The sequence below is a fragment of the Ruminococcus sp. OM06-36AC genome (genome assembly GCF_003438725.1).
Lineage (GTDB): Bacteria > Bacillota > Clostridia > Oscillospirales > Ruminococcaceae > Ruminococcus_C > Ruminococcus_C callidus.
This window is the reverse complement of sequence record NZ_QSTT01000016.1, coordinates 7,851-62,735: the sequence shown is the minus strand read 5'-3', so window position 1 is coordinate 62,735 and position 54,885 is coordinate 7,851. Positions and strand designations below refer to the sequence as shown.

46 protein-coding genes are annotated in these 54,885 nt (G+C 52.0%); 10 read left to right on the top strand and 36 right to left on the bottom strand.

Annotation, left to right across the window (positions count from 1 at the left end; translation table 11 throughout):
• Positions 1-53: 53 nt before the first annotated feature.
• From cls to DXB92_RS10275, 7 genes are all read right to left on the bottom strand, one after another.
• Positions 54-1,583 (bottom strand): cardiolipin synthase, encoded by a 1,530-nt coding sequence (gene cls / locus DXB92_RS10305; RefSeq protein WP_242986642.1) that lies wholly within the window; start codon positions 1,581-1,583, stop codon positions 54-56.
• Positions 1,584-1,958: 375 nt separating this feature from the next.
• Positions 1,959-2,948: a UDP-glucose 4-epimerase GalE gene (gene galE / locus DXB92_RS10300; RefSeq protein ID WP_117733797.1), complete on the bottom strand. Its 990-nt coding sequence runs from the start codon at positions 2,946-2,948 to the stop codon at positions 1,959-1,961.
• Between the two features lie 23 nt (positions 2,949-2,971).
• A complete protein-coding gene (locus DXB92_RS10295; RefSeq protein WP_347512271.1) occupies positions 2,972-4,255 on the bottom strand; it encodes a galactokinase family protein in 1,284 nt (427 codons plus the stop codon).
• Between the two features lie 49 nt (positions 4,256-4,304).
• Positions 4,305-6,491 (bottom strand): alpha-galactosidase, encoded by a 2,187-nt coding sequence (locus DXB92_RS10290; protein WP_181977028.1) that lies wholly within the window; start codon positions 6,489-6,491, stop codon positions 4,305-4,307.
• 111 nt (positions 6,492-6,602) lie between these two features.
• On the bottom strand, positions 6,603-7,451 hold the full coding sequence (locus DXB92_RS10285) for a carbohydrate ABC transporter permease (protein WP_117733796.1): 849 nt from the start codon (positions 7,449-7,451) through the stop codon (positions 6,603-6,605).
• Positions 7,448-8,329: a sugar ABC transporter permease gene (locus tag DXB92_RS10280; RefSeq protein WP_117733795.1), complete on the bottom strand. Its 882-nt coding sequence runs from the start codon at positions 8,327-8,329 to the stop codon at positions 7,448-7,450. The genes DXB92_RS10285 and DXB92_RS10280 overlap by 4 nt, the downstream gene beginning before the upstream one ends.
• A complete protein-coding gene (locus DXB92_RS10275; RefSeq protein ID WP_117733794.1) occupies positions 8,326-9,621 on the bottom strand; it encodes an extracellular solute-binding protein in 1,296 nt (431 codons plus the stop codon). The genes DXB92_RS10280 and DXB92_RS10275 overlap by 4 nt, the downstream gene beginning before the upstream one ends.
• A gap of 240 nt (positions 9,622-9,861) precedes the next feature.
• On the opposite strand from DXB92_RS10275, the gene DXB92_RS10270 reads away from it, so the two are divergent.
• A complete protein-coding gene (locus tag DXB92_RS10270; RefSeq protein WP_040646944.1) occupies positions 9,862-10,743 on the top strand; it encodes an AraC family transcriptional regulator in 882 nt (293 codons plus the stop codon).
• 43 nt (positions 10,744-10,786) lie between these two features.
• Here the strand turns inward: DXB92_RS10270 and DXB92_RS10265 are convergent, their stop codons facing one another.
• The 3 genes from DXB92_RS10265 to DXB92_RS10255 all read right to left on the bottom strand — a co-directional run bounded on the left by DXB92_RS10265 (position 10,787) and on the right by DXB92_RS10255 (position 14,111).
• The gene (locus DXB92_RS10265) at positions 10,787-12,178 is read right to left on the bottom strand and encodes an MATE family efflux transporter (protein ID WP_117733793.1); all 1,392 of its coding nucleotides are present in this window, start codon (positions 12,176-12,178) and stop codon (positions 10,787-10,789) included.
• A 208-nt stretch (positions 12,179-12,386) separates the two neighbouring features.
• Positions 12,387-13,622, bottom strand: a complete 1,236-nt coding sequence (locus DXB92_RS10260; protein ID WP_117733792.1) for a homoserine dehydrogenase — start codon at positions 13,620-13,622, stop codon at positions 12,387-12,389.
• Positions 13,623-13,667: 45 nt separating this feature from the next.
• A complete protein-coding gene (locus tag DXB92_RS10255; protein ID WP_021681334.1) occupies positions 13,668-14,111 on the bottom strand; it encodes an ACT domain-containing protein in 444 nt (147 codons plus the stop codon).
• 687 nt (positions 14,112-14,798) lie between these two features.
• Between DXB92_RS10255 and DXB92_RS10250 the strand changes: the two genes are divergently transcribed.
• The 3 genes from DXB92_RS10250 to DXB92_RS10240 all read left to right on the top strand — a co-directional run bounded on the left by DXB92_RS10250 (position 14,799) and on the right by DXB92_RS10240 (position 20,440).
• On the top strand, positions 14,799-16,892 hold the full coding sequence (locus DXB92_RS10250) for a glutamine synthetase III (RefSeq protein ID WP_021681337.1): 2,094 nt from the start codon (positions 14,799-14,801) through the stop codon (positions 16,890-16,892).
• Positions 16,893-17,097: 205 nt separating this feature from the next.
• On the top strand, positions 17,098-17,853 hold the full coding sequence (locus DXB92_RS10245; protein WP_021681339.1) for a PIG-L family deacetylase: 756 nt from the start codon (positions 17,098-17,100) through the stop codon (positions 17,851-17,853).
• Entirely contained in the window at positions 17,837-20,440 is a 2,604-nt protein-coding gene (locus tag DXB92_RS10240; protein ID WP_181977026.1) for a YfhO family protein, read from the top strand. Before DXB92_RS10245 ends, DXB92_RS10240 begins: the two co-directional genes overlap by 17 nt.
• A 60-nt stretch (positions 20,441-20,500) precedes the next feature.
• On the opposite strand, the gene DXB92_RS10235 is transcribed toward DXB92_RS10240, so the two are convergent.
• Positions 20,501-20,716: a helix-turn-helix transcriptional regulator gene (locus DXB92_RS10235; RefSeq protein ID WP_117733790.1), complete on the bottom strand. Its 216-nt coding sequence runs from the start codon at positions 20,714-20,716 to the stop codon at positions 20,501-20,503.
• A gap of 144 nt (positions 20,717-20,860) precedes the next feature.
• Between DXB92_RS10235 and DXB92_RS10230 the strand changes: the two genes are divergently transcribed.
• Positions 20,861-21,721, top strand: coding sequence for a hypothetical protein (locus DXB92_RS10230; RefSeq protein ID WP_117733789.1), 861 nt, complete (start codon positions 20,861-20,863; stop codon positions 21,719-21,721).
• A gap of 23 nt (positions 21,722-21,744) precedes the next feature.
• Complete coding sequence (locus DXB92_RS10225) at positions 21,745-22,155, top strand: hypothetical protein (RefSeq protein WP_021681343.1); 411 nt, start codon at positions 21,745-21,747, stop codon at positions 22,153-22,155.
• A 117-nt stretch (positions 22,156-22,272) separates the two neighbouring features.
• Here DXB92_RS10225 and DXB92_RS10220 read toward each other — a convergent pair whose 3' ends face one another.
• The 13 genes from DXB92_RS10220 to rpe all read right to left on the bottom strand — a co-directional run bounded on the left by DXB92_RS10220 (position 22,273) and on the right by rpe (position 38,273).
• Positions 22,273-24,396 carry a polyribonucleotide nucleotidyltransferase gene (locus tag DXB92_RS10220; protein WP_117733788.1) on the bottom strand — a complete coding sequence of 708 codons (2,124 nt, stop codon included), beginning with the start codon at positions 24,394-24,396 and terminating at the stop codon, positions 22,273-22,275.
• Positions 24,397-24,579: 183 nt separating this feature from the next.
• Entirely contained in the window at positions 24,580-24,846 is a 267-nt protein-coding gene (rpsO, locus tag DXB92_RS10215; RefSeq protein ID WP_021681345.1) for a 30S ribosomal protein S15, read from the bottom strand.
• 165 nt (positions 24,847-25,011) lie between these two features.
• Positions 25,012-25,977 (bottom strand): DUF624 domain-containing protein, encoded by a 966-nt coding sequence (locus DXB92_RS10210; protein ID WP_181977025.1) that lies wholly within the window; start codon positions 25,975-25,977, stop codon positions 25,012-25,014.
• Between the two features lie 88 nt (positions 25,978-26,065).
• Positions 26,066-26,653, bottom strand: a complete 588-nt coding sequence (locus DXB92_RS10205) for a hypothetical protein (protein ID WP_117733786.1) — start codon at positions 26,651-26,653, stop codon at positions 26,066-26,068.
• A 134-nt stretch (positions 26,654-26,787) separates the two neighbouring features.
• Positions 26,788-27,588: a pyrroline-5-carboxylate reductase gene (gene proC / locus DXB92_RS10200; RefSeq protein ID WP_117733785.1), complete on the bottom strand. Its 801-nt coding sequence runs from the start codon at positions 27,586-27,588 to the stop codon at positions 26,788-26,790.
• A gap of 212 nt (positions 27,589-27,800) precedes the next feature.
• Positions 27,801-28,763 (bottom strand): 6-phosphofructokinase, encoded by a 963-nt coding sequence (gene pfkA, locus DXB92_RS10195; protein ID WP_117733784.1) that lies wholly within the window; start codon positions 28,761-28,763, stop codon positions 27,801-27,803.
• Positions 28,764-28,979: 216 nt separating this feature from the next.
• A complete protein-coding gene (locus DXB92_RS10190; protein WP_117733799.1) occupies positions 28,980-32,426 on the bottom strand; it encodes a DNA polymerase III subunit alpha in 3,447 nt (1,148 codons plus the stop codon).
• Positions 32,419-33,336: a DNA-binding protein WhiA gene (whiA, locus tag DXB92_RS10185; protein ID WP_117733783.1), complete on the bottom strand. Its 918-nt coding sequence runs from the start codon at positions 33,334-33,336 to the stop codon at positions 32,419-32,421. Before whiA ends, DXB92_RS10190 begins: the two co-directional genes overlap by 8 nt.
• A 15-nt stretch (positions 33,337-33,351) precedes the next feature.
• The gene (gene rapZ, locus DXB92_RS10180) at positions 33,352-34,245 is read right to left on the bottom strand and encodes an RNase adapter RapZ (RefSeq protein WP_021681354.1); all 894 of its coding nucleotides are present in this window, start codon (positions 34,243-34,245) and stop codon (positions 33,352-33,354) included.
• Positions 34,246-34,284: 39 nt separating this feature from the next.
• Positions 34,285-35,238: a UDP-N-acetylmuramate dehydrogenase gene (murB, locus tag DXB92_RS10175; RefSeq protein ID WP_117733782.1), complete on the bottom strand. Its 954-nt coding sequence runs from the start codon at positions 35,236-35,238 to the stop codon at positions 34,285-34,287.
• 121 nt (positions 35,239-35,359) lie between these two features.
• Complete coding sequence (gene hprK, locus DXB92_RS10170) at positions 35,360-36,319, bottom strand: HPr(Ser) kinase/phosphatase (RefSeq protein WP_021680436.1); 960 nt, start codon at positions 36,317-36,319, stop codon at positions 35,360-35,362.
• A 32-nt stretch (positions 36,320-36,351) separates the two neighbouring features.
• Entirely contained in the window at positions 36,352-37,500 is a 1,149-nt protein-coding gene (locus DXB92_RS10165; RefSeq protein ID WP_181977024.1) for a putative glycoside hydrolase, read from the bottom strand.
• Between the two features lie 89 nt (positions 37,501-37,589).
• Positions 37,590-38,273, bottom strand: coding sequence for a ribulose-phosphate 3-epimerase (gene rpe / locus DXB92_RS10160; protein ID WP_117733780.1), 684 nt, complete (start codon positions 38,271-38,273; stop codon positions 37,590-37,592).
• 363 nt (positions 38,274-38,636) lie between these two features.
• On the opposite strand from rpe, the gene DXB92_RS10155 reads away from it, so the two are divergent.
• Complete coding sequence (locus DXB92_RS10155; protein WP_117733779.1) at positions 38,637-39,488, top strand: patatin family protein; 852 nt, start codon at positions 38,637-38,639, stop codon at positions 39,486-39,488.
• Between the two features lie 46 nt (positions 39,489-39,534).
• Here the strand turns inward: DXB92_RS10155 and DXB92_RS10150 are convergent, their stop codons facing one another.
• From DXB92_RS10150 to DXB92_RS10105, 10 genes are all read right to left on the bottom strand, one after another.
• Positions 39,535-40,059 carry a cob(I)yrinic acid a,c-diamide adenosyltransferase gene (locus tag DXB92_RS10150; RefSeq protein WP_117733778.1) on the bottom strand — a complete coding sequence of 175 codons (525 nt, stop codon included), beginning with the start codon at positions 40,057-40,059 and terminating at the stop codon, positions 39,535-39,537.
• On the bottom strand, positions 40,056-40,763 hold the full coding sequence (locus DXB92_RS10145; protein WP_181977023.1) for a polysaccharide deacetylase family protein: 708 nt from the start codon (positions 40,761-40,763) through the stop codon (positions 40,056-40,058). The genes DXB92_RS10150 and DXB92_RS10145 overlap by 4 nt, the downstream gene beginning before the upstream one ends.
• Positions 40,764-41,486: 723 nt before the next feature.
• Positions 41,487-43,331: an L-fucose isomerase gene (locus DXB92_RS10140; RefSeq protein WP_117733776.1), complete on the bottom strand. Its 1,845-nt coding sequence runs from the start codon at positions 43,329-43,331 to the stop codon at positions 41,487-41,489.
• A gap of 10 nt (positions 43,332-43,341) precedes the next feature.
• Entirely contained in the window at positions 43,342-44,796 is a 1,455-nt protein-coding gene (locus DXB92_RS10135) for a rhamnulokinase family protein (protein ID WP_117733775.1), read from the bottom strand.
• Positions 44,793-45,236 carry an L-fucose mutarotase gene (gene fucU, locus DXB92_RS10130; RefSeq protein WP_117733774.1) on the bottom strand — a complete coding sequence of 148 codons (444 nt, stop codon included), beginning with the start codon at positions 45,234-45,236 and terminating at the stop codon, positions 44,793-44,795. The genes DXB92_RS10135 and fucU overlap by 4 nt, the downstream gene beginning before the upstream one ends.
• A 17-nt stretch (positions 45,237-45,253) precedes the next feature.
• Positions 45,254-45,943, bottom strand: a complete 690-nt coding sequence (locus DXB92_RS10125) for a class II aldolase/adducin family protein (protein WP_040647840.1) — start codon at positions 45,941-45,943, stop codon at positions 45,254-45,256.
• A 357-nt stretch (positions 45,944-46,300) separates the two neighbouring features.
• Positions 46,301-46,720 (bottom strand): GNAT family N-acetyltransferase, encoded by a 420-nt coding sequence (locus tag DXB92_RS10120; RefSeq protein WP_021682681.1) that lies wholly within the window; start codon positions 46,718-46,720, stop codon positions 46,301-46,303.
• A 3-nt stretch (positions 46,721-46,723) separates the two neighbouring features.
• Positions 46,724-47,449, bottom strand: coding sequence for an amino acid ABC transporter ATP-binding protein (locus DXB92_RS10115; RefSeq protein WP_021682680.1), 726 nt, complete (start codon positions 47,447-47,449; stop codon positions 46,724-46,726).
• Positions 47,436-48,128 carry an amino acid ABC transporter permease gene (locus DXB92_RS10110; protein ID WP_040647859.1) on the bottom strand — a complete coding sequence of 231 codons (693 nt, stop codon included), beginning with the start codon at positions 48,126-48,128 and terminating at the stop codon, positions 47,436-47,438. Before DXB92_RS10110 ends, DXB92_RS10115 begins: the two co-directional genes overlap by 14 nt.
• A 24-nt stretch (positions 48,129-48,152) precedes the next feature.
• Positions 48,153-48,938 (bottom strand): transporter substrate-binding domain-containing protein, encoded by a 786-nt coding sequence (locus DXB92_RS10105; RefSeq protein WP_117733773.1) that lies wholly within the window; start codon positions 48,936-48,938, stop codon positions 48,153-48,155.
• A 472-nt stretch (positions 48,939-49,410) separates the two neighbouring features.
• Here DXB92_RS10105 and DXB92_RS10100 point away from each other — a divergent pair, with 472 nt between their 5' ends.
• Genes DXB92_RS10100 through DXB92_RS10090 form a run of 3 tightly spaced genes read left to right on the top strand, consistent with a single transcriptional unit; the run spans position 49,411 to position 51,659 of the window.
• Positions 49,411-50,214 (top strand): amino acid ABC transporter substrate-binding protein, encoded by an 804-nt coding sequence (locus tag DXB92_RS10100; RefSeq protein ID WP_021682675.1) that lies wholly within the window; start codon positions 49,411-49,413, stop codon positions 50,212-50,214.
• Between the two features lie 21 nt (positions 50,215-50,235).
• Positions 50,236-50,889, top strand: a complete 654-nt coding sequence (locus tag DXB92_RS10095; RefSeq protein ID WP_117733772.1) for an amino acid ABC transporter permease — start codon at positions 50,236-50,238, stop codon at positions 50,887-50,889.
• Between the two features lie 11 nt (positions 50,890-50,900).
• Entirely contained in the window at positions 50,901-51,659 is a 759-nt protein-coding gene (locus DXB92_RS10090) for an amino acid ABC transporter ATP-binding protein (protein WP_021682673.1), read from the top strand.
• A gap of 244 nt (positions 51,660-51,903) precedes the next feature.
• On the opposite strand, the gene DXB92_RS10085 is transcribed toward DXB92_RS10090, so the two are convergent.
• On the bottom strand, positions 51,904-53,337 hold the full coding sequence (locus DXB92_RS10085; protein WP_117733771.1) for a helix-turn-helix transcriptional regulator: 1,434 nt from the start codon (positions 53,335-53,337) through the stop codon (positions 51,904-51,906).
• 459 nt (positions 53,338-53,796) lie between these two features.
• A complete protein-coding gene (locus tag DXB92_RS10080) occupies positions 53,797-54,777 on the bottom strand; it encodes a GTP-binding protein (protein WP_117733770.1) in 981 nt (326 codons plus the stop codon).
• Positions 54,778-54,885 lie beyond the last annotated feature (108 nt).

Here is a 54,885-nt window from a genome sequence, read left to right as displayed (position 1 = left end):
GGAAAAATCACCCCAAAAGACACGTGTCAGGCTTAGTGTCAACACACCCTAGATCACAGAAGCGGGCTGATCGTCCGCAGGATTGCCTGCCAGAGCAGACTGTGCCGGCGACGCTTGCAGTCCTGAAGCGTCACACGACGGCTTTTCTCAATGGTCACAACGCAGTCCAGCTTCATCTTCTGCAACGCACTGCATTCCACCAGCATTGCCGCACACTCCATGTGCAGGTACAAACTGCGATAGTCCATGTTGATCGTTCCTACAATGCCGATCCTGTCATCTACCAGATAGCTTTTGGCATGGATAAATCCCGGCGTATACTCATAGATCCGCACCCCTGCCCGAATCAGCGGCTCATAATAGGAACGGGTGAGAGAATACACCACACGCTTATCCGGAATCCCCGGTGTCACAAGCCGCACATCGACCCCGCGTTGTGCCGCCATGCAAAGGGCGTGCTGCATTTCGTCATCGATCGCCAGATACGGCGTGAAGATATACACATACTCTTTCGCCTGATACAGCAGATCCAGATAAATATCCTGTGCCAGCGTTTCATTTTCAAAGGGCGAGTTGCAGTAGGGCTGCACATAGCCGTCTGTGGGAAACGGTTCCGGATGATACCGGTGTGGCAGGTACTTCTTGCAGTTGTCATTGGTGTTGTAGAATGCATTCCACAGTTCCAGACACATCAGCGTAAGGCTGTACACGCCCTCGCCATAGAGCCGCAGTCCGGTGTCTTTCCAGTGCCCGAACCGCTGTTTCTGGTTGATATACTCATCTGCCAGATTGAAGCCGCCGGTATAGGCAATATAGCCGTCAATGACAGTGATCTTCCGGTGGTTCCGGTTGTTCATCACCGCGGAAAGTGCCGGTCGGAACGGGTTGAACGTCAGCACATGGATTCCCGCCGCCGCAAGTTCTTTCCGGAAATTCTTCGGCAGACAGCCCACGCTCCCCAGATCGTCATAGGCGAAGCGGACTTCCACGCCGGCGGCTGCCTTTTCTTTCAGAATGGCTTTGATCGAATCCCACATGACTCCCTCTGTCACGATAAAATATTCCATAAAGATATAATGTCTGGCTTTCCGGAGATCCTCCAGCAGTCGGGGAAACGCTTCATCTGCCAAAGAAAAATATTCCACCTTGGTATTCTGGTACATGGGAAAACCGCTGCTTTCCAGATAGAAACTGGTTTCCGCCATGCGTACCGGAAGTGCCGCCGCAGAACAACCTACAGAGGGACGAATCCCGATCACCCGCCTGCCGTGGTGCAGCTGCCGGCGAATCCGCCGCGAGGGACGCTTGTCCCCGAACAGCAGATACATCATTCCGCCCAACAGCGGGAACGTACCGATAAACAGCATCCAGAGAATTTTATAAGAGGGATTTCCGGACTTATTGATGATATACAATTCAATCGCCAGACTCAGTCCGACAAATGTAATATTGATCCACGTTGCATACTGTGTCAGCCGCAGAAACAAGATCACAAACCACACCAGCTGCAAGACAATCAGGAATCCGATAATTACCACTCGGCTGGTCAACATGCTGATCAGTTTTTTCAGCTTTCGCCGCACAACATCACGCTCCTTTCCGGAATTGTTTCAGGCAACACTGCACAGTCTTTATGAGGTGTTGCCTTTATCTCTTTTAGTATAGCAGATTTTTCGGAAAAAGGCAAGCCTCACTTTTGGAGAAAAAGCAAGGCGGTTTGCCGATATAAGAAAACGTATCGTGCAGAGAAACTCGTTGACTTCCGGTGGGAATAGAAGATTTCGATGCAGAATTCGAAAAATTTAAAAAAATTGCAGAAAAGCACAAAAATGATGAAAGCACCTCATTTTGAATTCCCAAAAGTTAGACCAAAAAAATCTAACAATTAGGAGCAGTTCAAAATGAGGTGCTTTTTTCACGTTTAATTTTCACGTTTAAATGGTAATTCTATGTTTCCTTTACTCGGCATAGCCGTCGGGGTGATGCTGGTGCCAGTTCCATGCACTGGCAATGATTTCTTCCAGACTGTCATGTACCGGTTTCCAGCCCAGCACAGCCTTTGCCTTTTCGCTGGAAGCCACCAGCCGTGCAGGATCGCCGGCACGCCGCGGGGTTTCCACTGCGGGAATCGGGTGCCCTGTCACCTTGCGGGCAGTTTCGATCACTTCCCGCACAGAATAGCCTACGCCGTTGCCCAGATTGAAAATGCTGCTTTCCCCGCCGTTTTGCAGATACTGCACTGCCAGAATGTGTGCCTGTGCCAGATCGGTCACATGGATATAGTCCCGAATGCAGGTGCCGTCCGGCGTGTCATAGTCTGTGCCGTAAATAGAGATCGCTTCCCGCTTGCCGTTGGGCACCTGTAAAATCAGCGGGATCAGGTGGCTTTCCGGATTATGTGCCTCGCCAATGGTGCCGCTGGCATCTGCTCCGCAGGCGTTGAAATACCGCAGGGAAACATACCGCAGTCCATGTGCGTTTGCCGTCCAGTGGAACATCTTTTCCATTGCCAGCTTGGTTTCTCCGTAAGGGTTTGTCGGCAGCGTCCGGTCGGTTTCCAGAATCGGAATGTGCTCCGGTTCGCCATAGGTTGCCGCGGTGGAGGAAAAGACGATCTTGTCCACGTGATTTTTGACCATTGCCTCCAGCAGCACCCGTGTGCCGCAAAGGTTGTTGTCATAATATTTCAGCGGATTTGTGACGCTCTCTCCCACCAGCGAGTATGCCGCAAAGTGAATGACTGCATCGATCTGCTCCTGCTGAAACAGATTGTCCAGAAATGCAAAGTCGTGCAGGTCGCCCTGATAGAACTTTGCCCCTGCCGGAATGGCTTCGCGGTGCCCTGTCACCAGATTGTCCGCCACGATCACATCTTCTCCGGCACGCACCAGTTCCAGTGCCGTATGGGAACCGATATAGCCGGCTCCGCCCAATACTAAAATACGCATTGCAATTGCTCCTTTCCAAAAGCTTAAACTCTGACACCGCCCAGCGGACGGACAGAAAGCTTGTGACAGCTGCCCTTTCCGAACAGCTGGTTCATACACTGACAATATGCCTCGGCTTCTTCCACCGGCACAAATGCCTGAATAGTTCCGGCAAAGCCGCCGCCGTGTACCCGCACAGCACCCTTTTCACCAAGGAACTGTTTGCTGTACCAGATGCCCAGCGGAATCGCCTGTTCTGTGGGCTTCTGGCAGGAAAACAGATTTTGCAGCAGTTCCGCAGAAGAAGTGCCGGACTCCCGCACCAGTGCAAAGAACGCAGACAGATCGCCGTCTTCCAGTGCCTTTGCCTCTGCAGTTGCCCGTTCGCTCTCTGCAAAGAAATGTGCCGCACGGAGAATGGCACGGTCGGAACAGGTCTTTCTCAGCTGCGGAATGGCTTTCCGGAACTGCTCTGCGGAAACCTCCCGCAGGACAGACTTTCCGAAATAAGCGGCAACCTGCTTCATCTCCGTCGGAACCGCCACATAATCCGGTGTCAGATCGGCGTGGCTGCCCTTGGTATCTGTGATGCACAGACAGTATCCTGCTTGTGCAAAGTCAAAGGTATGCTTCTGTATCACCGGCTTTTCAGTGTCCGCAAAATCGATCCAGACGAAACCGCCTACGGAACTGACCATTTGATCCATCAAGCCGCTTTGCTTGCCGAAATATACATTTTCCGCATACTGTCCGATCTTGGCAATTTCCACTGCACCGGCTTTTCCGCCGTTGTCATGCTGGTCGATGATCGTTCCCACCAGCACCTCAAACGCTGCCGAGGAGGAAAGCCCGCTGCCGCTGAGCACCTCCGAAGTGGAGTAAGCGTCCCAGCCGCTGAGGGACACACCCATATCTGCAAATTTCGCAGCGATTCCCCGAATCAATGCCGTGGAAGTGCCTTCCTCCTCCGGCTTCTTTGACAAATCGGAAAGCTGCACCTGAATCTGGGAATAGCCCATAGATTTCAGCCGGATCACGCCCTCCTGATGAAAACCGACAACGGCGATCACGTCCAGATTCACCGCCGCCGCCAGCACGCAGCCGTGCTGGTGATCGGTATGGTTGCCGCCGACTTCGGTGCGTCCGGGAGCCGAGAAAATGCCGACTTGTTTCCGCTGGGGATACAGCTTCGCAAATTCGTCCAGTGCCGCCGCGTACCGTTTCTTCTGGTGCACCAGCATGTCTGCATCGTCACCATACAACTGTTTCAGCTTCTTGTCCAGCTTTCCCGCTTTCAGTGTTTGTTTCCATTCTGCAACTGTCATCATCGTTCGCATATCCTCTCATTTCATTTTTCCCGTACTGTGCGGAATTTCCTCAAACTTCTGTAAAGTGCATGGATACCGGCGTATAATCGCCCCATGCCTTCGGCAGCAGCACGCCGCCTGCCATGAGTGCCGCACCGGTGTAGACTTGTTCCGTGCCGTCCAGCCGGTACTGCTTTTCTGCACACAGTCCCCGCAGTTTCACCTGATGCCGCAGGGTGTTGGCTTCGGCGTGGAAGATCATGCCCTGCACCAGTATCTCGCTGCCGTCCTGTGCCGCAAATGCCCAGATCGCTTCTGCATCGGTCATGGGGTTGGTCAGACGGTAGTACCTGCCGTTGTGGATCAGCGGGCCATAAGCCTTGAACTGCTGAATTTGCTCTGTCACAGCCTGCTTTTCCGCATCAGACAGCAGATTCAAGTCCAGTTCATAGCCGAAGCTACCTGCCATAGCCGTCACCGCACGGGTTTCAAACGGTGTGATGCGACCGGTCTGGTGGTTCGGCACGGTGGAAACGTGAGAACCCACTGCGGAAACGGGATAGAAGAACGATGTGCCGTACTGGATCTTTGTCCGTTCGCGAGCATCGGTATCGTCACTGCACCAGATCTGCGGGCAGTAGTACAGCATGCCGGCATCAAATCTGCCGCCGCCGCCGCTGCAACCCTCAAAGAGTACTTCCGGAAACGCCGCCGTCAGCCGTTCCAGCAGGGCGTACAAGCCCAGCACATAGCGGTGAGGCATCTCTCCCTGCCGGTCTGCGGGCAGAGTCTGGGTGTACCAGTCACTGATGCTGCGGTTCATGTCCCACTTGACATAGGAAATGTCTGCACTGTGCAGCACTTCGCTCATGACACGGAACAGGTACTCCTGTACTTCCGGATTGGTCATATCCAGCACCAGCTGATACCGTCCCCGCATCGGCGAACGCTCCGGAATCCGAATCGCCCAGTCCGGATGTGCCCGATAGAGGTCGCTGTCCTCGGAGATCATCTCCGGCTCGAACCAGATGCCGAACCGCATGCCCATCGCCTTGATCTTCTCCACCAGATCGTACAGTCCGCCGGAGAGTTTTTTCTCATTGACGAACCAGTCCCCCAGACCGGAACAGTCGTCGTCCCGCTTGCCGAACCAACCGTCATCCAGCACCAGCATATCCACGCCAAGGCGTGCAGCTTCTTCGGCAATGTGCAGGATCTTTTCCGTATCGAAGCCGAAATAGGTGGCTTCCCAGTTGTTGATCAGCACAGGACGTTCTGCCAGCTGATACTTGCCGCGGCAGATGTGTTCCCGAATTGCCCGATGAAACTGGTGGGACAAGGTTTCCAGTCCGGTGCTGCTATAGGACAGCAGCACTTCCGGTGTGGCAAAACACTCCCCTGCTCCCAGCTCCCAGCGGAACAGGTCGGGGTGGATTCCCATGACTACACGCACCTGCCCCAGCTGGTCGCACTCGATCTTGGTCTGGTGGCTGCCGCTGTAGACCAGAGCCGCCCCCACGCAGGCACCGGAGGTTTCCGTGCAGTCCGGTGTGCAGAGCAGCACAGTGGGATTCTGGTGATGGCTGGACGTACCGCGGGTGCTGGAACTCTCCTGAATGCCGTGGAGCAGCGGACGGCGTTCTGGCTGCCGTTCCATGGCGTGTCTGCCGTAGAAGTGTATCCACTCCCAGCTGCCCTGTCCCATGTCCAGACAAAGGCTTGCCGCCTTGGTCAGTGTCACCGGTGCTTCGCCCAGATTGCGGATCTCTGCACAGCGTGTCACAATGTCCAGTTCCGGCAACACGCCGTATTTCAATGTCACTTCCACCGCAGAAGCCGTATCCCGCAGAACCACTTCCAGTGTTTCCGCTTCGTCCTCTCCGGCATACAACGCCGGCAGACCGGCAATGGCATACTTGCCCTGTTTCACCGTGTGGCTGTAGTACCGCAGATCCAGTGCACAGCTGCCGTCAGCGTGTACCGCCTCCACTGCCGGCACCCGAAAATCGCCTATGCCTGCTCCGGCATATTCCAGCGGCAGGGTGTCCAGCGAATAGGTGCGGTCATTTCCGGCATCATGGGGATTTCCGGAAAAGCCTACGTCCGGATAGTCCTGCAAATAGGACATGTCACAGCCAGTCTTTGCACCGTACCAGAGATGCCGCAGGACCCCGTAGGTGTCCGCCTGCATCTGGTACATGGTATGCTTTGTTTCCAGTGTAAAAATTCGCTTTTCTGTATTGATCTTGATTGCCATATCCAACACTCCTTCAGGATACAGAAAACCGTATGACATTGCAGTTCCATTCTTCGAATCTTGTCACATCATACGGTTTTCTGTCTATTCTCTATTCTACTAAATTTATTTTTAGCCCTTTACTGCACCATTGGCAATACCGCCGATGATCTGCTTCTGACAGAAGATGTAGAAGATCAGGATCGGGATCAGTGCCAGCAGGTAAGAAGCAAACGCCAGATTGTAGTTCGTGCCGAACTGGGTCTGGAAGTTCAGCTGTGCCAGCGGCAGGGTGGTGTCTTCGCTGCTGGACATGATCACCAGCGGTGTCATGACATCGTTCCATGTGCCAAGAGCCGTCAGAACTGCCACGGTGGCATGCATCGGCTTCATCATGGGGAAAATGATCGTCCAGTAGGTTTTCCATGTGGAAGCACCGTCAATGTTTGCAGCTTCTTCCATTGCCAGCGGAACGTTTTTCAGATAGCCGCTGTACAGCATGACGTTCATGGGCATATAGAATACCAAGTACAGAATGATAACGCCCAGACGGTTGTCCAGTCCCATAATGGCGGTCTGCTTGACCAGCGGCATCATCAGAATGGCAAAGGGAACGAACATACCGCTGACGATGTAAAAGTAGATCAGCTTATAGCCCTTTTTCCGTGCCATGTTTCTGCCAATGGCATAGCCTGCCATAGAGTGGAGCAGCACTGCCAGCACAATGGTCACTGCGGTAATCAGAAAGCTGTTGCCCAGCGAGTGCCAGAAGTTTGTCACACGCATTGCTTCGGAGAAGTTGCTGAAATTCCATGTGCTGGGGAACGAGAGTGCTCCGGCAATGTCATTTGTCATTTCGGTAGGGCTCTTGAACGCGATCATGACGGTCATGTACAACGGGAACAATACCGTCAGGCAGCCCAGAAACAGCAGTACGGTCAGAAGCACATTGGTACCGCCGATTTTATGTGTCTTTTTCATAGCTGTTCCTCCTTCTTACCGGTAATCTTCATCTGAATGATCGAGAATGCCACAATAACAATAAAGAATACTACGGCGTTTGCACTCTGGAATCCGAACTGTCCGCCGTCCATACCGTTTTTGTAGATCAGGTAGGAAATGGACTCGGTACTCTGTGCAGGACCGCCCTTGGTCAAAGACATGATCTGGTCGAATACCATCATCATGTTCTTGGTGCTGAGAATCAGGTTAATGGAAACGAACGGCAGCAGCATCGGGAAAGTCAGCTTCCAGAACTTCTGCCACGGGTTTGCACCGTCGATCATGCCGGCTTCGTAGATGTCTGCCGGAACGGTCTGCAAACCAGAAATGTAGATGATTGTATTCATTGCGACTGCCTGCCATACGCCGACAACCAGTACGCCGATCCACGCGTATTTCTCACTGGCAAGAATACTGTTTTCCAGAAAGCCGATGTGCATTGCCTTGCCCAAAGCAGGAATGATGTAGGTAAAGATAAAGCTGAAAATATAGCCGACGATCAGCCCGCCCAGAATATTCGGGACAAAGTACACGCCGCGGAGCAGGCTCTTGCAGCGGATCCTGCTGTTCAGCCCCATTGCCAGCAACAGGCTCAGACAGTTGATGAGAATGGTTCCGGCAATCGCATACTTGAATGTGAACAGGTAGGAGTGCAGGACACGTTCATCAGAAAACAGGTCGATATAATTTCGCAGTCCCACGAAATCAAAGGTACCATAGCCGCGGTAGTTGGTGAAGCTGTAAACTGCACCAGTAATCAGCGGCAGGGTGTTAAACAGGAAGAACAGAATGACAATCGGAATGGTCATTGCCAGATAGGTTCGATTGTTGCTGCTCAATGCTTTTCTTTTGCTCATGATGCATTCTCCTCCTCATATTTTTGTACTTTCGCGATCAGGTCGCGGTTATACCGTTTCCATTCCTTATCGAAACGCTTCAGGAACTTGGCGGTGGAGTCACTGCTGTCGTCCATGAGATAAGTCTGTACCATTGCGTCCACGCTCATCTCACTGGGATAGTGGTGATCGTGGAAGTCGGACATTCTGCCCTCATCGATATAGGAACGCATACCGTCCAGCATCGACGGCAGAGTGAAGTCGCCGTCCTTACAGGGCACTGCGTTCTGGTTGTCCAGATAGATCTGAATGGTTTCATCGTCATACAAGAACTTCAGCACTTCGTAAACGGCATCTTTGTGCTTGGTTTCTTTCATCACGCAGAACTGCAGGTCAACACCGGAGTTCAGCACGTTATCTGCTTCGTCCTCATTTGCAGGGAATACAAACGAGTCAATGTTCATATCCGGATTTACCGACTGAATTTGCGGCACCGCATAGCTGCCGATGGGATACATTGCCGATTCGCCCCGTGCAAAAGCAGTGCAGGCATCATTATAGCTGTACGCATATGGATTCGGTTCTGCGTAGTCCAGCAGTACCTTGTCCTTTTCGGCAACTTCCTGATATGCGTCCGTAAAGGTCGTCTTTCCGGCGTTGACATCGCTGCAGGTGGACGGAGAAGACAAGCCTACTGCCAGTGCATTCCACGGTGCCATACAAGTCCATGTGTCCTTATATCCCAGATACAGCGGGTACACATCAGAGGTGTTCTGAATGGTTTCACACAGGTCGGTGAATTCGCTCCATGTGGTAGGGATCTCCCAGCCATTCTCCTCGAACATATCCTTGTTGTACAGGATTCCGGCACAGTTTGCCACATAAGGCAGTCCGTATACCCCGTCTTTCGGAATGAACTCCAGTTCATCTACAATGTCCAGATATGCCGGTTTGATGCCTGACACGCCCTCAAAATCGGAAACGTCCAGAAACATATCTGCGTCCAGAAAGTTGGAGTAGTTGATGTCGCCGCCGATACCGATAATGTCCGGATAATCCCCGCGGATAAACCGTGTTTTCAGCACAGTCATAGCTTCATTGGGCGATTCAATGGTCAGATGAATATCATCATGGGTCGCATTAAAGCGTTCCTCCATTTCCTCGAAAGCCGCAACAGCTTCCGGTTTATACTGTACCATTGTCACTTCCGTTTTCCCGTCATTTTTCGATGTACCTGCACAGCCGGACAGCGGCAGTGTGGACAACACGGCACCTGCCAAAATCAGGCTGCTGACTACATGCTTTCTTCTCATGTGATCTTCCTCCTTTTCAGGTAAAACCCTGTGTTTTTTGCTGCTTTTATTATAACATACCAATATGCAACTGGTAAATACCACAAATCAACTTATTTCATACCATTTTGCCGCTTTTCCCGCAAATATCAAAAAACAGGTTGCATTTTGGTATATTTCGTGCTATAATGAGTATCATATGAACAACAAAAAACATAAATGGTACAAGTTCAGATGAAATTTATGATAAGAGGTAATATTATGCAGAATTTGATCTTTTCAATTTTTCCCAATCAGAACTTTGTAGACCTCGGCTTGTTCCAGTTCGGGTGGGAACGCTGTACACCGGCACACTCTTTCGGACCGGCTGCGAGAAACCACTATCTGTTTCACTATATTCTATCCGGCACCGGCACCCTGATGGCAGACGACAGCAAGGGTGTCACCCAGACCTACTCGATCAAAAGCATGCAGGGGTTCATGATCTTCCCCAACCAGATCACCACCTATGTTGCCGACAAGCAGCTGCCGTGGGAATACGTCTGGCTGGAATTCGACGGACTCCGTGTGAAGTCCCTGCTGGACACCATTGGGCTTTCGCTGGACAAACCGGTCTATCATGCCAGAAACAAAAGCCTGCGGGAGGACATGGCAAACGAAATGCTGTACATCTCCCGCCACAAAGATGAGTCGCCTTTTCATCTGATCGGGCATCTCTATCTGTTTCTGGATTATCTTCTGCGTTCTGCGGCAGATGAACAGCTGGAACACGGCAGCAAACTGCGGGAATTCTACATTCACGAGGCACTGACCTACATTGAACACAACTTTCAAAATGAGATCACGATTGAAGATATTGCCGGTGTCTGCGGACTGAACCGCACTTATTTCGGCAAAATTTTCAAGGAAGCACTGGGGAAAACGCCACAGGAATTCCTGCTGAATTACCGCATGCTCAAAGCGGCGGAGCTGCTGAAGCTGACCAGTCTTTCTATCGGGGATGTTGGGCTGGCAGTGGGGTATGCCAACCAGATGCACTTTTCCAGAGCATTCAAGAACAACTACGGCATTTCCCCCAGAGAATGGCGGTATCAGAACCATATCAACAATACCGTTGACAGCGACGAAGAACATACACAATAAAAAACGAGCCTGTTTTCAACCGAAAAAACAGGCTCGTTTCTTGTTATGCAGAGGGCATTGTCTTTTTCCGGAAAGTTCGCAGCAGAATCGGAACAGACACCACAGCTGTAATGCATTCCGCCAGCGGGAACGCCCACCAGACCAGTTCTGCACCGCGTTCATACATCAGAAACAGCAGACAAAACGGAATCGGCAGCACAAGCAGGCGAAGCAGTGCCAGCAGCAGCGGCGAAAACACACAGCGAAAGCCCTGCAAGATGCCCTGTATCAGCACAGTGATTCCCATAAACACATAGCCCAGCGTACAGATACGCATAGACCGCATGCAAAGCTGCTGCACTTCCCTGCTGCCGTCGCTCTGAAACAAACCGGAGATCGGTGCTGCAAACAGCTGAAATAAAACTGTCACTATAAGCATCAGTCCGGCGGCGTACAGCAGCCCGTAGCGAACACACTGCCGCAGACGTGCTTTTTCCCGTCTGCCATAATGAAACGCCACCACAGTAATCAGCGTGTTGCTCAAGCCGAACGCTGCAAAAAGGGCAAATTGCTGAATCTTATAATAAATGCCATAGGCAGCCTGCAATGGCTCCGCCAGATCTCCCTGTGTGCCGAATACCAGATTCACAAACAGCACCATGACAGAAAGCAGCCCCTGCATCACTGCGGCAGGAATCCCGATGGCGTAGATGCCGCGAATCAGTCCCCACCGAGGACGAATGCGTTTCCAGTCCTGCCGAATCTCCCGATCCCACCGGTAGTGAAACAGCATTGCCATGACCAGTGACGCTACCTGTCCCACAACGGTTGCCACAGCAGCACCGACAACGCCCATATCCAATCCAAAAATAAACAGCGGATCCAACAGGATATTCAACGCGGCACCAGTGATTTGTGCAATTGTGGAAAGATTTGTGCGACCGGTTCCCTGCAAAAAACGTTCATAGACAGTATAACCGATACTGCCAAAGGAACCCATACAGCAGATTCGCAGATACTGTTCACCCATTTCCTGCCGGAGAGCATTCCCGTTTGCCTGCATGGCGATAAACAGCTTCGTGCCGAAAATGCCGAACAGCAGGAAAACGGCATAGATGCAGATCGCCAGAAAAATTCCGTTTCCGGCAATACAAGCCGCCTTTTCCGAATTTCGCTCGCCCAGTGTCTTGGAAAGCAGGGCATTGATGCCAATGCCAGTGCCCACGCCAACAGCCACGATCAGCAGCTGAATGGAATAGGAATCCGTCAGGGCGAGCACGGCAGTGGCTCCGTTCTTCATATGGCTGACAAAAACGGTGTCCACAATATTGTACACCGCCTGCAATACCATAGAGAGCACCATGGGCATTCCCATGCTCAGGATCAGGGTGCGGATTGGAAAATCCGCCAGTTTGTTCGGGGTTCCGGTTTGTGTCGCCGAGTGATTTTCTTGCATGATTTCTAAACCTCCAAAAGTCAATGGCGACACTGCACAAAACTCTGTGCAATGTTGCCCAATATATGCAAAAACGGCGTAAACCCAGTCAGATTCTAACTGGATTTACGCCGTTTCGCTACACGTTATCAATTTATTTTATCACACCGCACCGAAAAATGCAAGTGCTTTTTACAAAAAATGTTACAGCAAAGCCGTCAGGCGGGCTTTACGCTTCGTCGTCCAGAACCGGAATACGGGACAGAATCTCCACGCCTTCCTTTGCCAGCTTCTGCTTGAATGCCTCTGCGGTCTTCTGGTCGCAGCCGCTGATCATGCAGCCGTTTTCTCTGGTGTTCAGCAGCTTTACGCCGACTTCGTCAGCGATCTTGGCAAATACACCGCTGCCGCAGGGAGAAGTCCGGTAGCAGCGTGCTGCAAAGAAGTCGTCAATGGGAGCCACGAAGTCTGCTCCTTCTTCTGCCGGTTCCCAGCTCTGGGATTCTACTGTATCGGTCTGCTTTACCTCGTCGATCAGGTCACCCAGTACGGCACTGGCAGTCGGCAGCTTGCCGGCACCACGGCCATAGAACATGGTCTTGTCCACACCGTCGCCCCATACCATGACAGCGTTGAACACGCCGTTGACATGGGAAATCAGGCTCTCGTTCATGACAACCATAGGCATCACTGTAGGCAGGATCTTTCCGCTTTCCAGACGCTTTACCGCACCGATCAGCTTCACTGCACCGCCAAAATCCTGTGCCAGCTGTACGTCTTCCAGTGTGATGTTGCGGATACCCTTGGTGTATACCTGTTCCGGATATACGTGCTTGCCGAATACCAGCGAGGACAGAATGCAGATCTTCCGGCAGGCATCGCCGCCGTCAATGTCTGCGGAAGGGTCACGCTCTGCATAGCCCAGCTTCTGTGCCAGTGCCAGTGCATCATCAAAACGCATCTTGTCGCAGAACATCTTTTCCAGAATGAAATTGGTGGTACCATTCAGAATGCCGGCAACTGCGGAGATGTCATTGGCAGCCAGACAGGTGTGCAGCGGACGAATGATCGGGATCGCACCGCCGACGCTGGCTTCGAAGAAGAAGTTCACGTGATGTGCCTTTGCCACCTGCAACAGAATGTCGCCTTTTTCAGCAACCAGCTGCTTATTGGAAGTGGCAACGCTCTTACCGGCTTCCAGACAACGGCGAACGAAGTCAAACGCCGGATTGACACCGCCCATGCACTCTGCCACGTAGCCGACCTCCGGATCGTCGAGAATCACCTGAATGTCGTGTACCACGCGGTCACCGTACGGATCATCCGGAAATTCCCGCAGATCCAGAATATATCCTATTTCCAGCTCTGTGCCGGTATTTTTTTCGATTTTCTTCTGATTGCGGTAGAACAGTTCCACAACACCGGAACCAACTACGCCATAACCCAATACTGCAATTTTCTTCATTACTTTACTTCCTCCAAGTTTCAGCAGACTTTGAGAATCCGCCGTTTATTCGCCGGACAGGAGCCGCACCTCTACAACGCCCTGCAGGGCAGAGATCTTGTGCGTAATGTCAATGGGATTTGCCATACCCTCGCCCATTTTCAGGGACAGAGAAACCTGTGCCACGCCGTCCACCGGAATGTTCTGGTTGACAGTCAGGATATTGGCACGCATGCTATATAATGTAGTCAGCACATTGGAAAGCACGCCTGCCTCGTCCCGCAGCGTTACCGAAAAGTTGACGATCTGCTGTGTCATCTTGTCATCATAGGCAAACACACAATCCCGATATTTATAAAAGGCACTGCGTGAGATCCCCATACGTTTGCACGCCGAGGAAAAGCTGCGTTCGGTCTTGTCGGCGACCAGCTTTTTGACTTCCAGCACCTTTCCGAAAATTTCCGGAAGCACTGCGGTATCTACTACAATATATCGTGTCCGTTTGTCCATGTTCCTGTCTGCACAGTATCGAAAGCATGCTTCTGTGACAAAGCCTGCCCTCCGGCTGCGTTTCTCCTCCTCTTTCCGCAAAATGCAGGACCCTTTGCTGATCCCGCAGCAAACAGTCCGTGTACAAAAAACAATTGTACTTATATCAACTATATAACTATACCATGATTTCACCTGTTTGTCAAGGGCAATCTACTGTTTTTTCTGCGAAAACAGATTTTTTTCCTTTTTGATGTATCCGCCGCCTGTGCCGGCACCCCACAGAATCCCGAATATGATTCTTTCAAAAAAAGCGGTTTTTTTCTTTTTTTTGATAGGAAAACAGATTTTTTCATTTTGAAATCAAGGCAATTGCAGAATCGGCGGAAAAGCACTTGACAAAGTCAGAAAATTCGAGTATGATAATATTGTCAACGGAACACAGAGGGATTTCACCTCATGCGTTTCCGGCAAATGATTGTGACAAGGAGAGCCGACTTGAAGAACAGACAGCAGCAGGACGAACAGCATACGCCCCAGAAACAGGGGATATTTGCCGACAGATGCCGATGCAGAGTTCTCAAAGCGGTTCGAAGATGATACGTGAAACAAAGGCGTTTCCATGATGAAACCGGTACAAACAGACTGAAGCTTGTACAGAAAACGGTGAACCATGAAAATGCTTTTTATTTTTAGGAGGTAACTATCATGTCCAAAAATGTTGCTGAGTACTTTGCATGCGACGTCTTCAATGACGAAGTCATGAAGGCAAGACTCCCGAAGCCGGTTTATAAGGCAATGACCAAGACCCGCAAAATGGGGACTCCGCTGGATCCCACCTATGCAGATGTGGTTGCAAATGCCATTAAGGACTGGGCGATCGAGCACGGTGCCACACATTACACCCACTGGTTCCAGCCGATGACCGGTTCTACTGCTGAAAAGCACGATTCCTTTATCAGCCCCACTGACAACGGCATGGTAATTATGAACTTCTCCGGCAAGGAACTGGTCAAGGGCGAACCGGACGCTTCTTCTTTCCCGTCCGGCGGTCTGCGTGAAACCTGCTCTGCAAGAGGCTATACCGCATGGGATCCGACTTCCTACTGCTTCGTCAAGGAAGGCTCTCTGTATATCCCGACCGTATTCGTTTCCTACACCGGTGAAGCACTGGACAAGAAAACACCGCTGCTGCGTTCCATGGATGCTCTGAGCCAGCAGGCAGTCCGCATTCTGCGTCTGTTCGGCAACACCACCGCAACCAAGGTCACCTCTACCGTAGGTCCGGAACAGGAATACTTCCTGATCGACAAGAAGATGTACGATCAGCGTGAAGACCTGATTATGACCGGTCGTACCCTGTTCGGTGCAATGCCGCCGAAGGGACAGGAACTGGACGACCAGTATTTCGCAAACCTGAAGCCCCGCGTTGCTGCTTACATGGCTGATCTGGACGAGGCTCTGTGGAAGGTTGGCGTATTCGCTACCACCAAGCACAACGAAGTTGCTCCGGCACAGCACGAAATGGCTCCGGTATTCTCCACCACCAACATTTCCACCGACCAGAACGAACTGGCAATGGAAGTTATGGAAAAGGTTGCCCTGAAACACGGTCTGGTCTGCCTGCTGCACGAAAAACCGTTCGCAGGTGTCAACGGTTCCGGTAAGCACAACAACTGGTCTATGGCAACCAACGACGGACAGAACCTGCTGGATCCGGGCTGCACACCGATGGAGAACATGCAGTTCCTCACCTTCCTGTGTGCAATCATCAAGGGTATTGATGAATATGCAGATCTGCTCCGCATCAGTGCTTCCTCTGCCGGCAACGACCACCGTCTGGGTGCAAATGAGGCTCCGCCGGCAATCATCTCCATTTTCATGGGCGAAGAATTACAGGGCGTTCTGGACGCACTGGAAGCAGGCACTTCCTATAAGAGCGAATCCAAGGTATTCGAGATCGGCGTAGACGCTCTGCCGGACTTCCCGAAGGATTCCACCGACCGGAACCGGACTTCTCCGTTCGCTTTCACCGGCAACCGTTTCGAATTCCGTATGGTTGGTTCTTCCGACAACATCGGCTGCCCGAACTCTCTGCTGAATGCCATTGTTGCCGGCGAACTCTCTGACATCGCCGACAAGATGGAAAGCGTTCCGGCTGACAAGTTCGATGACGAGCTGAAATCGCTGCTGGTTTCCATTATCAAGGAACACAAGCGTATCATCTTCAACGGCAACGGCTATTCCGACGAATGGGTCGCTGAAGCAGAAAAGCGTGGTCTGCCGAACTTCAGATCCACTGTTGACTGCGTTCCGCACTATGCAGATGCCAAGAATGTTGCTCTGCTCCAGAAATTCGGCGTACTGTCCGAAAAGGAAATCAAGGCTCGTATGGAAGTCCTGCTGGAAAACTATGCAAAGACCATCAATATTGAAGCCCTGACCATGATCGACATGACAAAGAAGAAGTATATTCCGACCTGTATTGCCTACACCAAGGAACTGTGCGATGCTGCCGCAGTGAAGCAGTCACTGGACATCTGCTCCTGCGTTGAAAAGGAACTGGCAGAAAAGGTCAGCAGCCTGACAAAGGCAGCTTATGAAGCTACCGAGAAGCTGGAGGCTGCTGTAGCTGCTGCTGCCGCAAAGGATGACTGCGTACTGTCTATGGCAAAGTCCTATCGGGAAGATGTCATTCCGGTAATGGACGATCTGCGTGCCGCTGTGGACGCTCTGGAAGTTATCACACCTTCTGAAAAGTGGCCGGTACCGGCATACAGCGACATCATCTTCAATGTCTGATCGCTCAAATCTAAAGTAATTACTGCAAAGAGTGGTTTACCTCCCATTCTTTGAGAAACCGTCTGTATTCCCATTTGCGGAATACAGGCGGTTTTTTGCGTTTTGCCCTTGACAATTCCACTGCACTGTGCTATACTAATATTGCAAACTGCTGTACGACATATACAACAGTTGAAACAGTCATAGCAAGGGAGTTGCGTTTTCTATGAAATCACATCGCATCAAGTTTCAAAAAATTCTCGCCGTGCTTCTGGCGATTCTGGCACTGGTGGGCGGACTGTTCGGGCTTTGCCGTGCAGTCGCCTCTGCACGTGCCTATGATATTGCACCGCTGACTGACGAACGGCTGGCAGAACTGGATCTGACCGGCATCACCCACCTGATGATCGTGGCACACCCCGACGACGAAACCCTCTGGGGCGGTGCTCACATCGCAGACGGCGGGTATCTGGTGGTGTGCATTACCAACGGATATAACGCCACCCGTTCCGCAGAGTTTCAGGCAGTCATGCAGGCTTCGAACAATGTGGGGCTGATCTTGTCCTATCCGGACAAAGTCGCCGGCAAGCGGGACGACTGGACACATGTTCGTTCCCAGATACAGACAGACCTCGAAAAAGTTATGACCTATCAGCCGTGGGAGGACATCGTCACCCATAACGCCAAGGGCGAATACGGACACATTCACCACAAGATGACACACCAGATCGTCACCGCCCTGTACGATGCCAACCAATTGCAGGAGCCACTGTACGTCTTTGGAAAGTACTACTGTGCAGTAACGCTGCCTGACGTACAGGACAGCCTGACACCGATCTCCGATGACGCACTGCAACAAAAGGAAGCCCTGCTACAGCTGTACACTTCGCAGGCACATACCATTCAGAATCTGTCCCACATGAACCCCTATGAGATGTGGACACAGATTCGCGGAGGAAGCACTGATGACGACAACACGTAAAAAGACACTGCTGCACTGCGGGATTCTGACAGGGATTCTGGGGGCTGTAGTGCTGCTGATCTTTCTGGTGCACCCCGGCTGTGTATACGGGGCACAGACGGACTGGAGCAACCAGCACTTTGCCATTCCGGAATACTTCCGCACCCGTTTCTATGCCACCGGTAATCTCTTTCCCAACTTCGCCATGCAGCTGGGCAGCGGACAGAATATTTTCAATTTCGCCTACTACGGGCTGTACAGTCCGGTGATCCTGCTGTCCTTTGCGTTTCCGTGGCTATCTATGGCGACGTACCTGCAAATCTCCAACATCCTGCTGACGCTGCTCAGTGCATTTCTCTGCTATTTCTGGCTGCGGAAATGGTTTGTTCCCAATCTGTCCCTTTTTATGGCAGTGCTCTACCTGCTGGCGGCACCGGTCATCTTCCACAGTCATCACCACATCATGTTCGTGAACTACTTTCCCTTTTTGTTCTGGGCATTGTTCGCCGTGCATCATGCTCTGGAGAAACGGTGCAGTCTTTCGCTGATCGCAGCATCTGCCTGCATTCTCCTCACCAGCTTCTTTTTCAGCGTAGGAGCCTTTTTCGCGATTCTCATCTACGCCGTTTTTCTCACCCTGCACCAGCATCATGTGCACCTGTTCCGGCAGCTGATGCGGACAATTGGCATCACCTGTCTGCATTTGCTGCTGGGAGCCGTTCTCGCCGCGTTTCTGCTGCTGCCGGTGGCATGGACTCTGCTACACGGCAGAGATGTTTCCGGCAGCTCTCAGAGCCTCTGGAGCCTTCTGATGCCCGGCATGCACTTGAATTATCTGACATACAGTCCCTTTTCCATTGGCATGACCTCTTTCAGCATTCTGGCGATCTGTGCCATGCTTTGCTTTCCGCAAAGGGCATACCGGTTTCTCGCCGGTATCTTTGGCGTGATTCTGGCGTGTCCTCTGCTGCTGTACCTCATGAACGGCACGATGTATCTGGATCCCAAGGCGTACATTCCCCTGCTGCCACTGCTGCTGTTGCTGTGCGGATTCTTCTGGAAGACCTTACTGTCCCACCAGATCGCCCTGCGTTCCACGCTGCTGCTGTTTTCCGCAGTACTGGGTATGGGTATCCTGTCCCAGACCGGAACTGATGCAGAGCGAATTGCAGTGATTCTGGACGGGCTTTCGATGCTGGCGGCATTCCTGTTCTATTTCCGCCGGCAGAATGCCAAGCCTTCCGGAAACGCCTCCACAAAAATCCTGCTGATCCCTACGCTGGCATTCAGCACCGCGACCTGTCTGACAGTCAATCTCTGCGACACCTACATGTCCAAGGAAGATGTCAGCATTGTCTATTCCTCGGAGATTCAAACACTGACAGATCAGATTGCAGCAGAAGACGACGGCTTTTACCGCATTTCCAACGAGTACCACGCCGGCGACACAGTAAACCGCATCTGGGGCAGCAATTACTACCGGAGTTCTGTCTATTCCTCTGTCCACAATGCCGCATTTTCCGACTTTTATTTCCGGCAGACCCACAACGAAAACGGCATTCGGAACGCCGCCATGATCGTACAGTCCAAGAATCCGGTTTTTGGCATTCTCATGGGAGAAAAATATCTGATCAGCCAAAAGCCCATTACCCGTTACGGATTCCGGCAGATCGGACAGGAGGGAGCGTATCTGCTGTACGAGAACACGCTTGCCTATCCCATCGGCTTCGCCACCTCCAACATCATGACTACCGAGGAACTGAAAGGACTTCGTTATCCCAATCAGCTGGAAGCACTGCTGGAAAATGCTGTAGTCCATGCCGCAGACCTGCCGGAGGATTCCACATTCCACGCCAAGCAGCCGGACAGCATTCATCAGATCGCCCCGTCCTATACTGCCACGGCATACAGTGACAAACAGATCACCGCCATTGGTGACGGCAAGTATTATGTGCACAGCAAAACGGACTTCTCGGTAACGGTCACACTCGATGAGCCGATCGATGATCTGCTTCTGCTGAAATTCCACGTGGACAATCACCTCGGGAACGGCACCACCACCGGCGACGTGGCAATTACCATTAACGGTATCCGCAACAAGCTGACAGACCCCCAGTGGAAGTACCAGAACAATAACAACAACTTCCAGTACACGCTTTCCTCCGACAAGTCCATTCAGAAACTGAAACTGAAATTTTCCGCCGGCGATTATGTCATTTCCAAACCGGTGATGTACACCATGGAATATCAGGTACTGGAGGACACCTCCGCGGAAATCAGCCCGTGGCAGCTGCACCACGACACCCTCGGTGACGACACCATGGCTGGCAGCATTCAGGTGAAGCAGGACGGCTGGTTCGTGCTGGCAGTCCCCTATGACACCGGCTTTCACGTCACCGTGGACGGAAAGGAAACCGCCTATTCCCGCACAGACACAGACTTTCTGGGATTCCCGATCACACAGGGAGAGCATCAGATCAGCATCACCTATACAGCTCCGCTGGCAAAAGCCGGAAAGTACTGCTCCGCCGCCGGAATTGCCTTGACGCTGCTGTTTTTCACCGGAAACTGTTGGCTGCGGCGGCGAAAACAAAAACAACATTCCTAAGGCAATACCGCACAAATATTTTCACACCGCATTTGCAGCACATGCTGCAAGTGCGGTTTTTTATCGGTTCATCTCCCGCTTGTCCGTCCGGTTCAGAAGATAGTCCACCGACACCTGATAAAAATCGGCAATGCGTACCAGCACTTCCGTGGGAATGTCATGCCCGCCGGACTCGTAATAGCTATAGGTTCGCTGGCTGATGAACAGCACCCTTGCCATGTCCGTCTGTGTCATGTCCATGTCCTCCCGTAAGTTCCGAATGCGAATATACTGCATAAAATATCACCCTTTCAAGAATATGGTTTTATTTTATGCTAGAACAAAACGTTCTATTGACTTTTAGAATAAAACATGCTATAATGAGGTTGTTCCATTTTGGAAAAAAGGGAAACATCATCAAAAAAAGGAGGATATTACAACATGAAACACAAATGGCTTGCGGGACTGCTGGTCATCGCAATGCTCGGGGCAATGGGCGGCTGTTCCAGTGCCGGAAACAGCAGTGCTTCCCAGAAGGCGGAGGAATCTTCTGCCAAGGAAAGCAGTGCCGCAGAGGAGAGCAGCGATGCAGAAAAAAGCGACAACGCTGCTGACGAATCAAAGGTATTGTTCGAGGACAGCACTGTCCGAATCACCTACACCGGCACTGACGAAGAAAGCTGGATGGGCAAAGGGCTGAAAGTCACCATTGAGAATCTGTCCGACAAAAACATTTCCGTTCAGACCAGAGAAGCTTCCGTCAATAGTGTCATGGACGATCCGTATTTTTCCTGCGATGTGGCTTCCGGAAAAACGGCAAATGACACGATCTATTTTTCCACCAAGGACGAACTGGGAACCGTTGAACTTTCATTCCACATTTTCGACAGTGACACGTTCGATACCATTGCCGACACCGAAAAGGTCACGCTCGTTATTGATGACTGCATCACCAGCGAAAAAACAGAAGCTGACAAGATCTATGAAGTCAACGGCGTAGTCGTTTCCTATGCCGGCAAGGTGGACGACGACATCTGGGGCACGGAATTCCAATTTCTCATCGAGAACAACGGCACAGAAACATACACCGTTCATGCGGAAAACATTTCCATTGACAATACGATGTACGACGGTTCGATGTATGCCGAAGTAGCAGCCGGCAAATATGCCAACGAAACCATGTCGTTCATCGGCGAGGAGCTGCCGGCAGAAATGAATGAGTTGGAATTCAAGCTGGTCATCAGCAACAGCAGTTACGAAACCGTAGCGGAATCTGATCCGATCAAGGTTTCCATACAGTAATCAGAAAGCAGAGGTATTTTATCATGGCAAAAGGACAAAAAACGATTTACAAAAACAGTGCAGTCATTCTGCGGCTGGTTCTGGGCATTCTCTCCATTGTAATTTCCGCAGTGGTAGGATTCCAGTCCTGTGCTGCCGGCATCGGTGAAGCCATTTCCGAAGCAGAAAGTTCCAGCGGTGCTGGCGGACTGTTCACAGGATTTTTCCTGCTGGCAGCCGGCATTGTCGCAATTGCTGCCAGAAAGACCAAGGGCGGCACTATTGCATCGATCATCTTATACGCATTGGCTGCTATTTTCGCCTTTGCAAACCTGAGTGAAAACTTCGGCGATCTGGTCGTATGGGCAGTGCTTTCCGTAATTTTCGCAGTGGTACTGGTAATCACCCTGTTCCTGAAAGAAAAGGATTCTTCTGACGAAACCACAAAGGAATAATTCTTCTTTCCGCATATACAAAAAACGCTGTGCAATTCTTCGTTGCACAGCGTTTTTCTTTTTCAAACAACATCGCACAAAACCGTCAGGCGTATTTTATGGGTGCTGCATTTTCACTTATTCTGTTTCCTGCTGTTTCCGGCGGGCTTCCAGTTCTTCCAGAGCGTCTTTGCGGGACAGGCTGATCTTGCCGTCTTTGATGTCCATGACCTTTACGATAATGGCATCGCCTACGGAGACCACGTCCTCTACCTGTTCTACCCGTTCCTTGTCCAGCTTGGAGATATGTACCAGACCGTCGCGTCCCGGTGCAATTTCTACAAAGGCACCGAACGGCTTAATGGAAACGACCTTGCCCTTATAGATCGAGCCGACTTCCGGATCAATGGCAATGGTTTCGATCATCTGGTATGCCTTGCGGCAGCCTTCCATGGAAATGCCGCTGATAAATACGTGACCGTCCTCGTTGACATCGATCTTCACGCCGCACTCTGCGGACATTTTCTGGATCACCTTACCACCCTGACCGATGACATCACGGATCTTGTCAGTCGGGATCTTGATCTGGAGCATCTTCGGTGCGAATTCTCCCACGGTATCTCTCGGAGCCGGAATTGCCTTGAGCATGATCTCGTCCAGAATGTACAGACGGGCTTTCCGTGTCTTTTCAAAGGCTTCGGCAATAATTGCCGGTGTCAGACCGTCTACCTTAATATCAACCTGAATGGCAGTGATACCCTTCTTGGTACCGCCAACCTTGAAATCCATATCGCCGTAGAAGTCTTCCAGTCCCTGAATATCTACCATGGTCTTGAACTCATCGCTGTTCGGCAGTGTGATCAGACCGCAGGAAATACCGGCAACCGGTGCGTGAATCGGCACGCCTGCGTCCATCAGTGCCAGTGTCGAACCGCAAATCGATGCCTGTGAGGTAGAGCCGTTGGAGGACAGCACCTCGGACACCAGACGCATAGCATACGGGAATTCTTCCACTGTGGGCAGCACCGGAATCAGGGCACGTTCTGCCAGTGCACCGTGACCGATCTCACGCCGTCCCGGGCCGCGGCTGGGCTTGGTTTCGCCTACGGAGTAGGACGGGAAATTATACTGATGCATGTAACGCTTGGAGGTTTCCTCGTCCAGACCGTCCAGCTTCTGGCTGTCGCTGACCGGTCCCAGCGTAGCAACTGTCAGCACCTGTGTCTGACCACGAGTGAACAGACCAGTACCATGTACGCGGGGCAGCACGCCGACTTCCGCAGCCAGCGGACGAATCTCGTCAATGCCTCTGCCGTCCACACGCTTGCCCTCATAGAGCCATGCACGGACAATTTTCTTCTGAATCAGATACAGGATCTCATCGATCATGCCGGTTTCTTCGCCGCAGACAGCATCAAATGTTTCGTGTGCGGCATCAATGATCGGACGCAGACGGGCATCACGTTCATTTTTATCATTGGTATCCAGTGCGTGTTCTACCTGCTCATGTACCATAGCATCGATATTTTCGAACAGTTCCTGATCGACCTCGTGTGCCTCGAATGTGAACTTTTCCTTGCCGATCTTCGCCTGAATCTCGGAAATAAAGGCAACCATTTTCTTGATTTCTTCGTGGCCAGTCAGAATTGCCTGCAACATGGTATCTTCCGGCACTTCGTTCGCACCGGCTTCGATCATGACGATCTTGTCCTTGGTACCGGCAACCGTCAGGTGCAGGTCATTGTGCTGCCGCTGTTCCAGTGTGGGGTTCAGCACGATCTCGCCGTCTACCAGACCAACACTGATGCCGGCGATCGGTCCGTTCCACGGAATATCGGAGATCGACAGAGCGATAGAAGTGGCGATCATACCTACAATATCCGGTGCACAGTCCGGATCCACTGCCATAACTGTCATGACTACAGAAACGTCATTCCGCATAGACTTCGGGAACAGCGGACGAATCGGACGGTCTACCATACGGGAAGTCAGGATCGCCTTTTCAGAGGGCTTTCCCTCCCGCTTGGTGAAGGAGCCGGGAATCTTGCCTACGGAATACATACGTTCTTCGTAGTCTACTGACAGCGGGAAAAAGTCGATTCCCTCTCTGGGCTTGGCACTGGCTGTAACATTCGCCATAACAACGGTATCGCCGTAGCGTACCCAGCAGGAACCGTTGGACAGTGCACAGGTTTTTCCGGTTTCTACCGAAAGGGGTCTTCCGGCAAATGTAGTTTCAAATCGCTGTACATTTTCAAACATAATTCGAAATTCCTTTCCTGATTCCAATCCTTCGAATTCGCAAAAAGCCCTATGCTCTCTCCTCACCTTTTGCAAAGCACACGGCTTCCTGCGAATACCTGAATTTGGAATCGATTTCATACACAGAAAGGCAGACAAAGCCACTGGCTCTGTGCTGCCTTTCCTTTTTTCAATCGTTGTTTCTTACTTACGGATACCCAGCTTCTCGATAACCGCACGATAACGGTTAACGTCCTTCTTCTTCAGGTAGTTCAGCAGGTTTCTTCTGTGACCAACCATCTTCAGCAGACCACGTCTGGAGTGGTGGTCGTTCTTGTGGGACTTCAGATGAGCAGTCAGATCGTTGATTCTCTTCGTCAGGATCGCGATCTGTACTTCCGGAGAACCAGTATCGTTCTCATGGGTCCGGTTTTTCTCGATGATTTCTGTTTTTTCTTCTTTCAACAGCATGTTCTTTCACCTCATTCAATATTTCATCAATGCACATAGAAAGAGGCAGGTGACTTCCCGACGGGACAAAGCATGCACCCCTGCGGGCTTACTCCAAATTCCAAGTACATGACAAAATATATTATACCACATCTTTTTCGATTTGTAAAGTGCTTATTTTGTAAATTAAGAAATAATTTTTCCTTTTCCCTTGTGCGAACGTCCGCCGGAGCTTTTGCCGCCGGATTTCTTTGCCGGCTCGATCGGCTTTTCCTCGCCGCCGCGATCCTCGAACACGGTTTCCTCCCCGTCCGTCACGGTCTGTGCCAGTTCCGGATTGACCTCGCCCCGCTGTTCATAGTAGGGATTGATGATGTACTTCTGAATGACCGGATAGGACTGGAACGTAATCACCAGACCCAGCCAGGAAGCCGGCATTACCGGCAGCAGGAACAGCAGGATCATGGAATACCGGATATTCACGAACATCAGCACCAGCACGTAGACCGCAATGACTGCTGCCAATACCAATATGGTGATGATGTTGGTTTTCAGGGCAACTACCGACAGTGCCAGCGAATTTTTCAGCACGTTTTTCAGGGAAAGATTCGTGGAAACCAGCATCGGGAAAATGTAAAAGTTCATGAGCAGTGCAATAACACCGATACTCAGGGTAATGGCAAACAGCACATAAAACATCTTGCTGCCGGTCTGTTCGATCAGGCGGGGATACACGTAAAATGCCGCCGAGATGCAGCACGCCAGCACGCAGTCCAGCACGCCGACAATACAGGCATGCTTGAATTCTGTGCGGAACGTGTGGAAAAATTCATGTGCCAGAAACGTAGGCTTTTCCATGATAAAATTTTTCAGAATTTTCGTATGTGCCGCCGTTGCCGGACCGATAATCACCGCAAACAGCACCAGACATGCCGCCGCCAGAATGGTTCCCAGCTGGGAATCCACTGCAAAAAACAGGGCGACTGCACCGATCACCGGCAAAAAGCTGAGAAAGTACAGCAGGTTCAGTTCAAACAGTTTCCAGAACTTTCTGCCGAATATCTCAAAAAAGCGGAATATTCCTTTTTTCTTGGGGGCATTCTTCGAGATACCGGAACCGGCACGCTCATAATGATTTCCGAATAATCCCATAGACAAACTTCCTTTCTTCAAGCTGCTTTCCGTGAAAAAAGCAGCATACATCTTTTATTCCGGCAGCACCGCACAGATCTATGCAGTGCTACATTTCAATTGCATAAAACAACGCACTATATAACAGCGTATGCAGTACCAGCAGCACCAACAGTACGACAAAACGGGCACAGTACATTCGCAGCTGGTGGCACATCTGATCTGTTGGTTCGTCCCGAAATCCATAATCAGTGAATTTTCCAGAGAACCGCAGGGACTCCCGCGATGCCACCGCCAGCAGTGCCGAAACCGGCACAAAATAAATCAGCAGGAGCACACTCCGCACCAGCACATTTCCGGAGCCGCACTGCATTTGCAAGGCACCGCCCATACAAACGCCGTAAGTCAGCAGCAGCAGCCATACAAAAGGCTGTCCCACCGCGGAAAACCCCAGCAGGAAAAAGGTCATCAGAAACAACAAAATGTTCCCGATGCTCCCCAGCCAGAGGGCTGCCAGACTAGACCGTTTTTCCAGAAACATACCCAGAAAACACGCCCACGAGGTGGGAACGCCGTCATACTGCCACCGCAGCATGACACTCCCCAGTGCTGCCCCCAGCAAAACGCTGCCGAACAGCAGACAGAACAGCCGTTGTTTTCGCTCCGTTGTTGTCAATGTCGTTCGCTTTCGGATCATTGCAGATCTCTCCTTTGCTTTGCAAATTGGCTTGTACCTGCTTTATCCTATGCGAAAGACACACCGGTTATGAATGCCAGGGCTTTAGGCAACACCGTGCAAAGCCGTCAGGCGGGCTTTGTGCGGTGTTGCCTTTACTTAGACAGTTCGTATGCACGCTTGGTGCAGCTGTCGCAGGCGTTCTGCACTGCGTCCAGCATTTTGCCCTCATACAGCTGATCCAGACCGGCAAGCGTAGTGCCGCCCGGAGAGGACACCTGACGGATCAGCTCGTCAATGGAGCAACCGGAATCGGTGATCATCTTTGCCGAACCGATCAGCGACTGCACAAACAGTTCCTTGGCAGACTGTTCCGGCAGTCCCACTCTGGCAGCATAATCCAGAAAGCCCTTGGCGAACAGATAGATAAATGCCGGACTGCTGCCGTTAATGGCAATGACTTCTTTCATCTGCTCCGGTGCAATGACCGCAGTCATGCCGCAGCTGCCGAAGATATTCCGCACCACTGCAAATTCTGCATCACTGACGGAATCGTCTTTTGCCAGTGCCGTGGCACCCTCTCCCAACAGCAGCGGGGTGTTTGGCATCGCCAGAACCACCTTTGCAAAAGGCTTTGTCAGCTTCCGGATAAACTCCGCACCGATTCCGGCAGCAATGGACACCAGAACTGTCTGTTCCGTTACAGCATCCGCGATCTGCGGCAGCACTTCCTCGAATTTCTGGGGCTTGATCGCCAGAAAAACATACCGGCTCTTTTCCACCACTTCTGCGGCACTTTTGCACTTCTGCACACCGCAGTCTGCCAGAGCGTCCACTTTTGCTTCCGTGGGATTATAGGCGAACAGTTCCGCTTCCGGCTTCATATCGCTTCCGGCAATGCCCCGCAAAATGGCACTGCCCATATTGCCGGCACCAATAAAACCAATGGTATTCATGAATCTTTCCCTCTTTCAATTTTGCCGTTTTTTCGAAAATACGACATTTTTCATGGATATATTATACTGCAAAACAGCAAAAAATGCAAGTCCTCAGCGTATATTTCTAGGGCAATACCACACGCAGATTGCGTGCAGTGTTTCCTTAGAAAAGAAAAAGTGGACGCACTCTCGCACGCCCACCCCTCTTTTATCAAGCGTCTACACGCCGATCAAAATGCAATATCTTCTGCGATCTGGTGCAGTTTTCCATCATACGGCTTTTCCATAGCCAGAGCTTCCTGAATGTCAAAGTCTACGATCTTGCCGCCCTGCATGCCGACAACACGGTTACCGATGCCCTGTTCCAGCAGTTCTACAGCATAGTAGCCCATTTCTGTTGCTGCTACACGGTCGCGGACTGTCGGAGAACCACCACGCTGTACGTGACCCAAAATGGTCGCACGGGATTCGATACCAGTCTTTTCCTGGATCAGCTTGCAGATTTCTTCGGAATGACCGATGTTTTCTGCAACAACGATAATGAAATTCTGCTTGCCTCTTGCCTTGAATTCCATCATCTTCTTCGCGATCTTGTCCAGATCATAGGGCTTTTCCTTAGTGATGATCTCCAGTGCACCGGAAGCCACGCCGGTATTCAGTGCAATGTAACCAGCACCACGGCCCATAACCTCAACAACGCTGCAGCGATAGTGGGACTGGCTGGTATCCGACAGCTTGTCCATCAGCTCCATTGCAGTGTTCATTGCGGTATCATAACCAATGGTGTAATCTGTGCAGGCAATATCGTTGTCAATGGTACCCGGCAGACCTACACACAGAATGCCGTGTGCAGACAGATCTGCGGCACCGCGGAACGAACCGTCACCACCGATAACGACCAGACCTTCCAGACCGTACTTTTCACAGGTAGCCTTTGCTTTCAGAACGCCCTGTTCGGTGCGGAACTCTGCACTTCTTGCGGTGTACAGCATAGTACCGCCGCGGCTGATGATTCCTGCTACACTCATTTCGTCCATCGGCTCAATATCGTCTTCCAGCAGACCACAGTAGCCACGCTTTACGCCATATACTGTCATGCCCTTTTTCAGAGCTGCACGGACAACGGCACGTACCGCTGCATTCATGCCCGGGGCATCGCCGCCGCTTGTCAATACACCAATCGTTTTAATCATAAACGTATTCTCCATTCCGCCGCATGGCAAAATTTTGAAACGGCTGCACAGCACATTCGCTGCTTATGCTTTCACCATTCCATTCCTATTCTATTATACTGATATTTCAGAGGTTGTCAAGTGGTATTCGAAAAAGTTAACAAGTCCCATACATATTTTATCAAAAAATCACAACAGCTGTATTCAGTGTTTCCTTTACTGCCAAACCTGTTGCAGTTACGCCGGCGGCAGAAATCCCACCTGCTCCGGTGAAACCACGGCACAGAGTGCGGCATAGGATTCCGAATTCACCGCCACCGCCTGTCCGCCGCGGAGAGAGAGCATCTTCTTCCGGTCTGTCAGGTAAAAGCAGACCGGCACATTTCCCGCATGCTGTCCGATCACTGCCAGCAGCTGCTGTAATTCCGCCGTCTGGCGGGAATCGATCTTCACGCAAAGCCGCCCCTGCGGCAACGTCCGGAAAAAGGCTTCTTCCTGCAATACGCTGTCGCACAGCACACTGACGGCGTTTTCTTTCTGGGAAATTTTCCCGCGGAGATACAGCACCGCGTCCTGCTGCAAGTACGGCTTTACAGAATTGTACAGGGCAGGAAATACCACGCAGTCCGCCGAACCGCTTTGGTCTTCACAGGTGAGAAAACACATGGTTTCCCCTTTTTTGGTGGTGTGCTGCTTGACATGCTGTAGCGTAACGATCAACAGTACTTTCCCGCCGTCCGGCTGTTCCGACAGTGCAGCCGCCGGCGTGGCACGGCAAAGCTGCCGCAGCCACTGGGACTGTTCCAGCGGGTGACCGGAGAGATACAGCCCCAGACTTTCATGTTCCAGCTGCAATAGTGCAGAGCGTTCCAGTTCCGGCAGCGACGGAATCGGCGTTTCCCGCACGGCTTCGCTCTCGCCGCCGAACAGATTCATCTGTCCGGTCACAATGCTGCTGCGTTCCTCGCGGCAGTCCATCAGCACCTGTTCCTGATACTCCAGCATCTGCCGGCGGTTCAGTCCCAGACTGTCCAGAGCACCGCAGCGAATCAGGCTGTCCAGTGCCTGTTTGTTCAGTCCCAGCGGCAGCATACGCCGGCAGAAATCTGCCAGACCGGTGAATTTTCCGGCTTTCTGCCGCTGCTCCGTCATCTTCTGGATCAACCCCTGCCCCAGCCCTTTTACTGCCAGCAGTCCGAACCGGATATGCTCACCGCAGCGAAGAAAATCTGCTGTGCTCTCGTTCACATGAGGCGGCAGCACCTTTACGCCGGCGTTCTGACAGGCGGTAAGGTATTCCATGGTTTTCCCCGTATCACCCATGACACTGGTGAGCAGTGCCGCCATATCGTCTGCGAAATAGTGCACTTTCAGATAGGCAGTCTGGTACGCCAGATAGGCATAGGAAACTGCATGTGCCTTATTAAAGGCGTAATCCGCAAACACAGCGATCTCATCGAAAATCGCGTTGGCAGTTTCCACCGGTACGCCGTTTGCCACTGCCCCGCAGCAGGGAGAACTGCCGTCGGAGCCGTCGCTGCCGTAAATGAATGCCTGCCGTTCCCGTGCCATGACATCCTGCTTTTTCTTCGCCATAGCACGGCGGACAATGTCGGCTCTGCCATAGGAATAGCCGGACAGCACCCGACAGATCTCCATGACTTGTTCCTGATAGACCATGCAGCCGTATGTGGGACGCAGGATCGGTTCCAGCAGCGGGTGGGCATAGACGATCTTCTCCGGATTCCGCCGGTTTTCCAGATAGAGGTCAATGGAAGAACGCGGTCCGGGACGATACAGGGACAGGGCAATGGTCAAATCCTCCAGACAGGTGGGCTTCAGCCGCATCAGCACGTGCCGCATACCGGCACTTTCGAACTGGAACACGCCGGTGGTATCTCCGCGGGAAAGCATGGCATAAACTGCCGCATCGTCCAGCGGGATCGCATCTATGGAGAATGCCGGTTCATACTTCTGAACGGCACGGACACAGTCCCAGATGACTGTCAGGTTCCGCAGCCCCAGAAAATCAAATTTCAGCAAGCCCATAGTTTCCAGAACGCCCATGGGATACTGGGTGATGACGGTTTCCTCATTTCGCTGCAGCGGCACCAAATCAGTGATCGGCACCGCAGAGATCAACACGCCGGCAGCATGGGTGGAAGCGTGCCGCGGCATGCCCTCCACCTGCATTGCCATATCGATCAGCTTTTTTGCTGTGGAATCGGTTTCATACAGTTTCCGCAGGTCTTCCCCGTCCTTGCCCTCCATGGATTCTGCAATGCTCTTTCGGGAATCGATAGACTTTGCAATTTTGTCGCACAGCCCGTAGGAAATCCCCATTGCCCGTCCGGTATCCCGAATGGCTCCCCGTGCCTTCATCAGGTCGAAAGTGATGATTTCCGACACCCGATCGGCACCATAGCGGGAGATCACATACTCCTTGACACGCTGTCTGCCCTCTACGCAGAAGTCAATGTCAAAATCCGGCATGCTGACACGCTCCGGATTCAGGAAGCGTTCAAACAGCAGCTGGTATCGCAGCGGGTCGATCTGGGTAATGCCCATGCAGTAGGCACACAGACTTCCCGCACCGGAACCACGCCCCGGTCCAACGGGAATGTCGTGACTTCTGGCGAAATTGATATAGTCCCACACGATCAGGAAGTAATCCACGTATCCCATTTGGGTAATCACAGAGATCTCCATACGCAGCCGTTCCAGCACCTCCGGTGACGGGTGCTCTCCGTAGTGCTTCTTCAAGCCGTTCATGCAAAGCTGTAGGAACAGCTTCCGGCAGTCCGCCACGCCCTCCATGGAAAATTTCGGGAGATAGATCTGCCCCTCCTGAAATTCCACGTGACATCTTGCCGCAATTTTCGCCGTGTTGGTCACTGCCTCCGGCACATCGGCAAACAGTGCCGCCATTTCTGCCGTAGATTTCAGATAAAACTCCGACGTTTCAAAGTGCATATGTTCCGGATCGTCCAGCGTTTTTCCCGTCTGGATACACAGCAGCACTTCCTGCATGGCAGCATTTTCCCGCCGGAGATAGTGGGCATCATTGGTGGCAGCCAGCGGGATTCCCGTTTCTCTGGAAAGCCGCAGCAGCAGGGGCAGGTTTTGCAGTTCCTCCCGAATCTGGTGGTTCTGGATCTCCAGATAGTAGTTGCCCTTGCCGAACAGCTGCTGATACCGCAGGGCAGTCGCCTTTGCCGCGGCATAGTCCCCTGCCGACAGCAGACGGGGCACTTCTCCCGCCAGACAGCCGGACAGACAAATTAAGCCCTCATGATAGCGGGAGAGCAATTCCCAATCCACACGGGGCTTTTGATAGAAGCCTTCCAGACTGGCAAGCGAAACCAGCTTGACCAGATTCTGATAGCCCTTTTGGTTTTCACAGAGCAGGATCAGGTGGTGACTTCTGCTGTCCAGCCGGTGCTCCCGATCGTGACGGGTACGCCTTGCCACATAGACCTCACAGCCCAGAATCGGCTGAATTCCGGCTTTTTTGGCAGCCTGATAAAACGGCATCACGCCATACATCACGCCGTGGTCAGTCAAAGCGACCGCAGTTTGTCCCATTGCCCTGACCTGTTCGATCAGTTCCGGAATCCGGCAGGCACCGTCCAGCAGGCTGTATTCGCTGTGGACGTGGAGATGTACAAAAGCATTTTCAGGCATCTGCGGCACGTTTTCTCAACTCCTCTGCAAAAGCGGCGATTTTCTGAAAGCGGTGGTTGACACCGGAACGCCCGATAGGTTCGGACAGCAGTTCTCCCAGTTCTTTCAGACTAAGTTCCGGATTTTCCAGCCGCAGTTCTGCCAGTTCCTGTAGTTCCGGAGAAAGTGCCTCCAGCTGCCCGCACTGGGTGATCCACTGAATGTCCTGTATCTGCCGTATGGCGGCACCGACGACCTTGTTGATATTGGCCTCATCGCAGTTCCGCACACGGTTTGCCTTGTTCCGCATATCCTTGCGGATCTTGATGTTCATCAGGGCAATGGTGCACTGCTGGGCACCCATATAGGTGAGGGTGTCCTCGATGTGCTCGCTGTCTTTCAGGTACAGCACGTACATGTTTTTCCGCAGCAGCTGACCGCCGCTGATGCCGATGCTCCCCAGCAGCTTTTGCAGGTCGGAGCAGAGCAGTTCCGACGGCGTGTTGAATTCCAGATGATATTCCTTGTTGGGGTCGATCATGCTGCCGCAGCCGAAAAATACGCCTGCCAGAAAAGCACTCAGGCTGTTGTTCACCAGATTGGAAAGACGGATCTCCCGCTTTTCCGGACGAATATGATAGATCTCACAAATGCGGCTGATCTGTGCCGCATCGGTAATGGTATAGCTGACCATGGACTGGTCGCCGCCGCGGGAGATCGTCCGCACATCGGGCTGCAGTTCTGTCCGGAACACCGCACGGAACAGCATGGGCATCAGCCGTGCGAACACCGGACTTTCGCTTTGCAGCACCACTTGTTCTTGGGTAAAAATGCGGGAATACAGCAAAATGCCGTACAGACAGGCAAACTGCCGGTCGCGGTCGGTGATGCTTCTGGCGATCTCTTCCCGCACATCATTGGAAAATGACACGGTTTCCTTTTCTCCTTATGGTCGGTCCTTTCCAATATCGCGATGCTGTTTCACAACATGCATGCCCTTGGAAATGAGGTAGTCCCCTATCAGTTCAGTAAATGTGATCGAACGGTGCTTGCCGCCGGTGCAGCCAAATGCGATCACCAGACGGCTCTTGCCCTCCTGAATGTACAGCGGGATCAAAAAATCCAGCAGATCTTTGAGTTTTTCCAGCAGCGTGCGGGACTGCTCAAAGGACATGACATATTCCTGCACGCACTTTTCACAGCCGGTATGATGCCGCAGTTCCGGAATGTAGTACGGATTCGGCAGGCAACGCACATCAAACACCAGATCGGATTCCGTAGAAACGCCGTACTTGAATCCGAAAGAAGTCACCTTAATGGACATGGAGTCAGAGGAATTGTCCAGAAAGATCTCCCGAATCTGTTCTTTCAGCTGCGAAGCCGAGAAATAGGACGTTTCAATATAGTAATCTGCAATGCCCTTCACGCGGAGCAGTTGCTCCCGTTCGTAGGCAATGGCATTGTGCAGACAGCCCCCGAACCGTTCGTCCAGCGGGTGCTTCCGGCGGGTTTCCTTATACCGCTTGATGATGACTTCGTCCTCGGCTTCGATATAGAGGATCTTCACGTCCAGATCTGCCTGCTGCTTCATCTCCAGCAGTGTCCGATAGGCATCTGTGAACATATCGCCGGAACGCAGGTCTGCGGCAATTGCCAGCTTTTGCAGGTGGTTTTCTGACTCCCTGCAAATCTCCACAAATTTCCCGATCAGCTGCGGCGGCAGATTATCGATACAATAATACCCGATGTCCTCCAGAACGTCCATTACCACAGACTTTCCCGAACCGGACATTCCGGTCACTACCACCACATGCATTCTCACATTTTCCTGTTCCTGCATATGCTCCACGTCCTTCCTACACACTTTTCAACAATTTCCTTACTTCTCAACAGCTTCCTGCTCCGGCATATTCGCCGGCTTTGCCGGATCTCCGACAATGACTGGTTCCAGTTCCAGCTGATAGCCGGTTTTTTCCAGAACGGTCTGCTTTACAAAATCGCACAGTTCCAGCACATCGCGACAAGTTGCCTTGCCGGTATTGACCACGAAGCCGGCATGCTTTACGCTCACCTGTGCATCGCCGACGCTGGCACCTTTCAGACCGCACTGGTCGATCAGAAATGAGGCATAATTGCCCACCGGTCTTTGAAAGGTGCTGCCGGCACTGGGCAGCTCCAGCGGCTGTTTTGCCCGCCGCTTTCCCAGCAGAGAGTCCATTTCCTCTTTGATTGCCCCATAGCTGCCCTTTTGCAGCTGAAGCGTGACACCCAGAATGATTCTGCCGTCCTGCCGGAAAATGCTTTTCCGGTAGCCCAGTTCCATTTCAGATTTTGGTACCACAGAGATCGTGCCGTCCGGTGCCATACAGCGTGCGGAAACTATCACGTCTGCCATTTCGCCGCCGTATGCCCCTGCGTTCATGTACAGGGCACCGCCCACAGTCCCCGGAATGCCGGCAAGGCACTCCATGCCGGTCAGGGATTCTTCCAGAGCGAACTTGCCGATACGGCCCAGTGTGGCTCCGGCTTCACAGTACAGCGTGGTGCCGTCCTGCCGAATCTGGGAAAAGTCTTTTCCCAGATGCAGGATCACGCCGGCATAGCCGTTGTCTGCCGCCAGAATATTGCTGCCGTTTCCCAATACCAGATAGGGATAGTTCCGGTCACGGCACAGACCGAGTATCTGCCGCAGTGTTTCTTCGGAATTCACGTTCACGAAAGCACTACAGGCTCCGCCGATCCGGAACGTGGTATGGTTCCGAAGCGGCTCTGCATACTGCACGCTGCAATTGCACGTCCTGCAAATCGCAGCAAGTTCCTGCCAATTTTTCATTATTTTCTCCTAAAAGGGATTCTGATTTCATTTTGCCGACTGTCCGCCGGTTAAAAATCATGCTGTTGCTCTTAGGCAATACCGCACAAAGAGCGTCTGGCGACTTTGCACGGTATTGCCCTTAAAATGCGTCGTAATCCTTGACAACTTCCTTGGATTCCATATCCAGTCCCAGCTGATCCAGCAGTTCGGTTGCCGCATTGTAGCCCATTTTTTTCTGACGGTTGTTCATCGCAGCAACTTCCAGAATGACTGCCAGATTTCTGCCCGGCTTTACCGGAATGGTCAGCATCGGGATCTTTACGCCCAGAATGGTGGCAAACTGGGTATCCACACCCATACGGTCGTAGATCTTTTCCGGATTCCACTGTTCCATTTCCACGATCAATTCAATTTTTTCCGTGTTCTTTACCGCACCGATACCGAACAGCCGGCGGGCGTTGATGATACCGATACCACGCAGTTCCAGGAAGTGGCGGATATTGTCCGGAGAACTGCCCACCAGACTGATGTTGGAAACCTTGCGGATCTCTACCGCATCATCTGCCACCAGACGGTGACCACGCTTGACAAGCTCAATTGCGGTTTCGCTCTTGCCGACACCGCTTTCGCCGGTAATGAATACGCCTTCGCCGTAGATCTCGATCAGAACGCCGTGGCGTGTGATGCGGGGAGCCAGATTCAGGTTCAGGAATGCGATCAGACCGGAGATAAAGTTAGAAGTGCTCTCCTTACTGCGGAGCAGCGGCACATCGTACTTTTTCGCCAGATCCAGCATTTCCGAAAAATACGGCAGTTCCCGTGCAATGATCAGTGCCGGAATGTGGCGGGACATCAGAGCGTCCAGACGCTGGGTGCGGGTTTCTTCGTCGATCGTGGAGAGATATGCAAACTCCATTTTACCGATGATCTGCATACGTTCCGGATTGAAGTACTCATAGAAGCCCATGAGCTGCAATCCCGGACGAGTGACATCGTTTTCGTCGATCAGGATCTCTGTGGGGTCTTTGGGCATATAGATGGTTTCCAGATGAAATTCATCAATGATTTTTCCTAATGATACAGTAAATTTTCCAGCCATTCTGACCAGCTCCTTTATATTTATTCTGTCTGTTATTTTTCAGTCAGCACAACCGCAGAAACGCCGTTGTCTGCTGCACTTCTCAATGTTTGTAATTCCTCGGCAGGGGCTCCGCTGATCTCAGCAGTCAGACACAGCGGCATCTCCGCCGTCTTTGCCTGAATCTGCGGCAGTATCGCCTGTGCCTGCCCTGCATCTGCCTGAAGATCCATCACCACGCCGGAAACTGTCAGGTTCTCAGGATCAAATACTTCCGCTGTTCCGGCGGCAGCATCTGCGGCAGAAGTTTCCACCCACAGCGGCACACTGCCGGCAGTCTGTGCCAGCGTGTTCACCAAACTGGTCAGAGCCGTTTTCCGTTCCGGATTCTGTACGGATTCTCCGATATAGGTGAGGTCGGAGTTCCGGAAATCGGGAAACACCACGTCCGTGCACCAGATTTGAGAGAAGCCGGCTGCGGTCACCTCGGCGGTAATGTCTTTCAGGTACTGCACTGTGACATCGCTGAACGGACTCGCCCACGCCTTGCCGCCGTTTTCCTTGGTATTGTCCAGCCAGCGTCCGCCGCTGGTCACCATATACCCTGCCTCTGCATCTGCGTCCGGCAGCAGGTTATCCCGCAGCAGGCTCAGCTGTGCCACCGGTGTCCAGCCCTGTGCCTTTGCCGCTTCTGCGATCTCTGACAATTGCAGGCTGCCCTTTGCCGCACCGCAGCTTTTTGCCAGTGCCACATCTGTCTGATAGCACAGTTCCCCACCGGCAATTTTCAGCGGGATCACCAGCAGTTTTCCCGCCGGCACTGCATTTCGTGCAGTCTGCATGGCTGCGGAAAGTGTGCTGCTGTTTTCCAGTGCCGCCGCAGAAAGCTGATAGCCCTCGGACAGCGATTCTTCTGCTACAGCCGGTGTGGAGGTGGCAACTGCCGGCAGTGTTTCTGCCTCGGTGGAGATCTCCGCTGTTGCCGCTGCGGTGGCTGCCGGTAAAGTTCCCTCCGCCTGCTCCGTGACACGGGGAGCACCGGAGTATTCCAGAATCGGCTTGGCAATGCTGTACCCCACCACGCCGATCACGCCGGCAACCAGAAAGGTAAAGCCGACCGATAAAATCGCTCTGGCGGGCTGCACTTTTCGCCGCCGCTTTTTGGAATAGGTGTGCACTTTCGGCTGACGTTTGGATTGCAACTTCATTCCTCCTTGGAGCGTTTTTAAGTGTGCCTTAAGGAAACACCGCACAAAGCTTGTGCGTAATGCGGGGTTGCCTTAAATATTATTTATGCTCTGCCCTGTGCCGATAGACCGGCGGCTTCTTCCCGAATGGCATTCATCGCCGCCTTGGGATCTGCCTGCCGGAACAGGTAACTGCCGATGACCAGAATTTCCGCACCGGCTTCAATGACACGAGGAGCCGTTTCGGCGTTGATGCCGCCGTCTACTTCGATCTGGTAAGACAGCCCGTGTTCCTGTGCATACTGCCGCAGTGCCTTTACCTTTTCCACCATGTCCCACAGGAACGACTGCCCGCCGAATCCCGGTTCCACAGTCATGACAAGCACCACTTCTACCTGTTCCAGATAGGGAATGGCTTCTTCCCAAGGGGTGTTGGGTTTCAGGACAATGCCCGCCTTGACACCGGCTTCATGAATGGCAGCAATCGTTGCCGCCGGATCACTGTTGCTTTCGATATGAAACGTGATCAGATCTGCACCGGCTTCTGCAAACTGCTTTACATAGCGGATCGGATCGGCGATCATCAGGTGTACATCTAAAAACAGGTTGGTGCAGTGGTCTACTGCCGCCAGAACCGGCATACCAAATGTAATATTGGGCACAAACTGCCCATCCATCACGTCAAAATGCAGCATGTCCAGACCGTCGCGTTCCAGTCCCTCTGTGACTGCCGTCAGGTTTGCCATATCTGCACTCAGAATTGACGCAGAAATTTGAATTGTTTTCAAAAGCGTCATGCTCCTCTCCCGAACTTTGCAGTTCTGCTTCTCTGCTGCGTGCCGAAGGTTCACAGCAAAATGCAGAATGCTTCTTATTTTATATTATATAATAAATCCGGATATTCGTCAATAGCGTTTTTCTGAGAACATGTGACTTTTTTGCCGGCAGCTTCAGCGGGAATTTTCGCAAAACTTGACAAAAGCACGGAAATCCGGTATAATAAAGCATGTTTATATACGGCAACACTGCACAAAACCCGCCTGACGGCTTTACACGCCATCTGCTTGCAGTGTTGCCTTTAGGCAATACCGCACAAAGAGCGTCTGGCGACTTTGCCTTTATTTTTTTCTGAAAGAGGTGTAACCAGTTTCATGATCGGAATCGCACTGGAGGGCGGTGCAGAACGCAGTTCCTTTACCGCCGGTGTTATCGATGCTCTGATGGCACGTGATTTCTACGCCGCTGCTGCGTCCGGCACGTCTGCCGGTGCCGGCTGTGTGTTGAATTATCGTTCCCGTCAGCAGGGCGTTTCACTGGAAATGATGATCATGGAACGGCACAGCCGCTACTTTGGGATCCGCCATATGGCACACACCGGCAGATTCCTCAATCTGGATCACATGGCACAGGAGTACGCCAGCCGCATCGACTGGGCTGTTTACCAGCAGTTCGCCATGCAGACTGATTTTGTGGCGACCTGCTGCGAGGACGGCGAACCGGCATACCTCACTGATGACGGCAGCAGGCACCGGCTGTTTACCGCGATCAAGGCTTCCTGTGCCCTGCCCATTATCTGCGAACCGGTGGAACTGGACGGCAAACACTATGTAGACGGCAGCATTGCAGACCCGATTCCCTTTCTGCATCTGCTGGAGCAGGGCTGTGACAAGGTGATCGTCGTTCTCACCGGCAGCGTGCATGCACGTCCCACAGATTACACCCGCCTGCGTCCTCTGCTGCGGCAGCTGTATGCCAAAAAATACCCCATGCTGTACCACGCCGTTCTCCACCGCATCGCCCGCTATGAAGAACAGGTACATGCTTTGGAACAGGCACAGCGGGAACAGCGGGCACTGGTGCTTCGACCACAGGTCAAGTCGATCCCGCTGTTCACTCAGAATGAGGACAAGATCCGTGCCTACTACCAGCACGGCTGCGAACTGGTAGACCAGCGATGGACGGAGATCACGGCGTTTCTGGAAAGCCGGACACTAACACAATAATATGAAAACCACCTGTATGAGCAAAATATCTCGTACAGGTGGTTTTTTAATACTCGATGCCCTTTCGTGCTGATATGCCGGCTTCATACGGGTGCTTCCGCAGACACATTTCGGTGAGGTAGTCCGCCCGTTCTGCCAGTGCAGGACTGGGATTTCTGCCGGTCATGACGACTTCCAGATTCTCCGGACGGCTGTCCAGAAATGCCAGCACCGTTTCCTCCGACAAAAACCCACAGGAGATACAGGAGAGCAATTCGTCCAGTATCAGCATGCGATACGTCCCGCCTTGCACTGCCTCGGTAATTCTGCGGAATTGTCCGGTATACCAGTGAGCCGCCTCCGCCTTTTCCGCTGGTGTCATGCGAAAGGAAAACTTGGCATCGGGATAAGTTTCCCACAAGGTGACCTGCGGCAGCTGCTCCAGAATCCGCCGTTCTCCGGAGTTGTCCTGCTTCATCAGCTGCACCACCAGCACCCGTTCCTGCCAGCCGGCACAGCGTACCGCAAGCCCCATTGCCGCAGTCGTCTTACCCTTGCCGTCGCCGCAGTAGAGATGTACCAGACCGCTCATTTCGTCTGCACCGCCCAGTCCGACAGCAGCACTTCCCGATTGGTGCCGTAAAAAATATCGTCCCTGCCGGCAAGCATCTCACAAAGGCGTTCCAGTCTGTCCCAGTTGCGGTTGCCTTCGAATTCATAGCTGTGCCCCCAGATGTAGAAGATCTGGGGCGTTTCAGCTTCTGCCTGCAAAAACTGTTCCGCCAGTGAGAACAGAGCTTCGTCATCGTGGTGACAGGTGGGACGAAACCGCAGCAAGTCCTCCTGTTCCGCGAAGCAGTGAGAGCTTTCCGTGCCTCGTCCGTAGCCGATTCCAAGCCGCCGCAGTTCTTCCACAACCGCATCATTGAACACACCGTAGGGATATGCCATACCCACCGGAACAGTGCCGTAAATCTCTGTGATTGCCGCAATATTGTCCTGCAATTCCGCTGTGCACTCCTCCGGTGTCAGTTCCGTCAGATTGTAGTGGTAAACACCGTGGACAGCCATTTCATGACCGGCATAGAGTTCCGGACACTCTGCCAGATTCAGCCGGTGCACTTCCAGCACATTCCGGTATACCCATGTGCCGCAGTCGTGGTTCAGTCCGGTGTTGACGTTAAACGTGGCTTTCATGCCGTAGCGGTTCAGAATCTCCAGCAGCTTTCTGTCCTGCTCGTTGCCGTCGTCATAGCTGAATGTCAGGGCTTTTCGATAGTGATTTTTCCAGTTCATTGGGGAACTCCTTTCCTTGTGGGTAGTCACTTTTGGCATTATACCATTTGCAGGCGGATTTGTCAATTCCAAGCGTGTTTCGAAAAATACTGGCACCCGTTCCGGAACAGAGAGCAGCATCTTCCCGCAGCTTTCGAAAAAAGACGAACTTCCACGAGTTTTCCCGAACATATTGCAAGTGGATTCATAATATGCTATATTAGAGTGTGCTGATATTTTGACACGATCAGGAAACACTGCATAATTTTCCAAAGGAGGTATGTCACCTGCACTCTATCCAGAAAAAGCGGCTGGCTGCTGCCATGCTCACCTATGCTGTTCTGCATCAGCAGTCTGTGCCGCAGCCGCCTCCGATTCCTGTACAGAACAATGCGAAGCCAGACCTGACACTGCACTTTCTGCACGCACCGGCAATTTCTCAGGGCAATACCGCACAAAGATTGTGCGACAGATGCGTCGTCAAATTTTTCATCAGATGAAACAAAAAGCGGAGTGAATACTTGATGTATTCACGAGCATTTTTGTGAAATATGATGGGAAATTTGCAAGCAGATGGCGTGCAAAGTCGCCAGACGCTCTTTGTGCGGTATTGCCTCAGCTGCACTGTCACACGATAAAATAAGAAAACCGTCCTCAGGGTGCATCCCGAGAGCGGCTTTCTGTGTGCAACTGAATATATGAAATCCGTTTCGCCCTCACGAGGAGAACAACACGGGATTCACCTTAATAGAGCGGACCGTAGTCGGCACACGCACGATAGTCCGCGGCCTCCAGATCCTTGGTGCCATAGGCACTCCATGTGTGCGGACGATAGATCCGGTCTTCGGAAACATTGTGCATCGAAACCGGAATCCGCAGCATGCTTGCCAGCGTGATCAGGTCGGCTCCGATATGCCCGTATGCCAGACAGCCGTGGTTTGCACCCCAGTTTGCCATGACATGGTACACGTCCGTAAACGCACCCTCTCCCGTCAGATTCGGCACGAACCATGTGGTCGGCCATGTCTTATCGGTACGCTCGTCCAAAGGCTGATGAATCTCGTCCGGCAGGTCTACTGTATAGCCCTCTGCGATTTGCAGCAGCGGCTGTGTGCCGTTGAGAATGTTCACGCGAATCATCGTCACCGGCATCTCTGCACGGGTCCGATAGTGCGAGGAGAAGCCGCCGCCGCGGAAATAGCCCAGATTTGCCGGTGCCCAGTCGGTCGCTGCCAGCATTGCCTGAATATCATCGGTGCTGACTTCCCACCACGGCTTCATGACCGCCGTGCCGTTTTCGTCCCTGCATGCACCGGTGCCGTCCAGAGCCGCTGCACCGCTGTTGATCAAGTGGATAAAGCCGCCAGCTGCCCGTCCGGTAGGTGCGACACCTGTCACACGCTTTACCGCTTCCGGACTCCAGTAGGTTCGAACATCGGCAAAGATCGTTGCCGTGCCGGTGAGCAGTTTGCCGAACAGCATTGCCGTACCATTCAGGCCGTCATTTTCGGTTGCCAGAATGGACGGCTCTTTTTTCCCGTTCCAGTCAAAGCTGGAATTGAGAATGGCTTCGGTGAAGTCGCCGTTGGGGAGCCAGTCTGTCCACATACGCTGTCCCTGAAAGCCGCCCAGAATTGCATTTCTGCCATGGCTTTCTTCTGCCCAGCCCATTTCCAGCAGCTTCGGATTGCCAAAGAAAATGTCCTGTACGATCAGCGTAAACTTAACAATGAATTCCCATTCCTTTGCCTTTTCTTCGGCAGTGCGGGGCTTCTTGATGCCGAAGGGGTCGATTTCCTTATCCTCCGGCACGTCCCGATTGACATCATAGCCCTCCGGACAATTCGCCTTTACCCACGCCAGAGCCTTTTCATACTCGTCGTGGTCATAGATGCCCAGATGGATCCGGCGGAGAATTTCAGTCAGGTCTATCCATTCTGCACGGATTCCCAGATACTTCTGGAAAAAGTCTGAATTGCAATAGGAGCCGGCGATCCCCATGGACACGCCGCCCAGACCGACATACGCCTTATTCCGCATGACACCCACCGCAACGGCACACTTGGCAAACCGCAGGATCTTTTCCTCTACATCTGCCGGAATCGGCATGTAGGCTTTCTTTTCGGGAATCTCTCCGGATTCCGGAACGTCAGACTGCCACTTGTCCTGCACGTCTTTGCCGTAAATGGCAAACGCCGGCAAGCCACGCTGTGCATGAGCCGCCATGCAGGCTGCCAGATAAACGGCTCCCGGACGCTCGGTGCCATTGAATCCCCACACTGCCTTTATGGTCAGCGGGTTCAGATCCATGGTTTCGCTGCCGTAGCACCAGCAGGGCGTTACGGACAGGGCAGCACACACGTTCTGTGTCTGAAAAAAGGTTTCACATTCATAGGCTTCTGCCCCGCCGCCAATGGTTTTCGGGGCGATGACGCACTGCACCTTTGTGCCGTCCGGATACCGCAGACGGGACTCGATCAGCTTCTGTGCTGCATATGCCATGTCCATGGTCTGCTGTTCCAGATCTTCACGGACACCGAACTGTCTGCCGTCAATGACCGGACGGATACCGATTTTCGGATATATCATAAACTCAACCTCACTTCAACAGGGTTCGATATTTCTCATAAGATGACGCAGGAAATGCTCCTGCATGATAAAACTGCATCGATTCCGATGCGGCAATGCAACGCCGTGCTTCTGCCGGCGTTTTCAAAATTCCCAGTGCCAGCATTTGTATCGCGGCATTTCCGTACACGGTAGCTTCTACCGGTCCGGCTGCCACCAGCCGCTGACAATAATCCGCTGTCAGCTGACAGAGCAGACTGTCCTTGACACCGCCGCCCATGATGTGGATCACAGGATAGGTTTCACCGGTGCAGGCTTCCAGTTCTTCCAGAGCCATGCGGTATTTCAGTGCCAGACTTTCATAGATGCAGCGGAAAATGGCTCCGTCACTCTCCGGCACATGCTGACCGGTTTTCCGGCAAAACGCCTGCACCCGCTTGGGAATATCCCCGTGGGGCACAAAGACCGGATCGTCCGGATCGATAAAGCTGGACGGTTCGTGGCTCTGCCGTGCCATGGTTTCGATCTCCGCAAAGCTGTAGTTCTTTCCCTGACGGGCATATTCCCGACGGGACTCCTGCAACAGCCAAAGACCGATGATGTTCTTGAGGAACGTCACCTTTTTCCCATAGCCGATCTCATTGGACAAGCCCAGTGCCGCCGCCTGCTCTGTCAGAACCGGCTGTTCCGGCTCGGTTCCGAACAGGGACCACGTGCCGCAGCTCAGGAACACATGCTTGTCTGTCTTTGCCGGAGCCGCAAATGCAGCACACTGGGTATCATGCCCGCAGACCGCTGTCACGCGTATCGCCGGCAAGCCCAGCCGCTGCTGTACTTCCGGAGAAAGCGTGCCTTTTGCCGTACCGCTTTCCACAATTTCCGGCAGAATCCGGTGGGGAATGTGGAAAAGCTTCAACAGCTCCCGATCCCATGTGCCGGTTTCCGCGGAGAGCATCTGAGTAGTGCTGGCGATAGAGCGTTCTGCGGAAATGGTTCCCGTCAGCAGATACGCAAACAGATCCGGCATTGGCAGAATCGTGGCACACTGGTCAAAGCCGCCGCTGTCCCGCTGACAGAGCAGCTGAAACAGCGTGTTGATCTCCATGACCTGTGTGCCTGTCCGGCGGTAGAGTTCCGCTGCCGGCAGGAGCTGTTCTGCCTTTTGCAAAATACCGTCTGTTCTGCCGTCCCGATAATGCCGCGGCAGTTCCAGCAAGGTGCCGTCTGCCCCCAGCATACCGTAGTCCACGCCCCACGTATCAATGGCGATGCTTTCATAGGGTGCAATGGCATAGCCTGCCTGCAAGCCCTGTTCCAGTTCTTCCATGAGCTGCGGCACGTTCCAGTACAATCTGCCGTCCTTGGAAACGGGTTCATTGGCAAAGCGGTGCACTTCCTGCAAGGTGATGCGGCTGCCGTCAAAACCTGCCAGCATGGCACGGCCGGAGGACGCTCCGAAATCCAGTGCCAGCACGTACCGCATCATGGGGTTTCCTCCGGCAGGACTACGCCCTTTTTCAACAGGACGTTGGCGTAGATCGCCGTTTCCCCGGTGGCAATTACGGCGTATGCCTTTTTGGCACGCTCGTAAAATGCGAACCGTTCAATAAATTCGATCTGACAGTGCCCCGGTTCGTACCGGTTCAGGATCTCACGGTAGGTGTCCCAAATTACAGGAACTGCCGGATCGCCGGCTACCACTTCCATAAGTCCCACCCGCTTTTCCGTGTAGCTGTCCAGCGGAAAGAACTGCATCACCGCGTCCAGAATCTCCGGAACGCCGTGACCGTCCAGACGGATCAGCCGCTGTGCAATTGCCGCACCGGGGAAATTGCCGTCGGCGATCACAATTTCATCGCCGTGTCCCATTTCCATGAGCACTTTCAAAAGCTCCGGTGTCAGAATCTCCGGAATGTGTTTCAGCATAAAAAAACACCTCCGATTCAGTTCTGACCGTTGGGGTACTTCTTATAGCCGGGGTGCTTTCCCGTTACGCCGTACTGTGCACGCATGCTGCAAAGCCGGTCGATGTTCTCCCGCGAGATCTCCTGTGCACCGCCCAGCAGGTGGGCATTCAGGGAGATCTTTGCAAAGAGTTCCAGCGTTTCCATGCGGTAGTACGCAGTGATCAGGTCTGCTCCCACCGTCAGGGCACCATGATTTTGCAGAAGCATCACGTCATGCTCCTGCAAATAGGGCTTGATCGCCTCCGGCACTTCGTCTGTAGAGGGCGTGCCGTAAGGTGTCACCGGCACAGAGCCAATGGCAATTACCGACTCGATCATGGTGTACTCGTCCAGTGCCTTGTTGGCAACGGCATAACCGGTTGCCACAGGCGGATGTGCATGCAGCACAGCTCCCACATCGGGACGTTCCCGATAGCAGCAGAGGTGCATTTTGATTTCCGAGGACGGCCGCAGCCCTGCAGCCCCCTCCAGCACTTCGCCCTTGTCGTTGATGCGAACCAGCTTGTCCGGTGTGATGAAGCTTTTGCTCATGCCGGTAGGTGTTGCAAAAAAGGTGCCGTCCTCCAGCTTCACGGAAACATTTCCGTCATTGGCAGCCACCCAGCCCAGCTGCCACATCTTGTGGCAGACATCACAAAGCTGTTCTTTGATTTCCTGTTCGTTCATTGAATCCTCCTGTAAGAACCACATGGGTTCATCTCCTTGTCAGACCATTCTGCAAATCTGACGTTCTGACGATACGATACCGTCCGACAGAAATTCCGCGATAGTTCCAGACCGTTCCGCATAAACTGCGAAAAAATGCCCGCTTGGAAAGCATCTCGGAAAATCCCATCTTTATTATACAATTTTCTGATGGAATTGTCCAGCTTTTTCGGCTGAAATTTACATTTTATTTGGTGAACAATTTATTTCCCGCACTGCCGGAACGGGTTTCTCCGCAGAATTCCGTCATATTTCATCGAACAGATCACAACAAAAAAGCACACCGAAGCCGTATGTGCTCCGGTATGCTCTGCTCTTTCAAAATGCTTTTCGCATGGTCACATGGGGACAAAACTCGTCCATGTGATACTCTTCTGTTTTGGTATAGCCCAGCTTTTCATAAAAGCCTGCCGCACGGCATTGTGCCGAAAGGGTAATGCACTTGGCACCGCATGCCTTCGCCTGCTGTTCCAGTGCAGTGACAACGTGTTCTCCCAGATGCTGCCCCCGATAGGCAGACAGCACGGCAACTCTGCCGATGAGATATGTTTCGCCGTCCTCTGTGAACAGTCGTCCGGTGGCAACGGGACGCTCTCCGTCCTGTATCAGCACGTGATACGCACGGTCGTCCACGTCGTCGAACTCCTGCTGAAACCCCTGTTCTTCCATGAAAACGGCTTTTCGCACAGCGGCACAGCCCTCGTTAAGCTGCTTCAAAATGACAGTCTGATACGCCATTGCTCACAGTACCTTGGACAGAAACTCCCGCAGGCGGGGATTCTTGGGGTTGCTGAAAAATTCCTGCGGTTCGTTTTCTTCCACGATCTTTCCGCCGTCCATGAACATCACACGGGAGGCAACTTCCTTGGCAAAGCCCATTTCGTGAGTCACCACAATCATGGTCATGCCGTCGTCTGCCAGTTCCCGCATCAGTTCCAGTACTTCGCCGACCATTTCCGGATCCAGTGCCGAAGTCGGTTCGTCAAACAGCATCACATCCGGATTCATTGCCAGTGCTCTGGCAATGGCGATACGCTGTTTCTGTCCGCCGGAAAGCTGGTCGGGATACTGGTTTGCCTTGTCTGCCAGTCCGACTTTTTGCAGCAGTTCTGTGGCTTTGGCATCTGCCTCCGCCTGTGTCATGCGTTTCAGTTTTACCGGTGCAAGAGTGATATTCTTCTGAATGGTCAGGTGCGGGAACAGGTGAAAATGCTGGAAAACCATGCCCATTTTCTGCCGCACGCTGTAAAGCTGCCGGTCGGGCATGTGTGTCAGGTCTTCACCCTCAAAGAAGATCTGTCCGTCGCTGGGCTGTTCCAGACGGTTCAGACAGCGGAGAAAGGTGCTCTTGCCGGAACCGGACGGCCCGATGATGACTACCTTTTCGCCCTTTTCGATGTTTGTGGAAATGTCTTTCAGAATATGGAGATCTCCAAAGGATTTGTCCAGATGTTTAACCTCGATCACTTCTCGCCAATCTCCTTTCCAGTTTTGTCACCAGAGAACTCAAGATCATGACCATAATCAAATAGATCAGGGCAACTGCGATCAGCGGCAGGAATGCCTCGTAGGTCTGGCTTCGGATAATATCGCCGCCCTTGGTCAGGTCGATCACCGCAATATAGCCGGCAACCGAAGTTTCTTTCAGCAGAACGATGCACTCGTTCGCCAGTGCCGGCAGCACATTCTTGAACGCCTGCGGCAGAATGACGGAGAGCAGTGTTTTCGGGTAGTTCAGTCCCAGACTGGCACTTGCCTCAAACTGTCCGTTGTCGATCGACATAATGCCGGAACGCACGATCTCTGCCACATACGCCGCAGAGTTCAGACCGAACGCCAGCACCGCCACAAAGGTTTTCCCCACATTCACCGAGGCGAAAATGACAAAGTAGATGATCAACAGCTGTACAACGACAGGCGTGCCGCGGATCACTGTCAGATAGATCCGTGCCAGAACATTCAGAAAGCCCAGCTTTCCGGTCTTGTCGTGGGTGGAACGGACAATGGCAATGAGAAAGCCCAGCACCATGCCCAGGATCACCGCGAAAAATGTGATGATCAGCGTCGTTTTCAAGCCGTCCAGCAGGTACAGCCAGCGGTCTTTCTCAATAAGAGTGGAATGGAATTTATTTATAAAGTTATCGATAAAATTCACGGTTGTGATCTCCTGTTAGTCTTTCCGGACAATGATAACCTGTGTCGTCGTTGCATAGCCCTGTGTAAAGGATACGTTTTCCTCACGGTCCGGTGTAACAGTCATGCCGGCTACGCCGACATCTGCTTTGCCGGACTGTACAGCAGCGATAATGGAATCGAATTCCATGTTCTCCACTTTCAGTTCCATACCGATCTCGTCGCAGACAGCCTGCATCATATCCACATCGACACCGACAATGGTTTCTCCGTCTACGCTCTCATAGGGCGGGAATTCTGCGTTAGTCGCCATAACCAGTGTGCCGTCCCGTTCTACGCTGTCATCCGGTGTGTAGGACTTCTGGTCTGCGTCATCGCCGATCCAGTGGCTGACGATCTCGTCCAGTGTGCCGTCCTCTTTCAGCTTGGTCAGAGCATCGTCCAGCTTCTGTCCCAGTTCATCGTTGCCCTTCTTGTAGGCAATGGCATATTCTTCCTCTGCAAAGGGATCGTCCAGAATTTTCAGGGTATCGTTCTTTGCCACAAATGCCTTTGCCGGCTCGCTGTCGATGATAACAGCATCCAGCTTGCCCTGCTTCAGAGCCTGTACGGCATCTGCACCTTTATTATACGGTTCTACGGTGGCATCTTCTACATCGCCGGCATAGACATAGCCGGTGGTTCCCAGCTGTGCACCGATCTTCTTGCCTTTCAGATCATCTGCACTGAATACAGTGTTGGCAGGAGTGCCGCATGCCGTCAGAGATACTGCCAGCATCGTGCTTGCTGCCAGAAGTGCGATTGCTTTCGTTGTTTTTTTCATATGTGAACTTCCTTTCTGTCAGTCCTGTACTGACATGGCTTTTATTGCTGATACGCAATTCTTTTCTATTATAATCGAAATTCGCAAAGAATGCAAGCGGTTTTCCGGTATTTTCGGATTTTTTGCGTTTTTGATATGATATGTTGATAAATTCTTTCTTTTCACACGTGAAATCCGGTTGACAGACCGGAAAAACCATGTTATAATAAAAATGTTTTTTGTGATAATGTAGTAGTGCTGTAAAGGAAACACTGCATAAAGCTTGTGCGTAAGATGCGTAGTCAGATTTTTCGGCAGATTGCACAGAAATTTCGCAGGCAGACTTGGTGTCTGGCAAGGGATTTCTGGGCAATATGACGGAAAATCTGCAAGCAGATTGCGTGCAAAGCCGTCAGGCGGGCTTTATGCAGTGTTTCCTAAAGCACCGCTGCATCAACATATCGTCTATCATTGAGAAAAAGGAGTTTTACGTATGAAAAAGAACTGGACAATCCGCCTGCTGGCAGGCGTTGCAGCCGGAGCAATGGCATTTTCCATGGTGGGCTGCGGCAGCAGCAAAGACAATTCCAAAAACGGCGGCAAGGAAAAATTCATTGTGGGCTTTGATGCCGCATTCCCGCCCTATGGCTATCAGGACGAAAACGGCGAATATGTGGGATTCGATCTGGATCTGGCTGCGGAAGTCTGCAAGCGGAACGACTGGGAACTGGTCAAGCAGCCCATCGACTGGAACGCCAAGGATATGGAACTGAATTCCGGCACGATCAGCTGCATCTGGAACGGCTTCACCATGAACGGCCGTGAGGACGAATACGCATGGACAGAACCGTATGTAGACAACTCGCAGGTATTCGTGGTCAAGGAGGACAGCGGCATTGCTACCTTTGATGACCTCGCCGGCAAGAGCGTTGCTGTACAGACCGATTCTTCCGCAGAGGCTGCCCTCAAGGAAGATGACAACAAGGAGCTGAAGGATTCTTTCAAGGAACTGGTAGTCGTTTCTGATTACAACACAGCCTTTATGAATCTGGACTCCAATGCAGTAGAAGCCATTGCCATGGACATCGGCGTTGCAAAGTATCAGATGGAATCCCGCGACGGCAAGTACAAGATTCTGGACGACGTGCTCTCCGCAGAACAGTATGCAGTGGGCTTCGCCAAGAACAACACCGAGCTGCGGGACAAGGTACAGAAAACACTGGACGAAATGCGTGAGGACGGCAAGTTTGCAGAGATCGCTGAAAAGTGGGATCTGACGGATTCTGTTATTGACTAAATCTCCGAAAGGAAACCTGATATGTCTTTTTTTGAAATCGTCGCACAATTGAGCGACAGCATGCTGCGTTCCACATGGATCTTCCTGCTGACACTGGTATTTTCCATGCCGCTGGGACTTCTCATCTGTGTGGCCCGCATGTATGCATGGAAGCCGGTACAGTGGCTGATGAAATTTTACATTTCTGTTGTCCGCGGCACGCCGCTGATGTTACAGCTGCTGGTCATCTATTTCGGAAAGTATTTTCTGTTCGGACTTCCCCTGACGACCAATTACCGCTTCTGGGCAGTAATCATCGCTTTTTCGCTGAACTACGCCGCTTATTTTGCAGAAATTTTCCGCAGCGGCATTCAGTCCATTCCCGTTGGACAGCACGAAGCTGCCAAGATTCTGGGGTACAGCCGCATGCAGAAATTCCTGCGGATCATTACCCCGCAGATGATCAAGCGGGTGCTGCCGGCAGTGACCAACGAATCGATCACACTGGTCAAGGATACTTCCCTCGCCTTTGCGATTTCCTACATTGAACTGTTTACAGAAACCCAGATGATCGCGGCTTCGGAAACCTCCATGCTCCCCTATCTGGCTGCTGCGATCTTCTACTATGTCTTCAATCTGGTAGTTGCCGGTCTGATGTCCCTGCTGGAAAAGAAGCTGAACTACTACAAGATTTAAGAGGTGCCACATTGAATTACTTAGAAGTTGAACACCTGCAAAAGCATTTTGGAGAGGTGCAGGTTCTCAAGGATATTTCCTTTTCCGTAAAGCCGGGAGAGGTGCTCTCCATTATCGGTCCCTCTGGCTCCGGAAAATCGACACTGCTGCGATGCTGCACATTTCTGGAAACACTCTCCAGCGGAAAAATTTCCTACATGGGACAGGAGGCAGTACAAGCGAAGGACGGCAAGCGTCCGGTCTATGCCCCCAAGGCGGAATTCCGCAAGATCCAACACTATTTTGGTCTGGTATTCCAGAACTTCAACCTGTTTCCGCACTATTCCGTGCTCCGGAACATCACCGAAGCCCCGCGGCTGATCCTCAAGAAAAGCCGTACCGAAGCAGAGAAAACAGCAATGGAACTGCTGAAAAAAGTCGGTCTGGCTGACAAGGCAAAAGCGTATCCCTGCGAACTGTCCGGCGGACAGCAGCAGCGAGTTGCCATTGTACGTGCTCTGGCAATGTCCCCGTCGATCCTGTTTTTCGACGAACCGACTTCTGCACTGGATCCGGAACTGACTGGTGAAATTCTGGAAGTCATTCGTCTGCTGGCAGAAGATCACATGACAATGGTCATCGTTACCCACGAAATGAGTTTTGCAAGAGCCATTTCCAATCGGATCATCTTCATGGCAGACGGCTACATTGTTGAAGAAGGCACGCCGGAACAGATCTTCGAGCGTCCCGCACAGGAACGCACCCGTCAGTTTCTGGCACATTATCAGTAATAACAGAAAACGCAAGAATCAGAAAACACCAGCCGCAGGCAATCCGTATTTGCCCGCGGCTGGTGTTTTTAGGGCAATACCGCACAAAGATTGTGCGACAGATGCGTCGTCAAATTTTTCGTCAGATGAAACAAAAAGCGGAGTGAATACTTGCTATATTCACGAGCATTTTTGTGAAATATGACGGAAAATTTGCAAGCAGATGGCGTGCAAAGTCGCCAGACGCTCTTTGTGCGGTATTGCCTTATGTGGATTTTGTTGTCATGGTCTTCTGATGGAACTGACACTTTTTCAACAACATATCTGCTGTTTCTGCACTGGGGCTCAATACTTTCAACTCCTCCAGATAGTGCAGATATGCCAGAATCGCAGAAGAAATGGATTTTTCTTTCAGCGTGATCAAAAAGAAATTCTCGTGGAAGTTCATGACCAGAACGATTGCCCCGTCATTCCAGATGTCCAGACCGTGAATATTCGCATGATCCATGAACGAATATTTCAGCATCTGAAAACGCCAGCGGTCACTGTTCTGTTTCAGAATACTGGACAGCATCTCATACCGCCGTTCCTTGGAGATCGGTGTGGAGATCGATTCGGAATATTCGTAGTACAGGTCGCTCTGGAAAAACTCCTGCATGCCCTGCTCCGAAAAAATGATGTGTTCGCATTTGACACGTGTCATATAGTCTACCAGATAGGTATAGCAGGTATTTGCGTTATAACCGGATTCCTCCTCTGACAGATACATGGTCTGCAAGTCCCGCTCCGAAATCCCGCTGGAAATGCAGGGATGCTTGGCGAGGATATAGAGTTCCTCTCCCTGCCGTTCGTTGACCATATTTCGTGTCTGGTTGATTGCCTGAAAAAATTCCGGCAAGCTGAAAAACTTGTGACAGAAAGGATTGCTGCGTTCAAACAGAAAGGCGTACTGCTTCTCGTACAGAGAAACTGTCGCCGGCTGGCAGAACCACATTGCCTTGGTGCAGTCCCGTGAAATTGTCAGGGCACCCCGTTCGGTCACAATAAAATAGGGGAACAAATGCTGCTCCAACAGCTCCGGCAAAGCTCCATAAGTACATCGAATTTCCATACGCCCCGCACAGATGACTGGCAGAGCTTTCGAAAATACGTCCAGATTTGCCGCCGAAATGCCGCCGTCAGAAGGTTCCAGCCAGAACAGCCACTGCATGGACACCGTATCGCCGCAGGAAGCAACACAACGTCCTAAGATCTCCAACAGGTCCTGATCCTCCGGCTGTATAGCGATCCGCACGGAAGCGGTGTTCAGGCAAAGCCGTTGCACCGCCGCAAGGACTGCCATTTTGTTGGTGTACAGGTGTCCGTTTTCCGCAGAAACCGGCGTATCCAGACACTCCTCTTTTTGATAATACTGAGGGCATTCCACCTCGTACAGCCGCTTCATGGAAGCTTCGATCTGCTCGTAGGTGTGCCCGAATTTGGACATCTGATAGGACAGGTACAGTTCCTTTTCTTCCTGCGGATTCAGGTGCATGGCTTTTGCCAGCTGTTCCACCAGTGAAAAATCTGTGGGAAGAATCCCGCCGTTTTTGATTTTACTAAAACGGGACTTCCGAATGGACAGTATTTCGCATAGTTCCACCGATTTCAGGTGCTTCTGCCGCATCAGACGAGTCAGAGTTTCGCTAAATTGTGACATGATATTTTCATTCTTCTCCTAATTCAAAAAGCATTACACATGCTTTTGATTTCGTGTTTTCCAATCAAATCAAACATGCACACTCTTTTGCATGTTTAGATTTATATTATACTATATTTCCGCTTGTGTCGCAATATCTTTTGAAATGTTTCCACTTAAAAATCGCTGTCAGGAAACATTTTTAGTCAAAGTCTGGAACATTCACGTAAAATCGGGAGGATTTGTCGATTAGTTGGAATACGTTCAAAAAATGCCCTGATTTTTTCAATCAGAGCATTTGTAATTAAGGAAACACTGAATAAAGCTTGTGCGTAAGATGCGTAGTCAGATTTTTCGGCAGATTGCGTAGAAATTCCGCAGGCATACTGCCGTATGGCAAGGGATTTCTAGGCAATATGACGGAAAATCTGCAAGCAGATTGCGTACAAAGCCGTCAGGCGGGCTTTATTCAGTGTTTCCTTAAATGGAAACATATTCTGAATCTGCGTTTACAGCTTGCAGATACGCATCGATCTTTTCCTTTTTTACCTTGTCCCCGATCACGATCAAGACGGACTGCCCGTCCGCCACCGGAGAGATCTCGATTTTTTCCGCCGTAGCATTAACTTTCAGCCAGCCGCCGTTCTCTGTGGGCAGAGAGCCCTTGATGCGGTAGATCTTCCCGCAGTCGGAATCAGCAAAAATCTGCTGTATCAGTGGGGCGATCTGTTTTTCCGGCATGGCAACGTGCATGAAGTAGTGCACCTCGCTCTCCAGCGTTTCCGTGCGGAACTGCTTGACATAGCTGCAATTCCGATAGCCGGCAGACTGCAATGCTGCATAGTCAGACGGCTGCAAATTCGCCCAGTCCATTACCAGCAGGTCCTTCGGCTGAAACCGCCGGCTGCACTGAATGCCAGTCAGAGCACGGTTCAGGTGGTTCAGAATGCGTTCTGTCAATACCGGCTGTGCTTCCTCCTGTACATTCTGCCACTTGCTGAGAAGCAGCTTCCCGCAGCACGCCGCCTCAGAAGCCAGCAGATATTCCATTTGAGCAGAAAGCACCTCCGGCATTTCGGCATCGATTATGGTGAGAATACTGCCGATCTCAAACCACCGATCCAGCGGCGATTCATACAGGGTATCAAAAAATTCGTCCATATCAAAAATGCCGGACGGTTCTATGATGACCCGATCAAAGTGCTGCATGCCCAGCGAAATCAGCTGAGTTTTGAACCGCCGCTTGTGGCAGCACGGATCACCGCCGCCGGCAATCATTTCCAGCTGACAGTTCTCGCACTTCAAGTCCTGTAGCATGACCATATCCACATTGACTGCCCCGAAATCGTTTTCCAGAATGGCAATTCGCTGCCCCTGCTGAATCAGGTGCTCGGCGTATTGGTGGATCCATGTGGTTTTTCCAGAGCCTAAAATACCGGTAATCAGATCAATTTTTGTCATGAGCGTTTTTCCTCCCTTAAAGTGATGCTCTCGAATGATATACCGCATTTATTATAGCAGATATGGAATCACTTTGCAAGGGAAACACGGCTTCACGCCGCAGAATCG

Excerpts from the sequence above, each read along its gene's own strand:
- galE (WP_117733797.1), bottom strand. The coding sequence starts at position 2,948 with ATGCGTATTTTAGTATTGGGCGGAGCCGGCTATATCGGTTCCCATACG.
- DXB92_RS10295 (WP_347512271.1), bottom strand. The coding sequence starts at position 4,255 with ATGATGACAGTTGCAGAATGGAAACAAACACTGAAAGCGGGAAAGCTG.
- DXB92_RS10290 (WP_181977028.1), bottom strand. The coding sequence starts at position 6,491 with ATGGCAATCAAGATCAATACAGAAAAGCGAATTTTTACACTGGAAACA.
- DXB92_RS10285 (WP_117733796.1), bottom strand. The coding sequence starts at position 7,451 with ATGAAAAAGACACATAAAATCGGCGGTACCAATGTGCTTCTGACCGTA.
- DXB92_RS10280 (WP_117733795.1), bottom strand. The coding sequence starts at position 8,329 with ATGAGCAAAAGAAAAGCATTGAGCAGCAACAATCGAACCTATCTGGCA.
- DXB92_RS10275 (WP_117733794.1), bottom strand. The coding sequence starts at position 9,621 with ATGAGAAGAAAGCATGTAGTCAGCAGCCTGATTTTGGCAGGTGCCGTG.
- DXB92_RS10270 (WP_040646944.1), top strand. The coding sequence starts at position 9,862 with ATGCAGAATTTGATCTTTTCAATTTTTCCCAATCAGAACTTTGTAGAC.
- DXB92_RS10265 (WP_117733793.1), bottom strand. The coding sequence starts at position 12,178 with ATGCAAGAAAATCACTCGGCGACACAAACCGGAACCCCGAACAAACTG.
- DXB92_RS10260 (WP_117733792.1), bottom strand. The coding sequence starts at position 13,622 with ATGAAGAAAATTGCAGTATTGGGTTATGGCGTAGTTGGTTCCGGTGTT.
- DXB92_RS10255 (WP_021681334.1), bottom strand. The coding sequence starts at position 14,111 with ATGGACAAACGGACACGATATATTGTAGTAGATACCGCAGTGCTTCCG.
- DXB92_RS10250 (WP_021681337.1), top strand. The coding sequence starts at position 14,799 with ATGTCCAAAAATGTTGCTGAGTACTTTGCATGCGACGTCTTCAATGAC.
- DXB92_RS10245 (WP_021681339.1), top strand. The coding sequence starts at position 17,098 with ATGAAATCACATCGCATCAAGTTTCAAAAAATTCTCGCCGTGCTTCTG.
- DXB92_RS10240 (WP_181977026.1), top strand. The coding sequence starts at position 17,837 with ATGACGACAACACGTAAAAAGACACTGCTGCACTGCGGGATTCTGACA.
- DXB92_RS10235 (WP_117733790.1), bottom strand. The coding sequence starts at position 20,716 with ATGCAGTATATTCGCATTCGGAACTTACGGGAGGACATGGACATGACA.
- DXB92_RS10230 (WP_117733789.1), top strand. The coding sequence starts at position 20,861 with ATGAAACACAAATGGCTTGCGGGACTGCTGGTCATCGCAATGCTCGGG.
- DXB92_RS10225 (WP_021681343.1), top strand. The coding sequence starts at position 21,745 with ATGGCAAAAGGACAAAAAACGATTTACAAAAACAGTGCAGTCATTCTG.
- DXB92_RS10220 (WP_117733788.1), bottom strand. The coding sequence starts at position 24,396 with ATGTTTGAAAATGTACAGCGATTTGAAACTACATTTGCCGGAAGACCC.
- rpsO (WP_021681345.1), bottom strand. The coding sequence starts at position 24,846 with ATGCTGTTGAAAGAAGAAAAAACAGAAATCATCGAGAAAAACCGGACC.
- DXB92_RS10210 (WP_181977025.1), bottom strand. The coding sequence starts at position 25,977 with ATGGGATTATTCGGAAATCATTATGAGCGTGCCGGTTCCGGTATCTCG.
- DXB92_RS10205 (WP_117733786.1), bottom strand. The coding sequence starts at position 26,653 with ATGATCCGAAAGCGAACGACATTGACAACAACGGAGCGAAAACAACGG.
- proC (WP_117733785.1), bottom strand. The coding sequence starts at position 27,588 with ATGAATACCATTGGTTTTATTGGTGCCGGCAATATGGGCAGTGCCATT.
- pfkA (WP_117733784.1), bottom strand. The coding sequence starts at position 28,763 with ATGATTAAAACGATTGGTGTATTGACAAGCGGCGGCGATGCCCCGGGC.
- DXB92_RS10190 (WP_117733799.1), bottom strand. The coding sequence starts at position 32,426 with ATGCCTGAAAATGCTTTTGTACATCTCCACGTCCACAGCGAATACAGC.
- rapZ (WP_021681354.1), bottom strand. The coding sequence starts at position 34,245 with ATGCAGGAACAGGAAAATGTGAGAATGCATGTGGTGGTAGTGACCGGA.
- murB (WP_117733782.1), bottom strand. The coding sequence starts at position 35,238 with ATGAAAAATTGGCAGGAACTTGCTGCGATTTGCAGGACGTGCAATTGC.
- hprK (WP_021680436.1), bottom strand. The coding sequence starts at position 36,319 with ATGGCTGGAAAATTTACTGTATCATTAGGAAAAATCATTGATGAATTT.
- DXB92_RS10155 (WP_117733779.1), top strand. The coding sequence starts at position 38,637 with ATGATCGGAATCGCACTGGAGGGCGGTGCAGAACGCAGTTCCTTTACC.
- DXB92_RS10150 (WP_117733778.1), bottom strand. The coding sequence starts at position 40,059 with ATGAGCGGTCTGGTACATCTCTACTGCGGCGACGGCAAGGGTAAGACG.
- DXB92_RS10145 (WP_181977023.1), bottom strand. The coding sequence starts at position 40,763 with ATGAACTGGAAAAATCACTATCGAAAAGCCCTGACATTCAGCTATGAC.
- DXB92_RS10140 (WP_117733776.1), bottom strand. The coding sequence starts at position 43,331 with ATGATATATCCGAAAATCGGTATCCGTCCGGTCATTGACGGCAGACAG.
- DXB92_RS10135 (WP_117733775.1), bottom strand. The coding sequence starts at position 44,796 with ATGATGCGGTACGTGCTGGCACTGGATTTCGGAGCGTCCTCCGGCCGT.
- fucU (WP_117733774.1), bottom strand. The coding sequence starts at position 45,236 with ATGCTGAAACACATTCCGGAGATTCTGACACCGGAGCTTTTGAAAGTG.
- DXB92_RS10125 (WP_040647840.1), bottom strand. The coding sequence starts at position 45,943 with ATGAACGAACAGGAAATCAAAGAACAGCTTTGTGATGTCTGCCACAAG.
- DXB92_RS10120 (WP_021682681.1), bottom strand. The coding sequence starts at position 46,720 with ATGGCGTATCAGACTGTCATTTTGAAGCAGCTTAACGAGGGCTGTGCC.
- DXB92_RS10105 (WP_117733773.1), bottom strand. The coding sequence starts at position 48,938 with ATGAAAAAAACAACGAAAGCAATCGCACTTCTGGCAGCAAGCACGATG.
- DXB92_RS10100 (WP_021682675.1), top strand. The coding sequence starts at position 49,411 with ATGAAAAAGAACTGGACAATCCGCCTGCTGGCAGGCGTTGCAGCCGGA.
- DXB92_RS10095 (WP_117733772.1), top strand. The coding sequence starts at position 50,236 with ATGTCTTTTTTTGAAATCGTCGCACAATTGAGCGACAGCATGCTGCGT.
- DXB92_RS10085 (WP_117733771.1), bottom strand. The coding sequence starts at position 53,337 with ATGTCACAATTTAGCGAAACTCTGACTCGTCTGATGCGGCAGAAGCAC.
- DXB92_RS10080 (WP_117733770.1), bottom strand. The coding sequence starts at position 54,777 with ATGACAAAAATTGATCTGATTACCGGTATTTTAGGCTCTGGAAAAACC.